General features: G+C 46.9%; 58 protein-coding genes (2 of these 58 cut by a window edge). 50 read left to right on the plus strand and 8 right to left on the minus strand.

Features of this window, described 5'->3' with window-relative positions; translation table 11 throughout:
* A protein-coding gene (cls, locus tag MST20_RS09200) for a cardiolipin synthase (RefSeq protein ID WP_243941702.1) crosses the window boundary here: on the minus strand, positions 1 to 132 show its 5' portion. It extends 1059 nt beyond the left edge of the window; only the first 132 of its 1191 coding nucleotides appear in the window; it begins with the start codon at positions 130 to 132; the stop codon falls past the left edge of the window.
* 149 nt (positions 133 to 281) lie between these two features.
* Between cls and MST20_RS09205 the strand changes: the two genes are divergently transcribed.
* The 7 genes from MST20_RS09205 (at position 282) to MST20_RS09235 (ending at position 9530) form a co-directional block, all read left to right on the plus strand.
* Positions 282 to 2396, plus strand: coding sequence for a (Fe-S)-binding protein (locus MST20_RS09205; protein ID WP_243941704.1), 2115 nt, complete (start codon positions 282 to 284; stop codon positions 2394 to 2396).
* Between the two features lie 96 nt (positions 2397 to 2492).
* Complete coding sequence (locus MST20_RS09210) at positions 2493 to 3671, plus strand: acetyl-CoA C-acetyltransferase (protein WP_243941706.1); 1179 nt, start codon at positions 2493 to 2495, stop codon at positions 3669 to 3671.
* A 15-nt stretch (positions 3672 to 3686) separates the two neighbouring features.
* Positions 3687 to 4550: a 3-hydroxybutyryl-CoA dehydrogenase gene (locus tag MST20_RS09215; RefSeq protein WP_243941708.1), complete on the plus strand. Its 864-nt coding sequence runs from the start codon at positions 3687 to 3689 to the stop codon at positions 4548 to 4550.
* A gap of 12 nt (positions 4551 to 4562) precedes the next feature.
* Complete coding sequence (locus MST20_RS09220) at positions 4563 to 5693, plus strand: acyl-CoA dehydrogenase family protein (RefSeq protein WP_243941710.1); 1131 nt, start codon at positions 4563 to 4565, stop codon at positions 5691 to 5693.
* Positions 5694 to 5705: 12 nt separating this feature from the next.
* Positions 5706 to 6845, plus strand: a complete 1140-nt coding sequence (locus tag MST20_RS09225) for an acyl-CoA dehydrogenase (protein WP_243941712.1) — start codon at positions 5706 to 5708, stop codon at positions 6843 to 6845.
* Between the two features lie 302 nt (positions 6846 to 7147).
* Positions 7148 to 7666 carry a DNA-directed RNA polymerase subunit delta gene (gene rpoE / locus MST20_RS09230; RefSeq protein WP_243941715.1) on the plus strand — a complete coding sequence of 173 codons (519 nt, stop codon included), beginning with the start codon at positions 7148 to 7150 and terminating at the stop codon, positions 7664 to 7666.
* 256 nt (positions 7667 to 7922) lie between these two features.
* The gene (locus tag MST20_RS09235; protein ID WP_243941717.1) at positions 7923 to 9530 is read left to right on the plus strand and encodes a CTP synthase; all 1608 of its coding nucleotides are present in this window, start codon (positions 7923 to 7925) and stop codon (positions 9528 to 9530) included.
* A gap of 138 nt (positions 9531 to 9668) precedes the next feature.
* Here the strand turns inward: MST20_RS09235 and MST20_RS09240 are convergent, their stop codons facing one another.
* A complete protein-coding gene (locus MST20_RS09240; RefSeq protein ID WP_243941719.1) occupies positions 9669 to 10199 on the minus strand; it encodes a DUF2529 domain-containing protein in 531 nt (176 codons plus the stop codon).
* A 173-nt stretch (positions 10200 to 10372) separates the two neighbouring features.
* Here MST20_RS09240 and MST20_RS09245 point away from each other — a divergent pair, with 173 nt between their 5' ends.
* The 10 genes from MST20_RS09245 (at position 10373) to MST20_RS09290 (ending at position 21151) form a co-directional block, all read left to right on the plus strand.
* Entirely contained in the window at positions 10373 to 10750 is a 378-nt protein-coding gene (locus MST20_RS09245) for a response regulator (protein WP_094777382.1), read from the plus strand.
* A gap of 202 nt (positions 10751 to 10952) precedes the next feature.
* Complete coding sequence (locus tag MST20_RS09250; protein ID WP_145646058.1) at positions 10953 to 11810, plus strand: class II fructose-bisphosphate aldolase; 858 nt, start codon at positions 10953 to 10955, stop codon at positions 11808 to 11810.
* A gap of 229 nt (positions 11811 to 12039) precedes the next feature.
* Positions 12040 to 12675 (plus strand): fructose-6-phosphate aldolase, encoded by a 636-nt coding sequence (fsa, locus tag MST20_RS09255; protein WP_020453287.1) that lies wholly within the window; start codon positions 12040 to 12042, stop codon positions 12673 to 12675.
* 248 nt (positions 12676 to 12923) lie between these two features.
* On the plus strand, positions 12924 to 14213 hold the full coding sequence (locus MST20_RS09260; RefSeq protein ID WP_023857064.1) for a UDP-N-acetylglucosamine 1-carboxyvinyltransferase: 1290 nt from the start codon (positions 12924 to 12926) through the stop codon (positions 14211 to 14213).
* Positions 14214 to 14279: 66 nt separating this feature from the next.
* On the plus strand, positions 14280 to 15245 hold the full coding sequence (gene glpX, locus MST20_RS09265) for a class II fructose-bisphosphatase (RefSeq protein ID WP_080131527.1): 966 nt from the start codon (positions 14280 to 14282) through the stop codon (positions 15243 to 15245).
* A 455-nt stretch (positions 15246 to 15700) separates the two neighbouring features.
* A complete protein-coding gene (gene rho, locus MST20_RS09270) occupies positions 15701 to 16984 on the plus strand; it encodes a transcription termination factor Rho (RefSeq protein ID WP_003186053.1) in 1284 nt (427 codons plus the stop codon).
* A gap of 127 nt (positions 16985 to 17111) precedes the next feature.
* On the plus strand, positions 17112 to 17312 hold the full coding sequence (rpmE, locus tag MST20_RS09275) for a 50S ribosomal protein L31 (protein WP_003186051.1): 201 nt from the start codon (positions 17112 to 17114) through the stop codon (positions 17310 to 17312).
* 78 nt (positions 17313 to 17390) lie between these two features.
* On the plus strand, positions 17391 to 17975 hold the full coding sequence (locus tag MST20_RS09280; protein WP_243941721.1) for a thymidine kinase: 585 nt from the start codon (positions 17391 to 17393) through the stop codon (positions 17973 to 17975).
* Positions 17976 to 18311: 336 nt separating this feature from the next.
* Complete coding sequence (gene malS / locus MST20_RS09285; RefSeq protein ID WP_243941723.1) at positions 18312 to 20015, plus strand: oxaloacetate-decarboxylating malate dehydrogenase; 1704 nt, start codon at positions 18312 to 18314, stop codon at positions 20013 to 20015.
* Between the two features lie 179 nt (positions 20016 to 20194).
* Complete coding sequence (locus tag MST20_RS09290; protein ID WP_243941725.1) at positions 20195 to 21151, plus strand: AEC family transporter; 957 nt, start codon at positions 20195 to 20197, stop codon at positions 21149 to 21151.
* A gap of 47 nt (positions 21152 to 21198) precedes the next feature.
* On the opposite strand, the gene racA is transcribed toward MST20_RS09290, so the two are convergent.
* Positions 21199 to 21759 carry a chromosome-anchoring protein RacA gene (gene racA, locus MST20_RS09295; protein WP_243941726.1) on the minus strand — a complete coding sequence of 187 codons (561 nt, stop codon included), beginning with the start codon at positions 21757 to 21759 and terminating at the stop codon, positions 21199 to 21201.
* A 135-nt stretch (positions 21760 to 21894) separates the two neighbouring features.
* Entirely contained in the window at positions 21895 to 22278 is a 384-nt protein-coding gene (gene gloA2, locus MST20_RS09300) for an SMU1112c/YaeR family gloxylase I-like metalloprotein (protein WP_165428314.1), read from the minus strand.
* A gap of 135 nt (positions 22279 to 22413) precedes the next feature.
* On the opposite strand from gloA2, the gene prfA reads away from it, so the two are divergent.
* On the plus strand, positions 22414 to 23484 hold the full coding sequence (gene prfA / locus MST20_RS09305) for a peptide chain release factor 1 (RefSeq protein ID WP_165428313.1): 1071 nt from the start codon (positions 22414 to 22416) through the stop codon (positions 23482 to 23484).
* A 2-nt stretch (positions 23485 to 23486) separates the two neighbouring features.
* Positions 23487 to 24353, plus strand: coding sequence for a peptide chain release factor N(5)-glutamine methyltransferase (prmC, locus tag MST20_RS09310; protein ID WP_165428312.1), 867 nt, complete (start codon positions 23487 to 23489; stop codon positions 24351 to 24353).
* A 376-nt stretch (positions 24354 to 24729) separates the two neighbouring features.
* Here the strand turns inward: prmC and MST20_RS09315 are convergent, their stop codons facing one another.
* Positions 24730 to 25719, minus strand: coding sequence for a LacI family DNA-binding transcriptional regulator (locus MST20_RS09315; protein ID WP_243941728.1), 990 nt, complete (start codon positions 25717 to 25719; stop codon positions 24730 to 24732).
* A 106-nt stretch (positions 25720 to 25825) separates the two neighbouring features.
* On the opposite strand from MST20_RS09315, the gene MST20_RS09320 reads away from it, so the two are divergent.
* The 28 genes from MST20_RS09320 (at position 25826) to MST20_RS09455 (ending at position 51153) form a co-directional block, all read left to right on the plus strand.
* Entirely contained in the window at positions 25826 to 27139 is a 1314-nt protein-coding gene (locus MST20_RS09320) for a DegT/DnrJ/EryC1/StrS family aminotransferase (RefSeq protein ID WP_243941730.1), read from the plus strand.
* A complete protein-coding gene (locus MST20_RS09325; RefSeq protein ID WP_243941732.1) occupies positions 27126 to 27974 on the plus strand; it encodes an HAD-IIB family hydrolase in 849 nt (282 codons plus the stop codon). The genes MST20_RS09320 and MST20_RS09325 overlap by 14 nt, the downstream gene beginning before the upstream one ends.
* Positions 27975 to 27987: 13 nt before the next feature.
* Positions 27988 to 29034 (plus strand): Gfo/Idh/MocA family protein, encoded by a 1047-nt coding sequence (locus tag MST20_RS09330; protein WP_243941733.1) that lies wholly within the window; start codon positions 27988 to 27990, stop codon positions 29032 to 29034.
* Positions 29035 to 29099: 65 nt separating this feature from the next.
* Entirely contained in the window at positions 29100 to 30293 is a 1194-nt protein-coding gene (locus tag MST20_RS09335) for an MFS transporter (protein WP_243942543.1), read from the plus strand.
* Between the two features lie 118 nt (positions 30294 to 30411).
* Positions 30412 to 31071: a stage II sporulation protein R gene (spoIIR, locus tag MST20_RS09340; RefSeq protein WP_165428306.1), complete on the plus strand. Its 660-nt coding sequence runs from the start codon at positions 30412 to 30414 to the stop codon at positions 31069 to 31071.
* Between the two features lie 342 nt (positions 31072 to 31413).
* A complete protein-coding gene (locus MST20_RS09345; protein WP_243941735.1) occupies positions 31414 to 31857 on the plus strand; it encodes a GNAT family N-acetyltransferase in 444 nt (147 codons plus the stop codon).
* Between the two features lie 157 nt (positions 31858 to 32014).
* Entirely contained in the window at positions 32015 to 33058 is a 1044-nt protein-coding gene (locus MST20_RS09350) for an L-threonylcarbamoyladenylate synthase (RefSeq protein WP_243941737.1), read from the plus strand.
* A gap of 74 nt (positions 33059 to 33132) precedes the next feature.
* Positions 33133 to 33693, plus strand: coding sequence for a manganese efflux pump MntP (locus MST20_RS09355; protein WP_023857078.1), 561 nt, complete (start codon positions 33133 to 33135; stop codon positions 33691 to 33693).
* 152 nt (positions 33694 to 33845) lie between these two features.
* Entirely contained in the window at positions 33846 to 34301 is a 456-nt protein-coding gene (locus MST20_RS09360) for a low molecular weight protein arginine phosphatase (protein ID WP_243941739.1), read from the plus strand.
* Between the two features lie 137 nt (positions 34302 to 34438).
* Entirely contained in the window at positions 34439 to 34888 is a 450-nt protein-coding gene (gene rpiB / locus MST20_RS09365) for a ribose 5-phosphate isomerase B (protein ID WP_020453266.1), read from the plus strand.
* A 15-nt stretch (positions 34889 to 34903) separates the two neighbouring features.
* Positions 34904 to 35446 (plus strand): TIGR01440 family protein, encoded by a 543-nt coding sequence (locus MST20_RS09370; RefSeq protein ID WP_243941741.1) that lies wholly within the window; start codon positions 34904 to 34906, stop codon positions 35444 to 35446.
* A gap of 226 nt (positions 35447 to 35672) precedes the next feature.
* Positions 35673 to 36920, plus strand: a complete 1248-nt coding sequence (gene glyA, locus MST20_RS09375; protein ID WP_025810647.1) for a serine hydroxymethyltransferase — start codon at positions 35673 to 35675, stop codon at positions 36918 to 36920.
* Positions 36921 to 37047: 127 nt separating this feature from the next.
* Entirely contained in the window at positions 37048 to 37677 is a 630-nt protein-coding gene (gene upp / locus MST20_RS09380; protein WP_003186017.1) for a uracil phosphoribosyltransferase, read from the plus strand.
* A gap of 400 nt (positions 37678 to 38077) precedes the next feature.
* The gene (locus tag MST20_RS09385) at positions 38078 to 38461 is read left to right on the plus strand and encodes an ATP synthase subunit I (RefSeq protein WP_243941743.1); all 384 of its coding nucleotides are present in this window, start codon (positions 38078 to 38080) and stop codon (positions 38459 to 38461) included.
* Positions 38462 to 38468: 7 nt separating this feature from the next.
* Entirely contained in the window at positions 38469 to 39200 is a 732-nt protein-coding gene (atpB, locus tag MST20_RS09390) for a F0F1 ATP synthase subunit A (RefSeq protein ID WP_065644471.1), read from the plus strand.
* Between the two features lie 49 nt (positions 39201 to 39249).
* Positions 39250 to 39462, plus strand: coding sequence for a F0F1 ATP synthase subunit C (gene atpE, locus MST20_RS09395; RefSeq protein WP_243941745.1), 213 nt, complete (start codon positions 39250 to 39252; stop codon positions 39460 to 39462).
* Positions 39463 to 39636: 174 nt separating this feature from the next.
* The gene (atpF, locus tag MST20_RS09400) at positions 39637 to 40155 is read left to right on the plus strand and encodes a F0F1 ATP synthase subunit B (protein WP_043925150.1); all 519 of its coding nucleotides are present in this window, start codon (positions 39637 to 39639) and stop codon (positions 40153 to 40155) included.
* Complete coding sequence (locus tag MST20_RS09405; protein WP_243941747.1) at positions 40152 to 40706, plus strand: F0F1 ATP synthase subunit delta; 555 nt, start codon at positions 40152 to 40154, stop codon at positions 40704 to 40706. Before atpF ends, MST20_RS09405 begins: the two co-directional genes overlap by 4 nt.
* Positions 40707 to 40713: 7 nt before the next feature.
* Positions 40714 to 42222, plus strand: coding sequence for a F0F1 ATP synthase subunit alpha (gene atpA, locus MST20_RS09410; RefSeq protein ID WP_020453257.1), 1509 nt, complete (start codon positions 40714 to 40716; stop codon positions 42220 to 42222).
* Positions 42223 to 42310: 88 nt separating this feature from the next.
* Positions 42311 to 43165, plus strand: coding sequence for an ATP synthase F1 subunit gamma (atpG, locus tag MST20_RS09415; protein WP_243941749.1), 855 nt, complete (start codon positions 42311 to 42313; stop codon positions 43163 to 43165).
* A gap of 25 nt (positions 43166 to 43190) precedes the next feature.
* On the plus strand, positions 43191 to 44612 hold the full coding sequence (gene atpD / locus MST20_RS09420; protein WP_145651668.1) for a F0F1 ATP synthase subunit beta: 1422 nt from the start codon (positions 43191 to 43193) through the stop codon (positions 44610 to 44612).
* A gap of 23 nt (positions 44613 to 44635) precedes the next feature.
* Complete coding sequence (locus MST20_RS09425; protein ID WP_020453254.1) at positions 44636 to 45031, plus strand: F0F1 ATP synthase subunit epsilon; 396 nt, start codon at positions 44636 to 44638, stop codon at positions 45029 to 45031.
* A gap of 384 nt (positions 45032 to 45415) precedes the next feature.
* Entirely contained in the window at positions 45416 to 45649 is a 234-nt protein-coding gene (locus tag MST20_RS09430; protein WP_003186001.1) for a DUF1146 family protein, read from the plus strand.
* 136 nt (positions 45650 to 45785) lie between these two features.
* The gene (locus MST20_RS09435; RefSeq protein ID WP_065644472.1) at positions 45786 to 46529 is read left to right on the plus strand and encodes a YwmB family TATA-box binding protein; all 744 of its coding nucleotides are present in this window, start codon (positions 45786 to 45788) and stop codon (positions 46527 to 46529) included.
* Positions 46530 to 46561: 32 nt separating this feature from the next.
* Entirely contained in the window at positions 46562 to 47872 is a 1311-nt protein-coding gene (gene murA / locus MST20_RS09440) for a UDP-N-acetylglucosamine 1-carboxyvinyltransferase (RefSeq protein WP_165428301.1), read from the plus strand.
* Between the two features lie 196 nt (positions 47873 to 48068).
* Positions 48069 to 49085, plus strand: coding sequence for a stage II sporulation protein D (gene spoIID, locus MST20_RS09445; RefSeq protein WP_243941751.1), 1017 nt, complete (start codon positions 48069 to 48071; stop codon positions 49083 to 49085).
* A gap of 316 nt (positions 49086 to 49401) precedes the next feature.
* Positions 49402 to 50088 carry a VWA domain-containing protein gene (locus tag MST20_RS09450; protein WP_043925142.1) on the plus strand — a complete coding sequence of 229 codons (687 nt, stop codon included), beginning with the start codon at positions 49402 to 49404 and terminating at the stop codon, positions 50086 to 50088.
* A 372-nt stretch (positions 50089 to 50460) separates the two neighbouring features.
* A complete protein-coding gene (locus MST20_RS09455; protein ID WP_165428300.1) occupies positions 50461 to 51153 on the plus strand; it encodes a VWA domain-containing protein in 693 nt (230 codons plus the stop codon).
* Positions 51154 to 51203: 50 nt separating this feature from the next.
* Here MST20_RS09455 and MST20_RS09460 read toward each other — a convergent pair whose 3' ends face one another.
* A complete protein-coding gene (locus MST20_RS09460; RefSeq protein WP_243941753.1) occupies positions 51204 to 53555 on the minus strand; it encodes an FdhF/YdeP family oxidoreductase in 2352 nt (783 codons plus the stop codon).
* A 33-nt stretch (positions 53556 to 53588) separates the two neighbouring features.
* Positions 53589 to 54851, minus strand: coding sequence for an L-lactate MFS transporter (locus MST20_RS09465; protein ID WP_243941755.1), 1263 nt, complete (start codon positions 54849 to 54851; stop codon positions 53589 to 53591).
* A gap of 266 nt (positions 54852 to 55117) precedes the next feature.
* Between MST20_RS09465 and fdhD the strand changes: the two genes are divergently transcribed.
* From fdhD to MST20_RS09480, 3 genes are all read left to right on the plus strand, one after another.
* The gene (gene fdhD, locus MST20_RS09470; protein WP_243941758.1) at positions 55118 to 55909 is read left to right on the plus strand and encodes a formate dehydrogenase accessory sulfurtransferase FdhD; all 792 of its coding nucleotides are present in this window, start codon (positions 55118 to 55120) and stop codon (positions 55907 to 55909) included.
* Positions 55910 to 55923: 14 nt separating this feature from the next.
* Positions 55924 to 56949 (plus strand): GTP 3',8-cyclase MoaA, encoded by a 1026-nt coding sequence (gene moaA / locus MST20_RS09475; protein ID WP_243941760.1) that lies wholly within the window; start codon positions 55924 to 55926, stop codon positions 56947 to 56949.
* Between the two features lie 151 nt (positions 56950 to 57100).
* Positions 57101 to 57580 carry a hypothetical protein gene (locus MST20_RS09480; protein ID WP_243941761.1) on the plus strand — a complete coding sequence of 160 codons (480 nt, stop codon included), beginning with the start codon at positions 57101 to 57103 and terminating at the stop codon, positions 57578 to 57580.
* Positions 57581 to 57618: 38 nt separating this feature from the next.
* On the opposite strand, the gene MST20_RS09485 is transcribed toward MST20_RS09480, so the two are convergent.
* Positions 57619 to 57671, minus strand: partial view of a GRAM domain-containing protein gene (locus tag MST20_RS09485; protein ID WP_243941763.1) — the final stretch only. The gene runs 331 nt beyond the window's last position; the window shows 53 of its 384 coding nt (coding positions 332–384); the start codon falls outside the window, past its right edge; it ends in the stop codon at positions 57619 to 57621.

Consider the following 57671-nt stretch of genomic DNA (forward strand, 5'->3'; position numbering starts at 1 on the left):
CAGTTCAATATCGCTTTTCTTCTCTGAAAAAACGGGTTCGTAGGCTTTCTTCTCAAAGGCTTTGCGGCCGAAACGGAAATCGAGCGCAAGAAGCAGGATGAGAAAACATACCATAATCATAAGCGGCACCAATGAAGACACTCCCTTTTTTCGTGTAAAGAATAGTGTCCCCCTAATTTCCTGCATTTATGAAAATATATTGACTGAACACTCATTCATTATTTAAGATAAAGGTAGTTCAAGGGGATTTAAGGTTGGGAAAATGAAAGGGGGAGCAGCTGATGAATGTCTTATTGTGGTTGAATTTCATTGCGTTTTTAGGTGTAACCGCTTACGCCGTTTATCTGTTTGTCTACTTGATCCGAACGAGAATCAGTTACATCAGGCTCGGACAAAAAGAGGATTTTGATAAGCGGATGAAGGAGCGCCTTCAAAAGATATGGGAGAACGTGTTCGGCCAAAAGAAACTGCTTAAAGATAAAAAAAGCGGCATTATCCACGTCATGTTTTTTTACGGCTTTATTCTCGTTCAGTTCGGAGCGATCGATTTTATTTTGAAAGGGCTCGTTCCCGATCAAGGACTTCCGCTTGGCGGCGTCTACCCGGCGTTTACGTTTTTTCAGGAAATCGTCACGCTGATGATTTTAATTGCGGTAGTCTGGGCCTTTCACAGGCGCTATATTGAAAAACTCGTCAGACTGAAGCGTAATTTTAAGTCGGGGATCGTACTCATGCTGATCGGCGGCTTGATGTTTACCGTTTTACTCGGAAACGGTATGAACATGATCTGGCATGAACATTCATTATCATGGCACGAACCGATGGCATCAGGCATCGCTTTTGTCCTCGGCTTCATGGGAGAAACCGCCTCAGCGGCAGTGTTCTATGCGGCATGGTGGGCGCATCTTCTCATCTTACTGACATTTTTAGTCTATGTGCCGCAGTCAAAGCACGCCCACTTAATTGCCGGACCGGCAAACGTATTTTTCAGCCGGCTGACAAACCCGGGAAAGCTTCAAAAAATCGATTTTGAAGATGAAACAAAAGAAACGTTCGGCGTCGGACGGATCGAGGAATTCAGGCAATCCCAGCTGATCGACCTTTACGCGTGCGTGGAATGCGGGCGCTGTACCAATATGTGCCCGGCTACCGGAACAGGCAAAATGCTTTCGCCGATGGATCTGATTTTGCGGCTCAGAGACCATTTGACAGAAAAGGGAGCAGCAGTAACATCGAAAACGCCTTGGGTTCCCGCGCCGCTCTTTCAGCATACGAAAGGCAACCAGCTGGCCATGGGGGCGGGGGGAGAAGGATCAAGAGAAGCGGCTGCTTCAGAGCTGTACAATCCGAGCTTAATCGGCGACATCATCACCGAAGAGGAAATTTGGGCATGCACAACGTGCCGGAATTGTGAAGATCAGTGCCCGGTCATGAATGAGCACGTCGACAAGATCATCGATCTCCGCCGCTATCTCGTGCTCACAGAAGGAAAAATGGATGCAGATGCCCAGCGCGCCATGACGAGCATTGAAAGACAGGGCAACCCTTGGGGATTAAACAGAAAAGAACGCGAAAACTGGCGTGACATGAGAGACGACGTTAAGGTGCCGACAGTGAAAGAAATGAAGAAAAAAGGCGAGTCCTTTGAATACCTGTTTTGGGTCGGGTCGATGGGATCGTATGACCGGAGAAGCCAGAAGATCGCCATGGCTTTCGCGCGTCTCCTCAATCAAGCCGGGGTCACGTTCGCGATTTTAGGCAATAAAGAAAAAAATTCAGGCGATACGCCGAGGCGGCTTGGCAACGAGTTTTTATTCCAGGAGCTTGCCGCAAAAAACATTGAGGAATTCGAAAAAAATGATGTTCGAAAAATTGTAACCATCGATCCGCATGCATACAATATTTTTAAAAATGAATATCCTGATTTTGGTCTGAAAGCGGAGGTGTATCATCATACAGAAATGCTCGCTGCTCTTATTGAAGAAGGAAGGCTGAAACCTGAGTTTCCGGTTCACGAAACCGTCACCTTTCATGATTCATGCTATTTGGGCCGCTACAATGAGGTTTACGATCCGCCGCGCGCTATTCTGCGCTCCATTCCGGGCATCCGTTTAGCAGAAATGGAACGCAGCCGTGAAAACGGAATGTGCTGCGGAGCGGGGGGCGGTCTCATGTGGATGGAGGAAGAGACGGGCACAAGGATCAACGTTGCCAGAACGGAGCAGGCGCTCAGCACATCACCTTCTGTCATCAGTTCGGGCTGTCCGTATTGTTTGACGATGCTCGGCGACGGAACAAAAGCCAAGGAAATGGAGGATCAGATCGGCACCTACGATGTGGCGGAACTGCTTGAACGCGCCGTATTCGGCTCAGAACAAAAAGAACATGCTTCATAGACGGATTTCATGTTTTGAATAAAGAAGGTGTGAGCCGGATCTCCGCCTTCTTTTATCATCGGTATCACAAATCATGATAAGGGGAGAGGATGTCAGGTGGCGAGATCGGTTATTGCAGGCGGCGCGCGCACACCTTTTGGAAAACTCGGGGGCGCGCTTCAGTCAAAGACGGCAGCGGAGCTCGGCGGAATCGCCGTAAAAGAAGCATTAAAACGTTCCGGTGTACATCCTGAGGATGTCGATGAAGTCATCATGGGTTCCGTTCTTCAAGGCGGACAGGGGCAGCTGCCGTCGAGGCAGGCCGCGCGTTTTGCGGGACTGCCATGGGACGTCAAAACGGAAACGATTAATAAAGTGTGCGCTTCAGGTTTAAGAAGCGTCACAATGGCGGATCAGATCATCCGGGCCGGTGATGCGGAGGTCATTGCCGCAGGAGGTATGGAATCGATGTCAAATGCCCCTTATTTGCTTCAAAAAGCGAGATGGGGGCTGAGAATGGGAGACGGAGCGGTTAAAGATTTGATGATCACAGACGGGCTGACATGCTCATTTACGGGCGTTCATATGGGCTCCTACGGAAATGCAGCTGCGAAAGAGTTGGAGATTGCCAGGGAAGAGCAGGATCGATGGGCGCTCAGGAGCCACATGCGGGCCGTACAGGCTGCGGCTTCAGGTGCGCTCGGAGAAGAGATCGTCCCGGTTCGTATACCGCAAAAGCGGGGCGGCGAATTAACGGTCGATCAAGATGAAGCTCCGCGGCGCGACACGTCATTGGAAAGGCTGTCACAGCTTGCTCCGGTTTTTGACCATGACGGGACAATTACTGCGGGAAACGCGCCGGGTGTAAATGACGGGGCATGTTCGCTTATCGTGATGAATGAAGACAGGGCAAAGGAACTCAATGTGAAGGCGTCCGCCGTCATTAAAGCGCACACATCCATTGCAGTCGAAGCCAAAGACTTCCCGAAAACCCCAGGGCTTGTCATCAGAGAACTGCTTAACAAAACCGGAGCTGAGCTTTCTGATATCAAACTGTTTGAAATCAATGAAGCTTTCGCCGCGGTAGCTTTGGCAAGCGGAAAGATCGCGGGCCTTGACATGGAGAAGGTCAATGTCAACGGCGGCGCCATTGCACTTGGCCATCCGATCGGCGCGAGCGGGGCAAGAATCATTTTGACGCTTATGTACGAATTAAAACGGCGCGGCGGCGGTACAGGTATTGCTGCCATTTGCAGCGGCGGCGGTCAGGGAGACGCCGTGATGATCGAGGTATAAAAAGGGGGATTTTAAATGAAAAAAGACACGATCATGGTCATCGGAGCCGGCCAGATGGGAGCCGGGATCGCCCAGGTCTCTGCCCAGGCCGGATACAATGTTTACATGCATGACGTATCACCTGACCAAATTGAAGAGGGAATGAAGCGCATTTCCGGCCAGCTAGTCAGACAGGCGGAAAAAGGCAAGCTTCCGCATGGTGACGTGCAGCAAATCTACCAGCGTCTTTCCCCTTCGGCTTCGCTCGACGAAGCGCGGGAAGCTTTTCTCATCATTGAAGCGGCTGTTGAGCAAATGGATGTAAAAAAAGAAATTTTCAAACGGCTTGATGAAGTGACCGAAGACTTAGCCATATTGGCATCAAATACATCGTCATTGTCGATTACGGAACTCGCTTCCGTCACGAAAAAACCTCAGAATGTCATCGGCATGCATTTTATGAACCCGGTTCCGGTCATGCAGCTTGTCGAGGTCATCAGGGGGCTTGAGACGAGCGGTGAAACATATGAAACTGTCGTGGCTGCGGCGGAGCGGATGAACAAGGTTCCGATCGAGGTGCGGGATTTTCCGGGATTTATCTCCAACCGCATTTTAATGCCGATGATTAATGAGGCAGTTTTTGCGCTTTATGAAGGCGTCGCCGAGAAAGAAAGCATAGACGGAATCATGAAGCTAGGCATGAACCATCCGATGGGCCCGCTGGCTCTCGCTGATCTGATCGGTCTGGATACGTGTCTGTATATTATGGAGACGCTGCATGAAGGCTTTGGCGATGATAAATACCGGCCATGTCCGCTCCTTAAACAATATGTCAGCGCAGGACGTCTCGGAAAGAAAACGGGCAGAGGGTTTTACACGTACGAAAAGCAGCCGACATAAGGAGGGGTGACCTTGAATTTTCAGTTTACAGAAGAGCAGACCCGCATGCAGAAGATTGTCAGGCAATTTGTTAAACAGGAGGTCGCTCCTTTTGTACCTGAAATGGAGAAAGGGCGTTTTCCAACCTCTCTTTTGAAGAAAATGGCGGAGCGCGGCTGGATGGGGATTCCGATACCGGCTAAGTACAGCGGAGCCGGTCATGACTTTATCACCTATATGATGACCATCCATGAGCTGTCAAAGAAAAGCGCCGTTCTTGGCGCGGTTCTATCTGTACACACGTCAATTGTCACCATTCCCATTCTTTTATACGGAAATGAGCGGCAAAAAGAGCACTATGTTAAAAAGCTGGCAGCAGGGCAGTACTTGGGAGCTTTTTGTTTAACCGAACCGAGTGCCGGTTCCGATGCGGGCAGTCTAAAAACCAGGGCCATAAAGCGCGGCGATACCTATGTGCTGAACGGAACGAAAGTTTTTATCACAAACGGCGGTGCCGCGGACATTTATCTTGTTTTTGCTTCAACCGATCCGAAAGAGGGAGCGGGAGGCATTTCGGCTTTTATTGTGGAGAAGGGCACGCCGGGCTTTTTTATCGGGAAAAATGAAGAGAAAATGGGGCTTCACGGTTCGCTGACGGTCACTTTAAGTTTTGATAACGCTGTCATTCCCGCCCGGCAGCTGCTGGGGAAGGAAGGAAAAGGATTCAAAATGGCCCTTTCCAATCTGGATACCGGGCGGATCGGAATTGCGGCGCAGGCTCTGGGTATCGCCGAAGGAGCGCTTTCTGAAGCCGTCCAATTTCTGGAAAAACGGTATCCGGACGGAGAGCTGTATAAGAACGGGCAAGGGCTTGCCTTTAAGCTGGCCGACATGGCGGCGAGGACAGAGGCGGCCAGGCTTCTCGTCTATCAGGCCGCTTCATTGAAACAGCAAGGCGTTCAGACGGGAAAGGCTGCTTCAATGGCCAAACTGTTCGCTTCGGAAACGGCGATGTATGTCGCCGGAGAGGCCGTGCAGCTGCTCGGAGACTTCGGATATACAAAGGATTTCAGCGCTGAACGATATTTCAGAGATGCGAAAGTGTGTGAAATTTATGAGGGCACGAGCGAGATCCAGCGGATCGTCATCGGTAAGCATTTATAAGGGGGGAAAAGAATGATCTTTAAGCTGAGTGAAGAGCACCAAATGATACAGAAGATGGTGCGCGACTTTGCCCGTCAAGAGGTGGAGCCGACTGCAAAGGAGCGGGATGAGGAAGAGCGGTTTGACATAGAACTATTTTCCAAAATGGCGGAATTGGGGCTGACGGGAATACCGTGGCCTGAAGAATACGGGGGGATCGGCAGCGACTATCTCGCCTATGTCATCGCGGTTGAAGAGCTTTCCAAAGTCTGCGCCTCAACGGGCGTCACCTTGTCAGCCCATACTTCGCTTGCGGGCTGGCCGATTTATGCATTCGGAACGGAAGAACAGAAGCAGGAATACTTAAAGCCGATGGCCCGCGGTGAAAAGATAGGCGCCTACGGATTGACGGAGCCCGGTTCAGGCTCTGATGCCGGCGGCATGAAAACGACCGCGGTCAGAAATGGTGATGAGTATATTTTAAACGGAACGAAGATCTTTATCACAAATGGCGGAATTGCAGACATCTACATCGTGTTTGCCAACCTTGCGCCGGAACAGAAGCACAAAGGCACAACCGCTTTTATCGTTGAAAAGGATTTTCCCGGTTTTTCTGTCGGGAAAAAAGAAAGGAAACTGGGCATCCGTTCATCGCCGACAACCGAAATTATCTTTCAGGACTGCCGCGTGCCTTTAAAAAACCGCCTTGGCGGGGAAGGTGAAGGCTTTAAAATCGCAATGCAGACGCTTGATGGAGGCAGAAACGGAATTGCCGCTCAAGCCGTCGGGATTGCCCAGGGTGCATTTGAGGCGGCGAAGGCGTATGCGAAAGAGCGGAAGCAATTCGGCAGGCCGATCGCCGAGCAGCAGGGCATCGCTTTTAAACTGGCTGATATGGCGACTGAGATTGAAGCTTCAAGGCTTTTAACCTACCAGGCGGCATGGCTTGAATCAGAGGGGCTGCCTTATGGAAAAGCTTCCGCCATGTCAAAGCTATACGCAGGGGATACGGCTATGAAAGTGACGACGGAGGCCGTGCAAATATTCGGCGGATACGGCTACACAAAGGATTATCCGGTCGAGCGCTTTATGCGCGATGCAAAAATCACACAAATCTATGAAGGAACGCAGGAAATTCAAAAGCTCGTCATTTCGAGAATGCTGATGAAATAAGGGTGGAAAACAGCCGTCTGGCACGGTTTGGGCTGCTGCCGGCGGACAGGCCGCCGACGCAGTTTTTTTCGTTTTCAAGGGGCCGGACGCTCCCGGCTGTTCTATGTTTCAATCCCGCTTGCCGCCGATTTCCAATGCAACAGGTAAAAATTATTGAATTAACGGGAATAAAGGTGGCATAAAGTGATTTCTTTTGTTTATAATGAGAGGTATGGTTTGTCGTAAAGACAGGGATTACATGCTTATTTTCTATGACAGAGATAGTAGATACATACATGAAGATAGAAAGGGAGTGTCTGGCGATGAGTTTGAAACAATACTCAGAGGAACAGCTAAAGGAAATGGCTTTAGTTGAAATCGCATACGAAATTTTCTCGGAACACAAAAAACCGATTACATTCCAGGAGCTAACAGATCAAGTGGCTTCCTTGCTTGGAATGGGGAAAGAAGAGCTGGAAGACCGCATCGCCCAGTTCTACACAGATTTAAATATCGACGGACGCTTTTTGGCGCTGTCAGACCAAACGTGGGGCCTGCGCAGCTGGTATCCGTATGATCAGCTTGATGAAGAAACACAGCCGACTGTAAAAGCGAAAAAGAAAAAAGCGAAAAAAGTGGTTGAAGAAGATCTTGATCTTGACGAATTCGAAGAAATCGATGAGGATGATATTCTTCTTGACGATGTCGAAGAAGATTTGGACATTGACGCCGATGAATTCGAAGAAATCGATGAAGCCGACGATGATGAGCTGGATGATCTTGAAGACGAGATCCTGGATGATGATGAGGAAGATTTTGAAGAAGAGGAAGACGAAGAGTAATTTTGCCGTCTGAACGGAATTCATGTTTAAATCGATCTTGACTTTCGCAGGCGAACTATGTAGTATGTATTTTGGGCTCTTCAAAACGAAGAGATTCGAGTGATACGGACTATCAGCTCCCTTTCAAGAAATTGAAAGGGAGCTTTCTTGTTTTTCCGCCTCCTTATCATTTAAATCATTTAGAAAAGATCTAAATGATTTTTCATAAAAAGAGCATTTTAAGGAATAAGCGTTAATCGAAGAGAGGGGTACAGAAATGACAAAATATATCTTTGTAACCGGAGGAGTTGTATCCTCGCTTGGAAAAGGAATTACGGCGTCTTCGCTCGGACGCCTGCTGAAGAACAGAGGTTTGAATGTCACCATTCAAAAATTTGACCCGTATATCAACGTAGACCCGGGGACGATGAGCCCGTATCAGCACGGTGAAGTGTTCGTAACCGACGACGGTGCGGAAACGGATCTTGACCTCGGCCACTATGAGCGCTTCATCGACATCAATTTAAATAAATACAGCAACGTGACAACAGGAAAAATCTATTCCACGGTACTGAAAAAAGAGCGCAGAGGCGATTATTTAGGCGGTACCGTACAGGTTATACCTCATATCACAAATGAAATTAAAGACCGCGTATTCCGCGCCGGAAAAGAAACGGGCGCTGATGTCGTGATCACCGAAATCGGCGGAACCGTCGGTGATATCGAATCGCTGCCGTTTCTTGAAGCGATCCGCCAGATCAAGAGCGATGTCGGCCGCGACAATGTGATGTACATTCACTGTACGCTCGTTCCATATCTTAAAGCGGCGGGAGAAATGAAAACAAAGCCGACTCAGCACAGCGTAAAAGAACTGCGCAGCCTCGGCATCCAGCCAAATGTCATCGTCGTGAGAACAGAAATGCCGATTTCTCAGGACATGAAAGATAAAATCGCGCTGTTCTGCGACATCGATCCTAAAGCCGTCATCGAGGCCGGCGATGCGGATACGCTCTACTCCATTCCTCTCGACCTGCAAAAACAAGGGCTGGACAGCCTGGTCTGCAGCCACTTGAAGCTGGATTGCAGAGAAGCCGATATGGAAGAATGGAAAGAACTTGTTAAAAAGGTGAAAAGTCTGTCCAAAACGGTGACCATCGCTTTGGTCGGTAAATACGTCGAGCTCCCTGATGCTTACATTTCAGTTGTGGAATCGCTTCGCCATGCAGGTTATGCGTTTGACGCAGACATTCAGGTTAAATGGATCAATGCGGAAGAAGTGACAGAAGAAAACGTTGCCGATCTTGTTCAGAATGCGGACGGTATTCTTGTGCCGGGCGGATTTGGAGACCGCGGTGTTGAAGGGAAAATCACGACAGTCAAATATGCCCGCGAACAAAAGATTCCGTTCTTCGGCATTTGCCTCGGAATGCAGGTGGCATCGATTGAATACGCGAGAAACGTGCTCGGTCTTGAAGGAGCGCATTCAGCCGAAATCGATCCTTCCACACCGTATCCGATTATCGACCTTCTCCCTGAACAAAAGGACATTGAAGACCTCGGCGGAACACTGCGCCTCGGACTTTATCCGTGCAAGCTTCAAGAAGGGTCGAAAGCGTATCAGGCGTATGAAAATGAAGTGGTCTATGAACGCCATCGCCACCGCTACGAATTCAACAATGAGTTCAGACAGCAGATGGAAGAATCTGGATTCGTATTTTCCGGGACAAGCCCTGACGGCCGCCTCGTGGAAATTATCGAGCTTAAAGACCATCCATGGTTTGTCGCGTCTCAGTTCCACCCTGAATTCACGTCAAGACCGACAAGACCTCAGGCTCTGTTCAGAGACTTCGTACATGCTTCGCTGAAGACTTCGGAAAAGCTGTAAAAAAGAAAAAGGCCTGCCGGCAAATCACGCCGGCAGGCCTTTTTTTGGGATTTTTCTGGTGATCATGGCGGCCTGAACTGGTACTATATTCATTAAGGCCGGCCTCACCGTCATTAATTTCCTTTAGGCAACCCTGTTTTATTGGTATTCCTGAAGAATTTCCTTTAATGTAAAGGATAGGGCATGATAAATGTAGAGGCTGACCATCAGGGACGGAAATCCGAACCTTGTTCCGTCTTCATCAGGAAGAAGCGGCATTTTCAGCTTTGAATCGATATGGACATCGGCGAATGATGCGATCGGGGCGCCGTCTTTTCCCGAAGGGGAGACGACAACAAGTCCGATTCCTTGTTCATACAGTTTTTCTGCCATTTTCAGCTCTTCGTCATCCGCTGAACCGGCGCAGAACATCAGCACTTTGTCCGTCATTTCAAAATCGGGCCAGTTTTCTTCGTCCTTCGGCAGCGCTTTGACTGAGGGGAACGGTTCAGAACTGTACATCGCTTCTTTCGAAATGCCTTCCAATTCATTTTTTCCGTATACATAAACCGAATGATCACTGATGACCGCCTGGGCCAACAAGCGGGCGCCGTCCTCTATCGATTGGGCCTCGCCCTCTTGAATCCGGTTGAAGATTCCCGTCAATTGAGTGGTGAAAATTTTAAGCAAGCTGACTCCTCCTTCTTTACTGACTATCATTATATAACAAAAGAGAATAATGGGAAAAATCCTCTAAATATGTCGCAAACTTAAATATTTTAATTAAAGGAAAAGAGAAAAACAAAACAGAATAGATAAACTACTGCTTAATTTTGGCGAAAATTATAAATATAGAGGTGTAAATCATGAATGAGAAGATTTTAATCGTAGACGACCAGTACGGGATTCGGGTTCTGCTGAATGAAGTTTTCAATAAAGAAGGATACAAAACCTTCCAGGCTGCGAACGGGATTCAAGCGCTTGACATTGTGAAAAACCAGCGCCCCGACCTCGTTTTGCTCGATATGAAAATCCCCGGCATGGACGGAATTGAAATTTTGAAAAGGATGAAGGTCATTGACGAGGGGATCCGCGTCATCATTATGACGGCCTACGGAGAGCTCGACATGATCCAGGAATCGAAAGAGCTTGGAGCCCTGACGCACTTTGCGAAGCCTTTTGACATCGACGAAATTCGCGATGCCGTTAAAACCTATCTGCCCATAAAATCCAACGGATAGCGGAAAAGTTTTTGATGTTGTCACAGTCACAATGTTGCCGATTTGTTGATTAATTGTTATTCTATATAAGTAGAGAAAAGCTATCTAACGTATTTAAAAAACCAAAACATTTTACATATGGCGGTTTTTTCTGGTCATGCTAGGTAGGTGTGGAGGCTTTTTTCGCAAAAGCAAATCAGGCTACATAAGGAGGACTTTCGACATGCCTTTAGTATCAATGACGGAAATGTTGAATAAAGCAAAAGAAAACGGATATGCTGTCGGACAATTTAACTTAAATAACCTTGAGTTCACTCAAGCGATTTTACAAGCCGCTGAAGAAGAGAAATCTCCTGTTATCCTCGGTGTATCAGAAGGTGCAGGACGCTATATGGGCGGATTTAAAACCGTTGTGGCAATGGTTAAAGCGCTGATGGAAGAATACAACGTAACAGTACCTGTTGCGATTCATTTAGACCACGGCTCAAGCTTTGAATCTTGTGCAAAAGCGATTCATGCGGGATTCACTTCCGTTATGATCGACGCTTCCCACCATCCTTTCGAGGAGAACGTTGCGACGACTTCAAAAGTTGTTGAGCTCGCTCATTTCCACGGCGTATCAGTTGAAGCTGAGCTTGGAACTGTAGGCGGACAGGAAGACGACGTCATTGCAGAAGGCGTCATCTACGCGGATCCTAAAGAGTGCCAAGAACTTGTTGAGCGCACAGGAATCGACTGCCTTGCACCTGCATTAGGTTCTGTTCACGGCCCTTACAAAGGCGAACCAAACCTTGGATTCGAAGAAATGGAAGAAATCGGAAACGCGACTGGTCTTCCGCTCGTACTTCATGGCGGTACAGGCATTCCGACTGCCGACATTAAGAAATCTATTTCTTTAGGTACGGCAAAAATCAACGTCAACACTGAAAATCAAATTGCTTCTGCGAAAGCTGTTCGCGAAACGCTTGCTGCGAAGCCTGAAGAGTATGATCCGCGCAAATACCTCGGACCTGCACGCGAAGCTATCAAAGAAACAGTGATCGGCAAAATGCGTGAATTTGGTTCTTCAAACAAAGCATAATGACGATTGGAAAAGCATCTGTTTTCCCGCAAAGCCGGGGAAACAGGATGTTTTTCTGATGTTTTAGGGAAGTGCTGTTAACACATGCCTTTGACGGCATGAGGCTCTTTTGCTTCCCGTTCAGTCAAAAAAGCCGCCTGATAGCGACAGGCGGTTTTATCCATATCATCCGGAAAGCGCAAACAAGTTCCACAGTTCAGACATTTTCATGACAGGAGGTTTTATCAATATGCTGTTTTTTATTGATACTGCAAATTTAGACGAAATTAAAGAGGCGCACGCTCTCGGCGTGCTTGCGGGAGTTACGACAAATCCTAGTTTAGTAGCAAAAGAAAACATTTCGTTTCATGACCGTCTGCGTGAAATTACCGAAGTGGTTTCTGGGTCAGTCAGCGCTGAGGTTATTTCTCTGAAGGCTGAAGAGATGATTGAAGAAGGAAAAGAGCTTGCGAAAATCGCGCCGAATATTACGGTGAAAATTCCGATGACGTCTGACGGCCTGAAAGCTGTTAAAGCATTAACCGATCTCGGGATTAAAACGAACGTCACGCTGATCTTCAGCGCAAACCAGGCGCTTCTTGCCGCAAGAGCAGGAGCTACGTATGTTTCCCCGTTCCTGGGACGCCTTGACGATATCGGCCACAACGGCCTCGATTTGATCAGTGAAATTAAACAAATTTTCGATGTGCACGGTTTGGACACGCAAATCATCGCCGCGTCCATCCGCCATGCGCAGCATGTGACTGAAGCCGCGCTAAGGGGAGCGCATATCGGCACGATGCCTCTCAAAGTCATTCATCAGCTTACAAAGCACCCGCTTACTGATAAAGGGATTGAACAGTTTTTAGCTGACTGGAATAAATAATTGCTTCATGTGGGTGGCAAGTGGAGGGGCTCCCTCCGTTTGTCACCATTTTGTCTTACAAAGAGAAATGAATGTTTTGCAGAAGAGAACCTTGCCGCAGTCTGCTTCGCTACTTTTCTTCCCGATAAATTTAAAATGTGTTGTATTCTTTCTCTTCTAATTGGATAGATTTTGAAATGAACCATTTATTTTGGAAATCTCATTATGAAGCGCTCCATTAGCTATCTTCTTTAAGGAAGGAGACGATCATGGAAAAGTTAAATATAGCCGGCGGCGATCCTCTCAATGGCACAGTACATATAAGCGGAGCGAAAAACAGCGCTGTCGCTCTCATACCCGCGACGATTTTGGCTGATTCGACGGTTACGCTTGAAGGCCTTCCCCATATTTCAGACATTTTGACGCTGCGCGATCTGCTGAGAGAGATCGGCGGAAACGTTCACTTTGAAAAGGGAGAAATGGTCGTTGATCCTGCGCCGATGATCAGCATGCCTTTGCCGAATGGAAAAGTGAAACAGCTTCGGGCTTCTTATTACTTAATGGGCGCGATGCTCGGACGCTTTAAGAAAGCGGTCATCGGCCTTCCAGGCGGCTGCCACCTCGGTCCGAGACCGATTGATCAGCATATCAAAGGTTTTGAGGCGCTCGGAGCCGAAGTGACGAACGAACAGGGTGCGATCTATCTGCGTGCAGAGGAATTAAAAGGCGCGCGCATTTATCTTGATGTCGTCAGTGTTGGAGCAACGATCAACATCATGCTTGCCGCCGTGCTTGCCAAAGGCAGAACCGTAATTGAAAACGCTGCGAAAGAACCTGAGATTATCGATGTTGCCACCCTTTTAACGAGCATGGGAGCAAAAATAAAAGGTGCCGGTACGGATGTCATCCGCATCGAAGGCGTTGAGTCGCTTCACGGGTGCAGACACTCGATTATTCCGGACCGGATCGAAGCCGGCACTTTCATGATCGCAGCCGCTTCCATGGGACAAGAAGTGCTGATTGATAATGTGATTCCGACGCATTTGGAATCGTTAATCGCCAAGCTCCGCGAAATGGGGGTTCGAATCGAAGAAAGCAGCGAGCAGATTTTAATGGTCGGCGGGCAGAAAGAGCTGAAACCGGTCGATTTGAAAACGCTCGTATACCCCGGTTTTCCGACCGATCTGCAGCAGCCGATGACATCGCTCTTAACGAAGGCAAACGGGACGAGCGTCGTCACTGACACCATTTATTCCGCCCGCTTCAAACATATTGACGAGCTGAGGCGCATGGGCGCGTCGATGAAGGTCGAAGGCAGATCGGCGATTATTACCGGTCCCGTTCCGCTGCAGGGCGCCAAGGTGAAAGCGAGCGATCTGCGGGCGGGAGCGTGTCTCGTTGTAGCGGGTCTAATGGCGGAAGGAGTCACTGAAATCACCGGTTTGGAGCACCTTGACAGAGGCTACAGCCAGCTTGAAGAAAAGCTGGCAAAGCTCGGGGCCACTGTCTGGCGCGAAAAATTGACAGACCAGGAAATTGAACAGCTGCAAAATTCCTGATGGACAAATGCTGTGATAGATCAAACATAAAACGATTTCATATGGGGGAGAGGAGATTAGATAGGGATGGAAAGAAGCTTATCGATGGAGCTGGTGCGTGTGACAGAAGCGGCTGCGCTTAAGTCAGCGCGCTGGATGGGTAGAGGTAAAAAGGACGAGGCCGACGACGCCGCGACAAGCGCCATGAGGGATGTGTTTGACACCATTCCTATGAAGGGAACGGTCGTAATCGGAGAAGGGGAAATGGACGAAGCGCCGATGCTTTATATTGGAGAAAAGCTCGGCAACGGCTACGGCCCTCGCGTAGACGTAGCAGTAGATCCTCTCGAAGGGACGAACATCGTCGCAAGCGGCGGATGGAACGCGCTCGCAGTCATTGCTGTGGCTGATCACGGAAACCTGCTGAATGCGCCTGACATGTATATGGATAAAATCGCTGTAGGTCCTGAAGCTGTCGGCTGCATCGATATTGAAGCGCCTGTGATTGATAACTTGAAAGCTGTGGCAAAAGCAAAAAATAAAGATGTAGAAGATGTCGTAGCCACGATTTTGAACCGTCCGCGGCACGAGAAAATCATCCATGAGCTTCGCGAAGCGGGCGCCCGAATCAAGCTGATCAATGACGGGGACGTGGCCGGTGCCATTAACACCGCTTTTGATCATACAGGCGTCGATATTTTATTCGGCTCAGGAGGCGCTCCGGAAGGCGTCCTGTCTGCTGTCGCACTCAAAGCTCTCGGAGGAGAAATTCACGGAAAGCTTCTTCCTCAAAACGAAGAAGAACTGAGACGCTGTGAAAAGATGGGGCTTGATACGGGCAAAGTGCTCCGCATGGAAGACCTCGTCAAAGGAGACGACGCGATTTTCGCCGCAACCGGTGTCACAGACGGAGAGCTTTTGAAAGGCGTGCAATTCAAAGGATCTGTTGGAACGACCCACAGTATAGTCATGAGAGCGAAATCCGGTACGGTGCGGTTTGTGGACGGAAGACACAGTCTCAAGAAAAAACCTAACCTGGTCATCCGGCCATAAGGAAGAGAAAAGCGGGGATATAGACGACCCGCTTTTCCCTTGTATTTCACTTCACGAATTGAATCAAGGTTCATACTCTGATACAATAGCTAACGGCTTTTCTTCTTCATGTCAAAGCATTTTCAAAACAGGGTCATCTCTATCAATTTCATGTCAAATCGTAAATGAAGTTGAATATGTACGACAAATGAGGTAAAACTAAAGAGTGCTGCGAAATTTTCTGCACATGTTGGTTCTTAGAGAGCCAAAATCCTGCCGCATCTATCAGATATGCGATTATCTTCTCTTGTTAAGTCCTCGCTTCTTTCTCGACTCATACTTATAATCCTTTTCAATACGTCGATATATATGGGTAGAAGCGTTGCCGGTAAACGAATCGGCAGTATAAATAAGCGTCTTACGTGAAATTGATGAAACAAAGTAAATTATTCGATTAGAAAAGAGTGGTGTTCTTAGTGAAAGATGTATCCATTTCATCTTTGGAAAATATGAAATTAAAAGAGCTGTATGAGCTTGCAAGGCATTATAAAGTCTCTTATTACAGCAAACTGACAAAAAAGGAACTGATTTTTGCCATTCTGAAAGCAAACGCCGAGCAGGAAGATCTGCTGTTCATGGAAGGCGTATTGGAAATCATCCAGTCCGAAGGGTTCGGCTTTCTCAGACCGATCAATTATTCCCCTAGTTCAGAGGATATCTATATTTCCGCTTCGCAAATCCGTCGTTTTGATTTGAGAAACGGTGACAAAGTGTCCGGAAAGGTCCGTCCTCCAAAAGAAAACGAACGGTATTACGGCCTTCTGCATGTTGAAGCGGTTAACGGAGACGATCCTGAATCGGCAAAAGAACGCGTCCACTTTCCAGCGTTAACGCCGCTTTATCCAGACCGCCAGATGGTGCTTGAAACGAAACCGAATCACCTGTCAACACGGATCATGGACATGATGGCGCCGGTCGGCTTCGGACAGCGCGGTCTGATCGTCGCTCCGCCTAAAGCAGGTAAAACAATGCTCTTGAAAGAGATCGCGAACAGCATCACAACCAATCATCCGGAAGCGGAGCTGATCGTGCTTCTTATCGATGAAAGACCTGAGGAAGTGACCGACATCGAACGTTCGGTTGCAGGAGATGTTGTCAGCTCAACGTTTGACGAAGTTCCTGAAAACCACATCAAGGTGGCCGAGCTTGTATTGGAACGTGCGATGAGGCTTGTTGAGCATAAAAAGGACGTTATCATTTTAATGGACAGCATTACAAGGCTTGCCCGCGCTTATAACCTAGTCATTCCGCCGAGCGGCCGAACGTTGTCAGGGGGAATCGATCCCGGCGCTTTCCACCGTCCAAAGCGTTTCTTTGGAGCGGCCCGCAACATCGAAGAGGGCGGCAGTTTAACGATCCTGGCGACCGCTCTTGTCGACACGGGCTCGCGGATGGATGACGTCATCTATGAAGAATTTAAAGGGACAGGGAACATGGAGCTTCATCTTGACCGTTCTCTTGCGGAAAGAAGAATCTTTCCTGCCATTGATATTCGCCGTTCGGGTACGCGTAAAGAAGAGCTTCTCGTTCCGAAAGAGCACCTTGACCGTCTGTGGTCCATCCGGAAAACGATGTCTGACACGCCTGATTTCGTCGAAAAATTCATGAGAAAAATGAAAAAGACGAAAACGAATCAGGAGTTTTTCGATATTCTGATCCAGGAATGGAAGCAAGCGAATATGTCAGCGGCAAGGCGCTGATTTAAAACTTTAGTTTGCAAAACGTCCGAATCGCTGTTATAATTCTATCATATGCGTTCCGGAGGTTTTGTCCCGGAATAATAACTCTGTTTCCGAATTGGATTCAGGGCGGAAGGAGATGACAGACATGAAAGCAGGAATTCATCCTGAGTTCAAAAAAGCAACAGTCAAATGCGCTTGTGGAAACGAATTTGAAACAGGTTCAGTAAAAGAAGAGGTACGCGTTGAGATTTGTTCTGAATGCCATCCGTTCTACACTGGCCGCCAAAAATTCGCTTCTGCTGATGGTCGTGTTGATCGCTTTAACAAAAAATACGGTCTTAAGTAATAATAGATATGATAAACAGGCAGGATTTTTCTTGCCTGTTTTTTTACTTGCAATTATTGCTGGAGAGGAGTTAGTCGGATGTACATCATGAAGCAAAGCGGATGGCTTGAGCTCATATGCGGAAGCATGTTTTCGGGCAAGTCAGAGGAGCTGATCCGCCGGATCAAAAGGGCAACGTTTGCGAGACAGGAAGTCAAAGTGTTTAAACCGGCCATTGATAATCGCTACAGCAGCGAATCGGTTGTTTCGCATAATGGGACATCCATTGTTTGCCATGCCATCGCATCTCCGGAAGACATTTTTCAATACATAAGCAAAGAAACGGATGTCATCGGCGTCGATGAAGTCCAGTTTTTTGACGAAACGATTGTCGGCACGTTAACTTCTCTGGCTGATCAGGGCTACCGTGTGATTGCAGCAGGTCTTGATTTGGACTTCCGGGGCGAGCCTTTCGGTGTCGTGCCTGATCTTATGGCTTTAGCGGAAACGGTGACGAAGCTGCAAGCGGTGTGCTCTGTCTGCGGATCTCCGGCCAGCCGTACGCAGAGGCTGATCAATGGAAAACCTGCTTCTTATGACGATCCGGTCATTTTGGTGGGGGCTTCCGAAGCATATGAAGCACGCTGCCGCCACCATCATGAAGTGCCTGGAAAGCCAAAATGAAATCGGAAAAACATATAGATTTTCACGCAAAAACACTTGGTAAAAACAAGTGTTTTTTTTATTGAATCCTTTTTATAGGAATTAATGTAATTAAAAAACTTAATTAAGAATACGAAAAAATTAACTAATTTTCATCGCTTGAATTTTGACAAAGTCAGGCATAAAATGACTTACTGTAGTCAGTAAAAAGTAAATAGGTTTTAGGAAATGTTCAGTTTTTTGTCAAAAACGCGCGTTACATATTTGACAATCTACATGTGTAAAAAGGCAAATGTTCTATATTGTTTACCGTATTTATTTCACTTCATTAACATTTTAAGAAAGAAGGTAATTAGTGTGAACAACATGAGAAGAACGAAGGAAGGATATTTGGAGACTTCTTTGCGGGGAAAAGACGTTCTTTCCATTCCGACGCTTAATAAAGGTGTTGCATTTTCGCTTGAAGAAAGAAAAAACCTTGGTCTTGAAGGGCTTCTGCCGCCGACTGTTCTCAGCCTTGATCAGCAGGCGGACCGGGCTTATGAACAATTTTCCCGTCAACCTGACAGACTTCGTCAAAATGTATATTTGAACGATCTGCAAAACAGAAACGAAGTGCTTTTCTATAAATTATTGCAAAACCATCTGCGTGAAATGCTTCCGGTTGTCTATACGCCAACTGTCGGGGAAGCGATTCAGGAATACAGCCACGAATACCGCAGACCGCACGGTGTTTACTTGTCAATCGATGATATAGACGGAATCGAGACGGCATTTAAAAACCTGCAGGCATCTGCTGATGACATCGATTTGATCGTTGCGACCGATTCCGAAAGCATCTTGGGTATCGGCGACTGGGGCGTCGGAGGCATCAACATTGCAATTGGTAAGCTTGCAGTATATACGGCGGCAGCGGGAATCGATCCGAGCCGCGTCATCCCGGTCGTACTGGATGTCGGAACGAATAACGAAAAACTGCTAAACGATCCGCTTTACATCGGAAACCGTCATCCGCGTGTAGAAGGCGAGCGTTACGAACAATTTATCGACGCTTATGTTGAAACAGCATTGAAGTTTTTCCCTGATGCACTTCTTCACTGGGAAGATTTCGGAAATAAAAACGCCCGCAACATTATGAGTAAATATAACCATAAAATTTCAACATTTAATGATGATATCCAAGGAACAGGGGCTATCACGCTGGCAGCCATTTTAGCAGCTGTCCAAAAGACTGGCACGTCTTTGAAAGACCACCGCGTCGTCATCTTCGGACCTGGTTCTGCGGGTATCGGAATTGCTGACCAAATTCGCGACACCATGGTGCTTGAAGGGCTTTCAGAAGAAGAAGCCAGCCGCGCATTCTGGACAGTCGACTACAGAGGATTATTAACGACAGGCATGGATCAAATTTTGGATTTCCAAGAACCGTATTTGCGTGATACGGAAGAAGTGAAAGAATGGAAACGCAATGAAAAGGGAGAGATTTCCTTTGAGGAAGTCATCCGTCAAGTGAAGCCTACCATTCTGATTGGTACATCAGGTGTCGCCGGTGCCTTCACTGAAGAAATTATCAAAGAGATGGCGGCTCATACTGAGCGTCCGGTGATTCTGCCGATGTCCAATCCGACACATCTGGCTGAAGCTGTTCCTGAAGACTTGTTCAAATGGACGGACGGAAAAGCGCTTGTGGCGACGGGAAGCCCGTTTGAAGCTGTTGAGTACAATGGCGTGAAACACGAAATCGGACAATCCAATAATGCTTTCGTCTTCCCTGGATTAGGCCTGGGAACAATCGTTTCGAAAGCGAAAGTCATCACAAACGGCATGTTTGCCGCATCTGCAAACGCGGTCGCGAACATGGTTGACCATGAAAAACCGGGTGCAGGCCTTCTGCCGAAAATTGACGACCTGCAAGACGTATCTGTTCAAGTGGCAATTGATGTTGTGAAAGCTGCCATTAAAGACGGCGTGGCCCAAGTTCAGCCTGAAGATGTCGAAAAGGCCGTTCGCGAAGCCATGTGGCGTCCGGAATACCAAACAATTGTTGCAAAGCGCGACTAATATTTATTACTGAGGAAACGATAAAAAGAAACGGCAGCCCGGGTCCGGATGTTTTGTCACCGGGCTGCACCAATCAAAGATGAAAAAACGGGATCGGCGGCTGGTAACAGGGCTTCCCGCATTTATCAGCCGCCGTTAATTCGTCCCCTGAAAGGGACAACATAGAGGAGGAAACAGTCTTGGACTTTTTAAATATTTTAATCCTCCTTGCGCCAATATTTTTTGTTATTGCGCTGGGATGGTTCGCGGGTCACTTTGGAAGCTATGATGCTAAATCTGCAAAAGGGGTAAGCACGCTCGTTACGAAATACGCGCTTCCGGCCCACTTTGTATCAAGCATTTTGTCAACGCCAAAAGATAAGTTTTACAGCCAGATTCCGCTGATGATTTCATTGGTTATCGGTATCGTTGGATTTTACGTTATTATTTTACTTCTTTTACGATTTTTGTTTAAATACGATTTAACAGATGCTTCAATGTTCTCATTAAACTCAGCTCAGCCGACATTTGCTTTTATGGGAATTCCGGTATTGGGCAGCCTGTTCGGTATGCAGGAAGTTGCGATTCCGATCGCGATTACGGGAATTGTCGTGAATGCGATGCTTGATCCTCTTGCGATCATCGTTGGAACTGTCGGCCGTTCTTCTAAAAAACAAACGGAAACGACAGAAAGCATTTGGAAGGTAACAGGAAAATCAATTTTACACGGTTTGTCTGAACCGCTCGCTTTTGCGCCGCTTGCAAGTATCATTCTTGTATTATTCGGTCTGCAAATTCCTGAATTGCCGCAGAAAATGCTTGATATGATCGGAAATACGACTTCAGGTATCGCCCTTTTCGCAGTCGGGGTGACTGTCGGAATCCGTAAAATCAAATTCAGCATGCCTGCTTTGAGCATCGCTTTATTAAAAGTCGCTGCTCAGCCTGCTTTAATGTTTTTGATCGCGATGGTCGTCGGCCTTTCTTCCGCTGACATGACAAAAGCGGTTCTGCTTGTGGCATTCCCTGGTTCTGCCGTGGCGGCTATGATTGCTACAAACTTTGAAAGCCAGGAAGCAGAAACGGCATCCGCGTTTGTGATCAGTGCGGTACTGTCAATTATTTCACTACCGATATTGATTGCCATTACAGCATAAGGAAAAAGCTTGCAAGAAGCCGTTGGCCTTGCAAGCTTTTTTGCGCTTTAAAAAGAGAAGATCGATTTCAATTTGCTTTTCGGTTTTTTTTCTTCTCTTCTGCCGGCTGTATCTTTTTCCTGGCGGTTCATGTTTTCCAATTCGCTGATTTTCTGTTCGAGATGTTTGATCTGCTGCCGTTCTTCTTCCAGTTCGCGCCTTTGCTGCAGAAGCTGATAGGAGACGACATCGTCCGCTTTTTGTTCAAGCTTTCTTTCCAGCTCAGCGATTTTCTTTTGGAGCAGCTCGCGTTCAAGCTGTTCATGTTCTAAAAAACGCTGCAGCCTTTCTTCGAGCCGCTCATTCAGTTGCGGTGCAGGCTCTTCCGTTTGAATCATTTCGTTTTTCTTGATGAAGAAGGTTTTTTTCGGGCGTTTGATCGTGACATCCTGCATAGGCGTACCGTTTTTTAACTGCTCTTTTACTTCTTTTAAGATGGCGATATCGTCTTTCGTGAAAAAGTAGTGGCCAAGCTCATTTCGGGAAGCGGGCAGTTGCAGCTGCTTGACCCAGCGCTGCACCGTTTTGGTTGAAACCCCGAGTTCATTTGCCGCATCAGCAGTATTCATATGATACCTCCTTTTAACCTGTAACTGTTCATTAAAAAGGGTATTCGACCTGAATGAAAAGCTTCCTTCCTGTTAGACAAAAGAAGAAGGGATTCGGCAAAGAAAGCGTTTTTTCCACAGATGGCGAAGGCGTCGCTATGCCTCGTAAAGCTCTAAAGGCAGGCCGTCCGGGTCGGAGAAGAACGTATAGCGCTTGCCTGTTCCGGGATCGGTGCGGATCGGTTCAGCAGTGATGCCTTTTTGCTTGAGCTCCTTGACGGTCTGATCTAGATCGGCCACTGTGAAAGCCAAATGGCGGAGTCCGGCAGCTTCCGGTCTGGTAAGGCGCTCGGGCGGATCTGGAAAAGAAAACAGCTCGATGACATAGCGGCCGTTTAATGAAAGATCCAGTTTATATGAATCCCGGTCCTTTCTGTACGTTTCGCTCAGAATCTCAAGTCCGAGCTTGTCGACATAGAATGTTTTGGATGCTTCATAATCCGAGCATATGATGGCGATGTGATGAATCGATTCCAGCATTGAGTTAAGCTCCTTTTTTCTTAAAAGTATAGCAAAAAGACGCGGCAGCTGCCGATAACGGCGAAGTTGTTTTGACGGGGAGGAGTCCCTGTACTATAATTAGAATGTTACGCACAGCAAACAGAGGTGAATAGCGTGTTAGACCGTTTAAAATCGATAGAGGACAGGTACGAAAAATTAAATGAATTATTAAGCGATCCGGAAGTTGTCAACGATCCGAAGAAGCTTAGAGAATATTCGAAAGAACAATCTGATTTACAGGAAACAGTTGAAGTATACAGACGTTATCGGAGCGCGTCGGAACAGCTGAGCGATGCCAAAGCTATGCTTGAAGAAAAGCTGGACTCCGACATGCGTGAGATGGTTAAAGAGGAAATTTCCGAACTGCAGGAAGAAATCGAGTCGCTCACAGACCAGCTGAAGGTACTGCTGATCCCGAAAGATCCGAACGATGACAAAAACGTTATCATCGAAATCCGCGGCGCAGCGGGCGGTGAAGAGGCTGCTTTATTTGCCGGCAACCTTTACCGCATGTACAGCCGCTACGCAGAGCTCCAAGGCTGGAAAACAGAAGTGATGGAAGCGAATACGACAGGTACAGGCGGATATAAAGAAATCATTTTTATGATCAATGGGAACGGCGCATACTCAAGGCTGAAGTATGAGAACGGCGCACACCGTGTACAGCGCGTTCCGGAGACCGAATCCGGCGGGCGCATCCATACATCCACGGCAACGGTAGCCTGCCTGCCTGAGGCTGAAGAGGTAGAAGTCGATATTCATGAAAAAGACATTCGCGTCGACACCTTCGCGTCGAGCGGTCCGGGAGGGCAAAGCGTCAATACGACGATGTCAGCCGTCCGTCTGACCCACCTTCCGACAGGTGTTGTCGTGTCTTGCCAGGATGAGAAATCTCAGATCAAAAACAAAGAAAAAGCGATGAAAGTTCTGCGCGCGCGAATTTACGATAAATTTCAGCAGGAAGCTCAGGCTGAATATGATCAAAACCGGAAATCCGCCGTCGGAACAGGGGACCGTTCTGAGCGCATCCGCACGTATAACTTTCCGCAAAACCGCGTCACCGATCACCGGATCGGCTTGACGATTCAAAAGCTCGACCAGATCCTTGAAGGCAAGCTTGACGAAGTCATCGACGCGCTGATCGTCGAAGACCAGGCAAGCAAGCTTCAGCAGGCGGAGAGCTAAACATGAAAACAATTTTCGAAGCCCTCAGGTGGGCTTCTTCTTATTTGACGGAAGCGGGAAGAGACCGGAATGCCGCGGAAATTTTGCTGACAGATCAGCTGAACATCGACCGAAGCAAACTGTTGGCAAGCTTCCATGATGTCATATCAGAGTCTGATTTTTCGAGGTTTAAAAAATCTGTCGAGCTTCATCATCAAGGAGTGCCTGTTCAATATATCACCGGAAAAGAGTCCTTTTACGGACGGGAATTTTCCGTAAATGAACACGTTCTGATTCCGCGTCCTGAAACAGAGGAAGTCGTAGAAGCTGTTCTTTCCGAAGCGGAAAGAGTTTTTCCAGGAACAGATCGTCTTAAAGCCGTCGATATCGGTACAGGAAGCGGGGCGATTGCGGTGACTCTTGCGCTTGAGAGCCCGCGTTTCTCCGTCACGGCGACGGATATTTCGGAACAAGCTTTAAGTACGGCAAGACACAACGCTGACCGGCTTGGGGCGAAAGTGGATTTCATCGGCGGCGATTTGCTTGAACCGCTTATCACGCGAGAGAAGAAAGCTGATGTCATCGTTTCGAATCCACCTTATATATCTGAGGAAGACATGAAGATGCTGTCAGATGTCGTCCGTCTTCATGAACCCGCCGGGGCTTTGACGGACGGTGCTGACGGATTGCAGTTTTATAAGCGTTTCATGAAGGAAATTCCATTTGTCATCGCAGATCAGGCATTGGTGGTGTTTGAAATCGGCTGGACTCAGGGGGATGCCGTCAAAGACATGTTTCACCGGTTCTTTCCTGATGCTGACGTACGGGTGAAAAAGGATCTTAATGGAAAAGACCGCATCGTCTGCGCGGTCATTGAGCAACATCGTTAAAAAAACCGCCGGAAATGAAGCCATCCTAAAAAGTTAGACAAATAAAATCTCATGAAGCAGTTTGACTGGCATGATTCCGGTATTGTACCGGGTCATGCCTTTTCATTTGATCTTGATCCGTTTATGTCCCTTATTCCCCGCAAAACACCTTTTAACCGCGTGTATTTTTTCCTCAGCTGTCAATTTAGCCATACAAAAACTGCACCTCCAATTGTTAATTGTGTCTAACAAAAAGGGTGCAGTTCAAATTCCCGGCGGTCTTTTTCGTTAAAAAACAGGAACCGCAGCTATGACCGTTCAGACAACCTGCTTTACTATTTTTTAACAAAATCTTTATCTGAATAAAATAAAAAATAGTTCAAGATTAATATATAGCCTAAACAGATTGTCTTATTTTTAATGTAGGGGACAGTGTCACGACATCCCGCTGTAAGCCGCTTTCCCCATTCAGAAGGTTTATCATTGCACATACGGCTTTTTGAGCCAGCTCTTCAACAGGAATATCGATTGTCGTGATTTCCGGATCGGTCACCTCACAGATCGATTGATTGTCATATCCAAGCACTGCAAGCTGCTTTGGCACTTCATATTGATAATAGCGGGCCCTTTTAATCAATCCTGCGGCCACTTGGTCATTTCCCGTAAAAATGGCGGTCGGCTTTTCGGACATGTTGTGGATCTGGTCCATAATGCGGAAGCCGTCATGAATGGTAAATGCGTGGCTGAACATCCACTTCTCCTGGAAACGTAAACCCGCATCAGACAATGCTTTCATAAACCCTTCTTTTCTCATAATCTGGGCCTTGCTGTGTATCGTGTCACAGCAAAAGGCCATTAAATGATGCCCTTTTTGAATAAAAAGCTCCGTTCCTTTATATCCGGCTTCGAATTCGTCATAGCAGATCACCGGCACGTCCGCTTCGGCGTGGAATTCATTTGCCAAGACCACGGGACCGTATTTGACGTATTTTTTGATGTCTTCCCACTCATTTTCAAGGCTGCATAACATAAGCCCGTCAACTTCTTTCCTCTTGAGCAGCTCCAGTACTTTCAGTTCATTCTGCTTTTGATAAAACGTCTGAAACACAATGACTTTGTATTGGTGTTTCAGTGCTTCAGCGGACATATGCTTCATGAGCTGCGCGAAGAATGGGTGGTCCGCGTGAGGGACAGACACTGCGAGAAACATCGTTTTGTTGGATCTGAGCTTTCGTGCAGACGTGTTCGGGATGTAATCCAATTTTTCGATGACTTCCAAAACCCGCTTCCTTTTTTCTTCAGATACATAGGGATGGTCGTTCAGTACTCTTGAAACAGTTGTTTTTGACACATTACTTAATTTTGCAATTTCGTCAATCGTAGGCATAAAGTCACTTCCTGAAAAAAAGAGTTGTTATGGTATCGATTCCATCATTTAAGATATGTCATGAAATATGACAATTTCCCAAAATAATAAAAATGGGGTGAAATTGATGAAAACCGCAAGCGAAAACATGACTTGCACAAGCAAACAGCTATTTGTTCTTCTGAATGATTTGAAGGAAGGGAAGCTCGCTGGTGAATGCCGTATAGACGACACACTGGCCAATCAAAAATTAAAAGAGACATTGCAACAGGACCAATTCGACTTGACCGCCAATTTGCTGAACAGAATGGATTCTCCGCCCTCCAGAGTTGATTTTATGCCGCTTCATCGACTGATCACAGAAGAAGAAGTAGATGACGTGATTCATGCGGTGAAAGGCGTGTTGCCGACCGGGCAATTTACAAGCGGTTCTTATGTCGGTGTATTTGAAGCTGAAATAGCCGCTCTTTTGAGAAAAAAGCATGTCATGGCTTCCTCCAGCGGAACCGATGCCATGATTGTCGCACTGAAAGCTGCGGGTGTTGGACAAGGTGATGAAGTCATTATGCCTGCAAACAGCTTTGCTGCAACGGAAAACGCCGTGCTTGCAGCTGGAGGCACTCCGGTTTTCTGCGATATTGACCCTGTTACATTTTGCATGGATCCTTCTGAAATTGAAGCATGCGTCACTTTGAAAACAAAATGCATTTTGCCTGTACATCTTTATGGAAAGCTGCCTGACATGGAAGCCATTGCAAAAATCGCTGATAAATACGGCATCCCGATTATTGAAGACGCCTGCCAGTCGATCGGCGTTTCCGATCTGGGAAAAAACAGCCTTTGCTCCATATTAAGCTTCAATCCGTATAAAAATCTCGGCACTTGCGGAAAAGCCGGCGCAATTGTGACGGATGATCCATCATTTGCATCCGCATGCATGGAATATATGTATCACGGCTTTGAACTGAACCAAAAAAATAAAAAGGCGGCTGATTACGGCTTTAACGCCAAGATTGATAATCTGCAAGCCGCTATTGGACTGGCAAGGATGAAACATCTTTCATTAAATAATCTGAAGCGTTTATATTTAGCTGATCGTTATATTGCGCATTTGCAACAGTATGAAGACAGAGGTCTGATCCAATTGCCTCAAATGACCGATGATCACGTGTGGCATTTGTTTACAATTAAAATAATAAGCGGAAATCGAGATCAAGTCAAAGATATGATGCTTAAATTTCATAATGTCCAAACAGATATATACTACCCGATTTTATCCCATCATCAAAACACACCACTTGTAAAAGCCGATTATCAGCACACATCGCTGCCGGTCACTGAATCAGTGCATAAACAAATGCTTCAGCTCCCTCTCTATCCGGGACTCACCGTAGAAGAACAAGACAAAGTAATGGAGGCTTTAATTGATGTCGTATCATGAAACACTTTCTTTTCACACCTTGCAGCAAGTAAACAAGCCAAAGTACGCCGTATTTTGTGATTTTGATGAGACATATTTCGCCCACAGCATCACCGATGAATCGAGGAAAGCGCTCATGGACCTTGAAACATTTATTCATTCGCACCATCTTGATCACAAGATTTTGCTCGGCTGGGTGACCGGGAGCGGCCTGTCATCCGTTCTTGCAAAAATGAAGCGGGGAGGCTTTCGATATCTTCCGCATTTTGTCGCCAGTGATCTTGGCACTGAGATCACTTATTTCTCTGAAGAAGGCCAAGTCTCTGATAAAGATTGGGAAGCCCGCTTGCAAGAATCAAATTTCTCCCATGATCTGGTCGAAGAAATCAAGCAGACTCTCTCTGAAAAATATGAGATTGCGCTTGTGCCTCAGACTCAGCATGGTTTTTCCCGTTATAAAATCAACTATTACTATAGATCTTCGGATGAGAGCACAGATAAGAGGGCGCTTGAAGCCATCAGGCGGCTTGCAAGAGAGCATGAAATAGGAGTAAATATCAATCGCTGCAATCCTTTGGCAGGCGATCCGGAAAACAGCTATGATGTGGACTTTATCCCCTTGCGGACAGGCAAACCGTACATTGTGGATTTTATATTGGATAAATTCGCGATAGAGAGGGAGAATTCATTTGCTTTCGGCGACAGCGGAAACGATGTGGATATGCTTAAAAAAACCGGACATGGTTATCTGGTGGGGAATGCGACAGCAGAAGCCAAGTCGCTCCATTCCCGTATGACAGAAGGAAGCTATACGGCTGGAATTTTAGAAGTGCTAAAAGCCCATATCAAACGATAAGGAGTGTCCTTAGATGAAAATCGGAATTATTGGAGCCGGAGGAATTGCAAAAGCTCATGCGAAAGCTCTTTCAACAGTCAAAGGTGCCGAGCTTTCAGGGTTTTTTGATGTCAATTCGCTTGCCTCGCGTAAATGTGCGTTTGAATACGGGGGAACTGTATTTAACAGTATGCAGGAGCTGCTGAATCAGTCGACGGCAGTCATCGTTTCATCGCCGAACTTTTGCCATAAAGAACATGTACTTGAAGCGATGGCCGCAGGTAAGTATGTATTGTGTGAAAAACCGATGGCTGTCTCAATGGAAGAAGCGGAGGAGATGAAAAACAGGGCGTCTCAATCTGCTTATATTCCGATCATGGGCTTCAATTACCGCCATCTCACATTTGTTCAGCGCCTAAAAGATATGATATCCGGCAATGAACTTGGAGATATTTTGTCCATCAATGTCCATTTTAAGAAAAACAGCGCCTTGAGAAGAAAAAAATATACTTGGCGCGATCATTCGAAAAGCAACAAAACGAGCGGTGCATTAGGAGATTTGGGTGTGCATTTAATCGATCTCATTCTCTATTTGTTCGACAGTCCGTTTAAACTGGACAGTTTAAAAGTCAAAATGATGACGGTCGTCAAAGAAAAAGAACAAAAACAGGTATATGTTGATGATCATTCTGAAGTATACGGCCAGCTTGAAAATCATGTGTTTGTCAATATGATTACGTCAAAATGCACAAAAGCGGATGAGTGCGGCTTTAGCATTGAGGTCAATGGCCAAAACGGCGTATTTTACTATCATTCACAGCAGAAAAATCAGTTTTTGCTGAGGACCGGATTGACGGAGCAGATGATAACAATGCCGGACACGTGGCTGACAGACCCTGAAAATGAATTTTACGGATGGGCCGATTCCTTCAGAGTTCAGCTGATTCAATGGATGAACGGAATTCGGGATCGCAATTTCGCATCGCTTGCCGCTTTTGAAGATGGATACAAGACACAATTCTACTTAAATGAATTTTTCAATAAAGGTCAGCAGCTGTCCCTTTCAAAACAAGCAAACTAGCATTGCGAAAAACCCTTGCCGGCCGTGCCAATAGCCGCAAGGGTTTTATGGTCTGCAACGAAGGAGTGAGTCTATTGAAAAAAATATTTCTATTCGGTTGTTCGTTTTATTTTCTTGTAGGGGTTATCCATATTCTGCTGGGGAGCCTGTCACCGTATATCATTCAAGAATATCACCGGGATGTTCACGATCTATCCTTCCTGATCTTTTTCCAATTCACCGGTTTTCTAATCGGCGTCCTGCTTGCGCCGATATTTGTCAGACGCACCTCTCATACGGCTGTATTGACGTTTGGCCTTCTACTTATTCTCGTAACGCTTTTAGGCGCTTTCCTTTTTGATATGTTCATCTTTTTTGTCATCATGGGGTTTTTGCTCGGCTTTGGCGCCGGTACTTTAGAAACGACGATGGGAGCGTATGTGATTGCACAAGATAAAAATGCGAAGGGGATGAATATTTTAGAGGTTTTTTTCGGATTAGGCGCTTTGCTGTTTCCTTTTCTTATTTATATCCTTACGGAACGATATGCCTGGCATTTCCCCTTGTATGCTTTATTTATCTTCGTTTTTGTGCTTGCGTGTATGTGGGTGGTTTATTTGTGCAGAAAAACCCCTGACACTGCTTCCGGTCAAATGGCTTATCAGGAAAAACCGACTGTGTCAGCCATATTTGAAACCGGAAAGAAAGAAAAAAGCATTTTCCTCTTTCTCATATTCGCTTTTGTATATGCGGGTATCGAGACCAATTTCGCAAACTTTTTGCCGGCGCTGATGCTGGAAAAAGGAGCAGGAGAAATCAGCGTGATCAGCGTTTCGTTTTTTTGGACGGGAATGGTGTGCGGGCGTTTATTGACAAGTATTTTTGGCGGACGCTTAACTTCCGTTGCCTTTCTGATCTTCAGTGCCGGAGCCTTGACTGTTTTGCTTTTGATTCTGGCGTGGTTTCCGGTTCATCAAACACAGCTGCTCCTCGTATTTTTCATCGGGCTGTCGGCAGCCGGCATTTTTCCGTGCGCCGTCACTCTGGCCTCGTTGGCTGGAAAGCCTTTTACAGAGGAAATCACCAGTCTCTTCATTTCATCCGCAAGTCTGGGAGGAGCGCTTCTTTCATTCTTGATCGGCTGGGCGATTGATGCAAGCGCAGCGGCTGTCTTCCCGTTTCTGTTGTTCGGCGGATTGGGGGGCTTGCTGCTCGTCATCAGCGCGGTGATTTTTTTATCCGGCCTGCAAAAAAACAAGCAGAGCCATTTGGATATGTAGATTTTAGAAAGAGATTACAAGCTTAGTAGGATTTTTTTCTGCATCCGTTTAAACCGTTCCATCTTTGACCATAATATTGCTAGAAAAGGTTGAAGAACGGAGAGGAACGGTGGGGAAAATGAAGAAATCAAACATTGCCTGTATGTATATTTTTCTTTTATTAATAGGAGCGCTTGCAAATCTCACGACGGAAGAGACGGCCCAATCATCGGGCGGGAAGCCTGCCGTGATTCCAGATGAAGCGATTCGGCTGCGAATTTTGGCAAACAGCGACAGCGGGAGCGACCAAAGCGTCAAACGTAAAATCAGGGATGAGGTCAATAAACAAATTACGAATTGGGTGGAAAACCTGACCTCGGTTGAGGAAGCGAGACAAGTCATCAGGTCGAAGCTGCCTGAAATCAAAGAGGTTGCCAAGGATGTCATGAAGCGCGAAAATGTCCGGCAATCCGTGTCTGTCCGTTTTGATCGAGTTTCATTTCCGACAAAACTATACGGCAATATGGTGTATCCAGCCGGAGAATATGAGGCTGTTTTAATTACATTAGGCAAGGGAGAGGGAGCCAACTGGTGGTGCGTCCTGTTTCCGCCGCTTTGCTTTCTTGATTTTTCCAATGGGGAAGCCGTAAAGTCGCCTGAAGACGAACAAACCGCTGCCGGGGAAAACCGTCGGGAAGAAAAAACAGTCGCGGCGGATGAAGCGGTATCTGGCGAAGATAAAGAAGACAAAGAAGTGAAATTTTTTCTTGTCGAATGGATTACCGGGCTTTTTTCTTAAAGAGACCGCCTTGCTTTCGTGCAGGGCGGTTTTTTACTGTTTGTTTTTTCATGATGGTTATTCACGCTTTTGAATATGATATAATTTTCCAAAACGGTTCGGGGAAAATACTGCTTTTCGGATATACACCTTCTGCCCCTTCCTGATGTGCCAATTACATTGCCCAGCAGAAGAGAAACTGTCTTATCACCAGTACAGAGTTCATTTGCATACTCATTCAAAGCATGAGTTCCTGCTAATCAAAATTGAAAAATGAATAGCCGGCATTCTTTCAAATCAAAAGGTATATTTTACTGTCGCCCTCATAGATTGGATAGAGAAGTTAAAAAACGGGGTGAAAAGATGTTCTACCAATTGAGGTTAGCGGAAATGAAAGACATGAATGCGATTGAAGCGTTTTTAAAAAAGGCGGGGACAAGCCATAAAGGCCTTGAGGAAGCGAAGAGCCAGTTTATCATGATGGAAGACCCTCCCGATGAAATCGTCGCCTGCCTCGGAATGGAGGAATTTGAAAACAAAAAAGGGCTGCTGCGCTCGCTTGTCGTGTCTGACAAGCTCAGCCAGGGCCACATCGTTTCCCTGTTTCAAAGCATGCAGGTATTGTGTGAAAAGCGGGGAATCCAAACCCTGTATTTAGTTGCCAATAAACGAACATCGATGGATTTCCTTGAAGTGCTCGGTTTTAAACAAGCTGCGGCAATTCCGGTAGAGCTTGATGGATCAGAGCATGTTTCAGACTCACTGAGCGTAAACGGAGCCGTTTTGATGGAGAAAACGACTCATTAGCCGTTAACTTATACACAGAGATATCCACGGATTCAAAAGCGTTATCCACAAAATGTGGACAACGCTTGTTTTCTTTTTCTTCATCTTTTATACTTTCAACAGGATTTACATGAATGATTAACGTTTTTAGTGTTTTGTTAAGGGAGTTTTGATGGTGATGAAAACAAAAGTATGGACTGTGGATGTAAAACGTGATTTGTCCACAAACTGTCCACAAATTGCACAAGCGGCAAGACTGCTCAAGCAAAATGAAACGGTTGCTTTTCCGACAGAGACGGTTTACGGTCTTGGCGCAAACGCCAAACACAGTGAAGCCGTAGCTAAAATATACGAAGCGAAAGGGCGTCCGAGCGACAATCCGCTCATTGTCCACATCGCTGAAATTGAACAACTCGGAGAATTTGCAGAGATTGATTCGCCTCAGGCCGAAATGCTGATGAAGCGTTTTTGGCCCGGACCGCTGACCCTTGTGCTGCCGTGCAGGCCCGGGGTGTTGTCCACAAAGGTGACGGCGGGGCTCGACACGGTCGCGGTCAGAATGCCTGATCATCCTGTTGCCCTTGAGCTGATTAGACAGGCCGGCGTTCCGGTAGCCGCCCCGAGCGCCAATCTGTCCGGAAAACCGAGTCCGACGAAAGCCGAGCATGTCGTCCACGATTTAAACGGACGGATTGCAGGTGTCGTTGACGGCGGTCCTACAGGAGTAGGGGTTGAATCAACAGTTGTTTCATGCACCGGTGAAATTCCGGTCATTTTGAGGCCGGGCGGCGTCACAAAAGAGCAGCTCGAAGAAGCGGCCGGCTCTGTCTTGATTGACCAGGGCCTCACCGACGAAAAAAAGGCGCCGATGTCTCCAGGGATGAAATATACGCATTATGCACCGGAAGCCCCGCTTGCCATTGTGAACGGAGGCGTTGAAGATATTCAACGGCTGATCGGTCAATATCAGAAAGACGGCATGAAAGTCGGCGTCCTTACGACAGAGGAACGGGCCGGTGCCTATCAGGCGGATGCCGTCCGCATCTGCGGCAGAAGAGACCGTCTTGAAACGGTTGCCGCCGGTTTGTATGACGTTCTCCGCAGCTTTGACGAAGAACAGCTCGATTTTATTTTTGCGGAGTCTTTCCCTGAGGAAGGGGTGGGCCGGGCGATTATGAACCGGCTCTTGAAAGCGGCAGGCCACCGCGTAATCGAAGCATAGCCTAAGCAGGGTTGTTCTATCCGCCTTTGGACGTGCATAAGCTAGAAAAGCTGGCGTGTCCAAGGGGGAATTGCATGAATGTTGATGTGTTGATAGGCGAAATCCTGACGCTCTCGATCATGGCTTTTGCACTCGGCATGGATGCCTTTTCAGTCGGTCTTGGAATGGGAATGGCCAAGCTGAAAAGGAACCAAATCTTTCAAATCGGCGTCATTATTGGATTGTTCCATGTCATCATGCCGCTGGGCGGAATGATTGCAGGACAGTTTCTTTCGGGCGCGCTTGGTGCGCTTGCAGGGTATCTTGGAGGAGCGCTTTTATTGGTGCTGGGCATTCAGATGATTGCCGCATCTTTTAATAAAAGCGGAGAGCAGATCATCTCTCCGCACGGCTTCGGCTTATTCATTTTTGCCGTCGGCGTCAGCCTCGACAGCTTTTCAGTCGGTCTCAGTCTCGGTCTCTACGGGACGAAACCGTTATTAACGATCTTTTTGTTCGGTTTGTTCAGCATGGTGTTAACCTGGGCGGGTCTGCTGCTTGGAAAAAAGGTTCAAACGTGGCTTGGCGCTTACAGCGAAGCGCTCGGAGGAGCCATCCTGCTGAGCTTCGGTCTGAAGCTTTTGCTGCCCATTTAATTGAAAGAGGAGAAAATCTTCTTCCCGCTTTGCATAACATAATAAAACATAGAAAAAGAGGGGGCGATAACCCCCTCTTTTTTGATTTCTGGAGCGGATTTTATTATTTTCCGGCTGAATCCTTTATAATATGAACAAAGGAGTGAACAAGATTGAACATATTATTTGTCTGTACTGGAAATACGTGCCGCAGCCCGATGGCCGAAGCGCTTTTTAAATCTGCGGCCGCCGAAAAAAAACTGAATGTCTCCGTCAAATCTGCCGGGTTGTTTGCTCCTGAAAACGGAAAAGCTTCTTTATATGCAGTCGAAGCGCTTTTTGAAAAAAACATCGCTCTGAATCATACATCTTCACAACTTTCCGGGAAGAAGGTTGAATGGGCGGATCTCGTGTTGACGATGACGGAGCAGCACAAGCAGGTGGCAGTACATGAATTTCCAAAGAGCCGAGATAAAATCTATACGCTGAAAGAGTATGTCAAAGGAGAAAGCGGGGACATTATTGACCCGTTCGGCGGATCTCTCAGCGACTATCAAAAAACGAGAGATGAGCTGGAGCAGCTGCTGAAAAAATTGGCAGAAATGCTGGCGGGGAAATCTCGGGAATAGAAGCTAAGGAGCGTTTGCAAATCGAGCGGCAGCGGGTACAATAGACATGATCAATCAGAAATATATACCGGCTGTATACTGCTTAACGGTCTCCGCGAGACTTTTGGCGGCACATCAAACGAGGAGGAGTCATTCCAATGAAAGTAATCATTGCTTCAGATCACGGCGGAATCAATATCAGAAAAGAAATTATGGCATTGATGGATGAATTGAACATCGAATACGAAGATTACGGCTGCGAATGCGGTTCAGGATCTGTGGACTACCCGGATTATGCGTTTCCGGTAGCGCAAAAAGTGGCGGACGGGGAAGCCGACAGAGGCATTTTAATATGCGGAACAGGAATCGGCATGAGCATTTCCGCCAATAAAGTAAAAGGCATCCGCTGCGCCCTTGTCCACGACGTTTTCAGCGCGAAAATGACAAGAGAGCACAATGACACGAATGTTCTTGCGATGGGTGAACGGGTGATCGGCCCCGGTTTAGCGAGAGAGATTGCAAAGGTTTGGCTTACGACTGAGTTTTCAGCCGGGCGGCACGCCGTCCGTATCGGAAAAATCGCCGATTATGAAGACAAGCATGAATAAAGGGTGTCGTCAATCATGAAGAATCTCGAACAGACATGGTGTTCTATATTAGATGAATTTCATCAGCAGGCAAATTTGCGCGACGGCCAGATCGTCGTCATCGGCTGCAGCACAAGCGAGGTGGCCGGAAGGCGAATCGGCACTTCGGGAAGCGGACAAATCGCTGAAGCGGTCTACAAAGGCTTAGAAGAGCTCAGGGATCAGACAGGAGTCGCCCTTGCTTTTCAATGCTGCGAGCATTTAAACAGGGCGTTGGTCGTCGAGGAAGAAACGGCGAACACATACCGTCTTCCCGTTGTTTTCGCCGTTCCTGTTCCGAAAGCGGGGGGTTCCATGGCTTCATATGCCTATAAACATATGAAGGCTCCTGTCCTTGTTGAACAAATAGAGGCCGATGCGGGGATCGACATCGGCGACACGTTTATAGGGATGCATTTAAAGCCTGTGGCCGTTCCTGTCCGCGTCTCTGAAAAACAGCTGGGCGAAGCGCATGTGACGCTTGCGCGGACAAGGCCGAAGCTGATTGGAGGCGTCCGCACCGTCTATGAAGCGGAGTAGCGGAAGAAGCGGGGGGAAGAGCCGGACAGGCTTTTTTTCTTTATTAAAATAATTTTTTGAACAAATGATATGTCGAACTATATGATTTGTCTATTCGTTTAATATTCGGTTTTTCCAATAATAAAAAACGATTTTTAAAAATAATCTCTTACATTTGCATGAAAAACCGTGTACAATGAGATGGTATAATTAACGAAATGGAAACAGATAGGAGAGGATCTCGCTGATGAAACATTTACCTGCGCAAGATGAACAAGTTTTTAGCGCCATTCAAGATGAGCGGAAACGTCAACAGTCGAAGATTGAGCTGATCGCTTCTGAAAACTTTGTAAGCGAAGCGGTTATGGAAGCTCAAGGCTCGGTTTTAACAAATAAATATGCGGAAGGATATCCTGGTAAACGCTACTACGGCGGATGTGAGCATGTAGATGTCGCAGAGGATATCGCGCGCGACCGCGCCAAGCAGATTTTCGGCGCCGAGCACGTCAACGTTCAGCCGCATTCCGGCGCACAAGCGAACATGGCGGTATACTTCACGATTTTGGAGCACGGTGACACCGTATTGGGAATGAACCTTGCTCACGGCGGACATTTAACGCACGGCAGCCCTGTCAACTTCAGCGGTGTTCAGTACAATTTCGTTGAATACGGCGTTGATAAAGAGACGCAGTATATTGACTACGAAGATGTACGTGAAAAAGCGCTCAAACATAAGCCTAAGCTGATCGTAGCCGGGGCAAGCGCGTATCCGCGCACCATCGATTTTAAAAAGTTCCGCGAAATCGCTGATGAAGTCGGAGCCTATGTGATGGTAGACATGGCGCATATCGCCGGACTTGTAGCAGCAGGTCTTCACCCGAATCCTGTTCCTTACTCTGACTTTGTGACGACGACAACTCATAAAACGCTTCGCGGACCGCGCGGCGGCATGATTCTTTGCCGTGAAGAGTTTGCAAAGCAAATCGACAAGTCGATCTTCCCTGGAATTCAAGGCGGACCGTTAATGCACGTGATCGCTGCAAAGGCTGTTTCCTTTGGCGAAGCTTTAAAAGACGAATTCAAAACATACGCCCAAAATGTCATCAACAATGCGAAGCACTTGGCTGAAACGTTGAAAAAAGAGGGTATCGAGCTCGTATCAGGCGGAACGGATAACCATCTTGTGCTGGTCGACCTGCGCTCTCTCGGCATGACCGGAAAAGTGGCTGAAAATGTGCTTGATGAAGTCGGCATCACCGTTAACAAAAACGCGATTCCTTATGATCCTGAAAAACCTTTCGTAACGAGCGGAATCCGCGTCGGTACAGCAGCCGTGACAAGCCGCGGCTTTGATCTGGAAGCGATCGAAGAAGTGGGAGCGATCATCGCGCTTGCCCTTAAAAACCATGAAGACGAAGCGAAGCTGGAAGAAGCAAAACAACGCGTAGAAGCGCTGACAAGCAAATACCCGTTGTATACCGGGCTTGATTACTAAGATATTTGTGCCGCTCCCAAAAGGGGCGGCTTTTTTCATAAAATTGTCTCCTGATTTTTGTTGAAACAAGCTGTTTTTTTATGTAGAATCAATAGAAGTGTGTGAAAAAAAGGAGCTGAAAACGGATATGGGAAAGGTATATGTGTTTGACCACCCTCTTATACAGCATAAGCTTACATACATCCGGGATGTAAAGACCGGAACGAAAGAATTCAGAGAGCTTGTTGATGAGGTTGCAACGCTGATGGCATTTGAGATTACGCGGGACCTGCCGCTGGAGGAAGTGAATGTAGAAACTCCTGTGCAAATGGCAAAGTCAAACGTCATCGCCGGAAAAAAACTCGGGGTTGTTCCGATTTTAAGAGCGGGACTGGGAATGGTAGACGGAATTTTGAAGCTGATCCCCGCTGCAAAAGTCGGACATGTCGGGCTTTACCGTGATCCTGAAACATTGAAGCCTGTTGAATATTATGTCAAGCTTCCATCCGATGTTGAAGAACGCGAATTCATCGTCGTCGATCCGATGCTTGCTACCGGAGGTTCGGCGGTAGAGGCGCTGAACAGCTTGAAGAAACGCGGTGCAAAAAATATCCGTTTTATGTGTCTGATCGCTGCTCCGGAAGGTGTAGACGAAGTTCAGAAGCATCATCCTGATGTTGACATTTACATTGCCGCTTTGGATGAAAAACTAAATGAAAAAGGATATATCGTTCCCGGATTGGGCGACGCCGGAGACCGCATGTTCGGAACGAAATAATGTAAGAAAATCCTGAAAAAGGGTTTTCTTTTTTTGTGTTTTATACCATAATTAAACATGTGTGCGTCTGAAATGGGGCGAATTTGTGAACATTTTGTGAGAGGCGCTGTGATTATGAATAGTTTTTTAACTTTAAACAGATTGACACCTCAGGGGGGCTATTGTATGCTAAAATAGGCTATTATGATAAGGTTTTCATAGCGGTTATCATAATGACCAGTCCTCTGTTAAAATCCTTTGAAAACCCCATATTTGCAGGCGACAGACAGATCACCGGCCCGAGAATTTTCGGAGTGTGTGAAGTCTTGAGCAGAACACTACGTTCTGTAAAATGGTCAGACTGCCTAGTTTACCGTAATCGTAAGATAGATTTAAAATTTTCACATCAGGAGCGTATTTGATGACCGATGCGAGTCTTTCATTCCGTAGGCAACAAAAATATGTCCTATATATTTTAGCAGTCTGCGTGTTAGGCTATGGATTTCTGCCATTTCAGGCGATTTTTTTAGGCCTGATTACCGGCACTGTTTTCAGCTATTTCAATCTCTGGCTGCTGACCAAAAGGATGCAGGCCTTCGATAAAGCAGTGGCAAAAGGCAAAACGATCCGTTCTCTCGGGACTGCTTCCAGATTGTGCAACGCCATTATCGCGGCGGCCATTGCTTATAAATACCCTGAATATATTCATTTGGCAGGCGTCATTGTGGGGTTGATGACAATTTATCCTGTCATTATGATAGATTCCTTTATCCAGCTAAAACGTTCATCAATGGAAGAGAGGTGAAGACCCTTTGCACGAATCAAGAGTTGTTAACTTTTTAGGCCTTAACTTTGATGTATCAAGTATTTTAATGATTACTGTGACAAGCATCATCGTCTTTCTGATAGCGGTGCTGACCACAAGAACACTCGCGATCCGGCCGACGAAAGCCCAGAACTTTATGGAGTGGATTGTCGACTTTGTTCGCAATATTATCGGCAGCACAATGGATCTTAAAGTCGGCAGAGACTTTCTCGCCCTTGGCATAACCCTGCTGATGTACATATTTGTTGCCAACATGCTCGGCCTTCCGTTTTCCATTACAGTAGGCCATGAATTATGGTGGAAATCCCCGACAGCCGATCCGGCGGTTACTTTAACCCTCGCCGTCATGGTAGTAGGCCTCACTCATTACTACGGAGTGAAAAGAAAAGGGTTGGGGGAGTATACCAAAGATTTTTTCAGACCAATTCCGTATTTAGTGCCGCTCAAAATCATTGAAGAATTTGCGAATACATTAACATTGGGATTGCGTCTTTACGGTAATATTTTCGCCGGCGAAATTCTGCTCGGCCTTCTTGCCGGACTGGCAACCAACTTCTATTCTCAAAGCATTTTCATGGGGCTGGTTGGAACCATTGGAGCGGTTGTGCCGATGATCTTATGGCAGGCGTTCAGCTTGTTTGTAGGTACAATCCAGGCATTCATCTTCACGATGTTAACAATGGTTTACATGTCTCACAAAGTAAGTCATGAACACTAAAAATAAGACATATCCGATAAGGATAACAATTTAAAGGAGGAACTTTTTCATGAATTTAATAGCAGCTGCAATCGCAATTGGATTAGGTGCACTTGGTGCAGGTATTGGTAACGGACTTATCGTATCACGTACAGTAGAAGGAATCGCACGTCAGCCTGAGGCTGGTAAAGAATTAAGAACGCTTATGTTCATCGGGGTAGCATTGGTTGAGGCCCTTCCGATTATCGCTGTTGTTATCGCGTTCTTAGCATTCTTCCGCTAAAAACTTATATAACTAGTAAAATGGCGAAGATCACTGCAAGAGGCCTTCGCCATTGCTTTATGGTTGCTTGAACTGTCATAACGGCCGGAAGAAACACCCTCCTGAAAAAAGAGGGAGAACATTTTTTCGATGGCCTCGGAGAGATAATCTGCAAGAAGGGAGTTGCCGTATTCGATGTCTTTTTTACCACAGGTTATGGGTGCAGGAGTAGGGTTTAACGCCGGAACGATGCTGTTCCAGCTTGTTGCCATGCTGATTTTGTTAGCGCTCTTGAAGAAATACGCTTTAGGGCCGCTATTAAATATAATGAAAGAGCGTGAAGACTACATTACCGGAGAGATTTCCTCTGCCGAGAAAAAGAATGAAGAAGCGAAGAAGCTCATTGAAGAGCAGCAGGCGCTTTTGAAAGAAGCGCGCGAAGAATCCCAGTCTCTGATTGAAAACGCGAAAAAACTGGGAGAACAGCAAAAGGATGAAATCATCAAGGCTGCGCGCCAGGAAGCGGAACGCATGAAAGAATCAGCCAGAAGCGAAATCGTCAAAGAAAGAGACCAGGCTGTCAGCGCGCTGCGCGAGCAGGTTGCATCACTGTCTGTAATGATCGCTTCGAAAGTGATCGAAAAAGAGCTTGACGAACAAGCCCAGGAAAAACTGATCCAAGACTATCTTAAAGAAGTAGGAGAAAGCCGATGAGCCAATCAGCTGTCTCCAAACGCTACGCAGCCGCTTTATTTGACATTGCCCTTGAATCCAAGAAGGTCAATGAAATAGAAGAAGAGCTGACCGTCGTTAAGAAGATATTTATTGATCATAAAGACCTCAATGCCGTTCTGAGTCATCCTAAAGTGCCCGCTGAAAAGAAAAAGCAGATTTTAAAAGACTCGTTCGGATCTGTTTCGACTGCAGTCTTACATACGCTTTATCTTCTCGTTGACCGCAGCCGCACGTCAATCGTCCCGGATCTCGCGGACGAATATGTCAAAATGGCGAACCGGTACCGCGGGACGGAAGATGCGATCGTATACTCTGTAAAACCGCTCAGCGAAGAGGAAATTTCCTCTTTTTCTCAAGTGTTTGCGAAAGAAGCAGGCGCCGCTTCACTGCGCGTCAGGAACGAAGTGAATCCGGATCTGATCGGCGGTGTGAAAATCCGCATCGGAAACCGTATTTATGACGGCAGTGTAAGAGGAAAGCTTGACCGGATAGAACGTCAATTAGCAGGCGAAAATCGAAAGAAGGGGTGAAACCTAAGTGAGCATCAAAGCTGAAGAAATTAGCACTCTTATTAAACAGCAAATTGAAAATTATCAGTCTGAAATAGAAGTTCACGACGTAGGTACGGTAATTCAGGTCGGTGACGGTATCGCACGCGTGCACGGCCTTGATAACTGTATGGCAGGTGAGCTTGTCGAATTTTCAAACGGTGTGCTGGGCTTAGCTCAGAACCTTGAAGAATCAAACGTAGGTATTGTTATTTTGGGACCTTACAAAGACATCCGTGAAGGTGACGAAGTCAAAAGAACCGGCCGGATCATGGAAGTTCCCGTCGGTGAAGAGCTGCTCGGCCGCGTTGTCAATCCGCTCGGTCAGCCTGTAGACGGAATGGGCCCGGTTCTCACAAGCAAAACCCGTCCAATCGAAAGCCCGGCACCTGGTGTTATGGATCGTAAATCCGTACATGAACCGCTTCAAACGGGAATTAAGCCGATCGATGCGCTGATTCCTATCGGCCGCGGCCAGCGTGAGCTGATCATCGGTGACCGTCAGACGGGTAAAACATCGATTGCGATTGACACGATCTTGAACCAAAGAGATCAGGACATGATTTGTATCTATGTTGCGATCGGTCAGAAAGAATCGACTGTTCGCGGTGTCGTTGAAACGCTGCGCAAAAAAGGCGCGCTTGACTATACCATCGTTGTCACAGCTTCCGCTTCACAGCCTGCACCGCTCTTGTATCTTGCGCCGTATGCGGGTGTTACGATGGGTGAAGAATTCATGTACAACGGAAAACACGTGCTGGTTGTGTATGACGACCTTTCAAAACAGGCGACGGCTTATCGTGAACTTTCCTTGCTTCTGCGCCGTCCTCCAGGCCGTGAAGCATTCCCTGGGGATGTATTCTACCTGCACTCCCGCTTGCTTGAGCGCGCTGCAAAACTGAGCGACGCTAAAGGCGGAGGATCTTTAACAGCATTGCCGTTTGTTGAAACGCAGGCTGGCGACATTTCAGCCTATATTCCGACAAACGTCATCTCAATCACAGACGGACAGATCTTCCTGCAGTCTGATTTGTTCTTCTCAGGCGTGCGCCCTGCCGTCAACCCTGGATTATCGGTATCCCGTGTCGGCGGATCTGCGCAAATCAAAGCGATGAAGAAAGTAGCCGGTACGCTTCGTCTTGACTTGGCATCTTACCGCGAGCTTGAGTCATTCGCACAGTTCGGATCTGACCTTGATAAAGCGACGCAGGCCAAGCTGAACCGCGGAGCCCGTACAGTAGAAGTTCTGAAGCAGGACCTGAACCAGCCGCTCCGCGTCGAAAAGCAGGTTGCCATTCTTTATGCCCTGACCCGCGGATTCCTCGATGATGTGCCTGTAGAGGACATCAGACGCTTTGAAGAAGAGTTCTTTATGTACCTTGATCAAAACCATAAAGATCTCCTTGATTCAATTGCTCAGACAGGAAACCTTCCGGCCGACGAGGACATGAAGGCTGCGATCGAAGGCTTTAAACGTACGTTTGCACCTAGCAACTAAACATTTGAAGTGAGAAAAAGATTTTCTTTTTCTCTCTTTTTCACGTAAATTCGAAGTGAATTTGAAAACAAAAAGGTGGTGAAACCTTTTGGCCTCATTACGGGATATTAAATCCAGAATTACTTCAAATAAAAAAACGAGTCAAATCACCAAAGCTCAGCAAATGGTTTCTGCCTCAAAGCTGAACCGCGCTGAGAGTAAAGCGAAGTCGTTCGTTCCATACATGGAGAAAATGCAGGAAGTCGTTGCTGATATTGCGCTTGGATACACCGGAACGCATCCGATGATGTCGAGCCGTCCCGTGAAGCGGACCGGCTATCTGGTCATCACATCTGACCGCGGACTTGCCGGCGCTTTTAACGCAAACGTTCTCCGCAAAGCGTACCAGAAAATCCAGGAGCGCCATCAGTCAAAAGACGAATATGCGGTCATCGCGATCGGAAAAATGGGACGCGAGTTTTTCAAAAAACGCGGCATCCCGGTCATTTCCGAAATGACCGGAATCAGGGACGAAGTGTCCTTTCCTGAAATCAAGGATTTGGCGAACAGTACGGTACAAATGTTTATCGATGAGACCTTTGATGAACTTTACTTGTTCTACAACCACTTTGTCAGCGCGATTTCTCAAGAGGTGACGGAGAAAAAGCTGCTGCCATTATCAGATATCGCGCCAAACAAAAAAAGAACTTCCTATGAATTTGAACCGGACGAAGAAGAAATTTTGGAAGTGCTTCTGCCTCAGTACGCTGAGAGCTTGATTTTCGGTGCGATTCTGGACAGTAAAGCGAGTGAACACGCTGCGCGGATGACAGCGATGAAAAACGCAACGGATAATGCGAAAGAGCTTATCGCTGACCTCGAGCTGTCTTACAACCGTGCCCGTCAGGCGGCGATTACGCAGGAGATTACGGAAATTGTCGGCGGTGCAGCTGCCTTAGAATAGAAAAAGCTTGTCAGGAGGGATAGAGATGAAAAAAGGACGCGTTAGCCAGGTATTGGGACCGGTCGTAGACGTTCGTTTTGAAGACGGTCACTTGCCTGAAATATATAATGCGATTAAAGTTACACATAAAGCGCAGAACGAGAATGAAGTGGATATCGATCTTACCCTTGAAGTAGCGCTTCACTTGGGTGATGATTCAGTTCGGACGATTGCAATGGCTTCAACTGACGGTGTTACACGCGGAATGGAAGCCATCGACCTGGGAGAGCCGATCTCCGTTCCGGTCGGAAACGTGACACTCGGCCGCGTATTTAATGTACTCGGGGAAAACATCGATTTGGATGAGCCGCTTCCGGCTGATGCTGCCAAAGATCCGATTCACAGAGAAGCTCCAACATTTGATCAGCTATCAACAGAGGTTGAAATTTTAGAGACGGGTATTAAAGTCGTCGATTTGCTCGCTCCATATATCAAAGGCGGAAAGATCGGTCTTTTCGGAGGAGCGGGAGTTGGAAAAACCGTATTGATCCAGGAGCTGATCAACAACATCGCTCAAGAGCACGGCGGTATCTCTGTATTCGCAGGTGTCGGCGAGCGTACGCGTGAAGGAAACGACCTGTACTATGAAATGAAAGATTCCGGCGTTATCGGCAAAACGGCAATGGTCTTCGGTCAGATGAACGAGCCGCCTGGTGCGCGGATGCGCGTTGCCTTGACAGGACTTACGATGGCCGAGCATTTCCGTGATAAAGAAGGCCAGGACGTATTGTTCTTTATCGATAACATCTTCCGCTTCACTCAAGCCGGATCTGAAGTATCTGCGCTTCTTGGACGCATGCCGTCAGCGGTTGGTTATCAGCCGACGCTTGCAACTGAAATGGGTCAGCTTCAGGAACGGATCACTTCTACAAATGTCGGTTCCGTTACATCGATTCAGGCGATCTACGTTCCTGCCGATGACTACACTGACCCGGCACCGGCAACAACGTTCGCTCACTTGGATGCGACAACAAACCTTGAACGTAAGCTGTCTGAAATGGGTATTTACCCTGCGGTTGATCCTCTGGCTTCAACTTCTCGTGCACTTGCGCCAGAAATCGTCGGGGAAGAGCATTATCAAGTGGCCCGCCAAGTACAGCAAATCCTGCAGCGCTATAAAGAGCTTCAGGACATCATTGCGATTCTCGGTATGGATGAGCTTTCTGACGATGATAAGCTTGTCGTCAGCCGTGCGCGCCGCGTACAGTTCTTCCTTTCACAAAACTTCCACGTAGCTGAACAGTTTACGGGACAGAAAGGTTCTTATGTTCCTGTTAAAGAAACGGTAAAAGGCTTTAAAGAAATCCTTGAAGGTAAGTATGATCACCTTCCAGAGGACGCTTTCCGTCTTGTCGGCCGAATCGAAGAAGTTGTCGAAAAAGCGAAAGAAATGGGTGTAGAAGTATAATCTGGTCCTAGGAGGGTAAAAGCATGAAGACCTTAAAAGTCAATATCGTTACTCCCGACGGCCCAGTATACGATGCGGATATAGAAATGGTAAGCGTTCGAGCAGAGAGCGGTGAGCTTGGTATTTTACCCGGCCATATTCCGACGGTTGCTCCGCTAAAAATTGCTGCAGTCCGTCTGAAAAAAGACGGTCAAACTGAGCTGGTTGCCGTCAGCGGGGGCATAGTGGAAGTCCGCCCTGACCATGTCACCATTCTGGCCCAGACGGCGGAAACATCTGAACAAATTGACAAAGAACGCGCCTTGGCCGCAAAACGGCGTGCCGAGGAACGTTTGCAAAAGCATACGCCAGATGTTGACATTATTCGGGCAGAGCTTGCTTTAAAACGTGCGATTAACCGGTTGGATGTTGCGAGATAAAGATGAGGATCCTTCCCATATTTAAGGATGGGAAGGGTTCTTTTATATTCATGATCAAACAGAACCTGAAAATGTTGAAAAAAGTTCACAAATTGTTCGCCTTTTTAGTTTGAATCTATCTATAATACAAAATAGTAAGCTATGTTCTCTTCCACCAGAAAGAGGACGTAAGACATTCAAGCAAGCTCCTCAACTTACGCCTCAGGCAACAGAGGATCACTCCATCTATGGGAAAAAGTTCTATCCATGAACGTCTTAACATGAAACATCAAAACTGTTAAAATGACTTGAAATGACCGGCATCATTCCTTTATCCCACAGCAGAAGAGACTAGGCAGGCCGGAACCACCAGACCGGCTGGAACGTAAGGAGGCGTCATCAATAATGGAAGAGATCGGACAACAGGCTGCTGTCAGTATCATCGTTCATCTTTTTTTTATTGCATTGACTTGGTGGGCTCTTCTGGCGGTCAATATTGATCCGCTCATCAGGAAAGGGAAAGTCATTCAGGCGAGGGTGTTAATGATCATCATTACAATCGCCGTCGGCTCCACCGTCAGCAATTTTTTCCTGGACTATCTTTATTATTCCAGACAGCTTCAAAATTTATTTTCATGATTGAGTAAAAGAATTTTTGGGAATGGACAAATGTGGGTAACGCCGCGTTCCGCAAAATCACCGGGGGACCTTGTTTTTCCACGTATGCTTTTCCTGCGATCCGTCAACAATGGAGAGTAGGAGAGGATGATGCGGAATGAAGACAAAACAAACGGTTAATGCCCTCATTTTTATTGTGATTTTATTTTTAATTGTTCATGTCTTTCAATCGCTTGAAGCAGCGGGCAATACGCCGCTGGAACAGCTGGCGGAAGGTTTGAGCCGCCATGATGTCGAGCTTGAAGAATGGACCCTGCATACAAAAAAACAGCTTACCCTAAGTGAAAAAGATTTTTTTGCAAAACTGAAACATTTCAAGAAACAGCATCGACAATATCAATGGACTTTAACGCGGGAAGACGATGATACAGTTAAAGCGACAGGTGTTTTTCAGGACAAAAAAAATCACATTAATTCCAAAATACATTTGGTATCCACCCACAAAAACCAGAGACTTGTTTCGTATTTATTGTATGAGCAAAAAGGCGCGGGACCACGGGAAAACTGGAATGCTACATATAAGCAGTTTGAACGGGATGCATTCGACATAATGCGAGAAAAGACCGCAATTTTTACTTGTCTAAAGGGCCATTTAAATGGTATGATGAATGTTGTTTTGCAAAAAAAAGCAAATGAACTAGTACATGAATTTGATGCAAAGTCAGTTGAAGATTTAATCGAACCAAATTTCGTTTCTATTTCTGCTTACACTAACGAGTGGAAAGAATCCATCAAGACAGAAAAACACCGTATGAATCTGCAAGTCTCGCTTAGAAATGCGGGAATGGGCGAAAAACTTACCGTCACGGTTGGCACACCAATCGTCACGACTGAATATTAATATAGAGAAATTGGGACGCGGAGGGGAATACCTTGGAAAAAATCATCGTCCGCGGCGGTCGAAAGTTAAACGGCACAGTCAAAGTTGAAGGAGCAAAAAATGCCGTTTTACCAGTTATCGCTGCATCTTTATTAGCCAGTGAAGAAAAAAGCGTAATATGTGATGTGCCTACGCTCTCCGATGTATATACGATTAACGAAGTGTTACGTCATTTAGGCGCAAGTGTACATTTTGAAAATCATACAGTAACGGTTGATGCATCTCGCACTTTGTCTACGGAAGCTCCGTTTGAATATGTTCGTAAAATGCGCGCATCTGTATTGGTGATGGGTCCGCTTCTTGCTCGCACAGGTCACTCGAGAGTGGCTTTGCCTGGAGGATGTGCAATCGGTTCAAGACCGATCGATCAGCATCTGAAAGGCTTTGAAGCAATGGGCGCAAAAATTAAAGTCGGAAACGGCTTTATTGAAGCGACTGTAGAAGGCCGCCTTCAAGGAGCAAAAATTTATCTTGATTTCCCTAGTGTCGGAGCAACTGAAAACCTGATTATGGCTGCAGCTTTAGCTGAGGGCACGACAACGCTCGAAAACGCTGCTAAAGAGCCTGAAATCGTTGATCTGGCTAATTATATCAATGCAATGGGCGGTAAAATTCGGGGTGCCGGTACAGGCACCATTAAAATTGAAGGCGTTAAGGCGCTTCATGGTGCAAAACATACCATTATTCCTGACCGGATTGAGGCGGGAACGTTCATGGTTGCCGCGGCGATTACCGAAGGGAACGTACTGGTAAAGGGAGCGGTTCCTGAGCACTTGACATCTTTAATTGCGAAAATGGAAGAGATGGGCGTTCAAATCCAGGAAGAAGGAGACGGTCTTCGGATCATCGGTCCTTCTGAATTGAAGCCTATAGATTTAAAAACTATGCCACATCCAGGTTTCCCGACTGATATGCAGTCACAGATGATGGCTCTTTTGATGCGCGCAAATGGAACCAGCATGATCACAGAAACCGTCTTTGAGAACCGCTTCATGCATGCGGAAGAATTTCGCCGTATGAACGGAGATATTAAAATCGAAGGCCGTTCTGTCATCATTAATGGTCCCGTGCAGCTTCAAGGTGCTGAGGTGGCCGCGACGGACCTTCGCGCCGGCGCAGCTCTTATCCTTGCTGGCCTTGTCGCTGACGGTCATACACGCGTAACCGAATTAAAACATTTAGACCGGGGATATGTCAACTTCCACCAAAAACTTGCCGGTCTCGGCGCTGATATTGAGCGCGTTAACGATGAAGAAGCGGTTCATATTGAAAATAAAGAAGTTGTATCCGATTTAAACGCATAAATCAACGTGAAATCAGTATGTCACACGGCATACTGATTTTTACGTTTCAAGTATTCTATATCAGTATGCCTCCCATATCTATCATTATGCACAAGAATGGCTTTTAAAATACGCAGCAGCAGTTGAAAAGTACAGTCATATTAGCTTGTCCCCGCCCATAAAATGAAAGAGACAAAACAGAAATGGGGGCACTGATTTGAAACAGCTATTTATTGTACTAGCAGGAATCTGCATGCTGATTTTACTCATACCAACACTGCTTGTCCTCCCTTTTCACGGGGGGCCGGGGGCAATCAAAACAGAAAAACACGCTCAGCAACACGAGGAAAAAAAGAAAGTCACCTTAAAAGAGTCTCCCGTTTCAATTCCGGTCTACAGAACGGCTGACCGGAAAGTTGAAGACATTCCGCTTGAAGAGTATGTCATCGGTGTCGTTGCTTCGGAAATGCCGGCTGATTTCGATATCGAAGCTTTAAAAGCACAAGCGCTCGCGGCCCGCACATATATTGTGAGGCAAATGGTATCAGAGCAGGCTGTCCAATCACCGAAGGGCTCGCTCGTCGATGACACGCAGATGTTCCAGGTGTATAAAAACAAAGAGGAACTCCGCAGACTGTGGAAGAAAGATTACGATTGGAAAATCAAAAAAGTGACCGAAGCTGTAGCCAGTACGCAAGGCAAAATTTTAACCTATGATCATAAGCCGATTGACGCTTCGTTTTTCTCGACGAGCAACGGGTATACGGAGAATGCCGGGGCCTATTGGACAAGTGATATTCCGTATCTGCAAAGCGTGAAAAGCTCCTGGGATACAAAGTCGCCGAAATTCCTGAACCACAAAACGTTTACTGTCGCTGAATTTGAACAAAAGCTCGGCGTGAAGCTGCCCAGCTCAAACAGCATTGGGAAGATCACTGAAAGAACGCCGGGAAAACGCGTAGCGACTGCTGTCATCAATGGGAAGAAGCTTGAGGGAAGAGATATTCGGGAAAAGCTCGGCCTCAAATCGGCAGACTTTGATTGGAAACGCGACGGCAATCAGATTACCGTCACGACAAGGGGTTTTGGACATGGAGTAGGTATGAGCCAATACGGCGCGCATTATATGGCGAAAGACGGCAAGAAAGCTGAAGCCATCGTCAAGTATTATTACAAAGGAACAGCTGTAGCCAATGCTGATGAATTTTTAAATAAATACATGGCGAAAAAATAAAAAAGAGACGTCTGCCTTATTGGCGGCGTCTTTTTAAATGTCATCAAAATTTGGCATTCTCATGAAGTTGATGCACGCCAAAATACTATACAAATATTTCAAAATTCTGTGCCGGAGGGCTTGCTGAACAGCGTCAAAAGGCCGTGAATGTGTTGATAATATAAGGGTTCACAGGATATAAAGTCTATTTTAACCGCTTGTTGTATGCTGAAATAAATAACGAGGAAAAGGAGACATGCCCTATTTATTTCTCCCTGGTGTTCTTCTACGATATTAATGTGTTAACGACTTTATTTAAGAAAGGGGAAAGGGAGAAATGAAGAAGAAGCTGACATTGGGTATTTTAACCGCTATGGTTCTTAGCCTTGGTTCGCCTGCTTTCGCAGCTGAGAAAAAACAGGAGGTAACAGTTGCCGAAGATTCGCCTAACGTTGCGATTATGCTTGATGCAAGCGGCAGCATGGCTAAGAAGATCGGCGGTGTCTCAAAATACGAGCTTGCCAAAAATGAGGCGTTCAGCTTTGGTTCTAAGCTTGAAAATGCAAACGTGCTCATGAGAGTTTTCGGTTCAGAGGGAAACAATAAAAATTCCGGAAAGGTACAATCCTGCAATGCAATCAGAGGAGTGTACGGGTTCCAAACGTATGACGAGCAAAGCTTCCGCAACTCATTAAACGGCATCGGACCGACTGGATGGACACCGATCGCCAACGCGCTGCAAGATGCCAAAAACGCGCTTGATCAGCTGAACAACAACGGGAAAAACGTCGTTTACCTGCTGACAGACGGTGAGGAAACATGCGGAGGCAATCCGGTAAAAGTTGCAACAGAACTGCGCAAAGCTAATGCGGTTGTCAATGTGATCGGCTTTGATTATGAAGGAGATTTTCACGGACAATTGACAAGCATCGCAGCAGCCGGCGGCGGTGAATATTTCCAAGCAAAAACCAAAAATGACATCAAAAGAATTTTCACTCAGGAAGCCATTGAGCTTTCTAAATAAACTGGAAAAAAGCTGTGGACATGTTTCCGCAGCTTTCCTTTTGTGATGAAAAGATTGTCAAAAAGTCAAGCGAAACACTTTACAAATATTAAGTTATTGTTTCAGAACGTTGAACCCTGCTGAATCCTTTGGAGGGGTAATTTGTCGTAACTGTGGTGTTATTGGGACGAAAACAGTCTTTTAGCGGACTTTTTTGATAGGACTTAAGTGAAAGTGTCGATCGATTATCGTAAGGATTATGAAGAATTTGTGAATTTGAAAAGGAGATCCGGCCTATTTATTTCTATCAAGCCTTCTTTTACGATGTTGGTGGACTAGATCTCATGCGGAAGATCGGTCCGAAAAACAAATGCGGAAAGGAAAGTGAGAAAGGTGAAAAAAAGGTTTACTCTGTTAACAACGTTCACCATGCTTTTGTCATTGGCTCCGGCTGCTGCTTTCGCGGCTGAAAACGGAAATGCGGACAACAGCAAAAAAGATGTCAATGTTGCAGTTGTGCTTGATGCAAGCGGCAGCATGGCACAAAAGGTTGAAGGAGAAAGAAAATTTGATATTGCCAAAGAATCCGTAACCGACTTTGCTGACCTGCTTTCAAGCGATGCGAATGTCATGCTGAATGTGTTCGGACATAAAGGCAACAATAAAAACTCCGGAAAAGAACTATCTTGCGGTACGACGGAAACCGTCTATGATCTGCAGCCGTTTTCTTCCAACTCGTTCGAAAACGCTTTAAGCGGAATCAAGCCTACAGGCTGGTCTCCAATTGCAAAATCTCTTTATGATGTAAAAGAAGATCTTGCCGATAAAGATGGTAAGAACTATGTTTACATCGTGACAGACGGTGAAGAAACATGCGGAGGAGACCCTGTTCAGGCAGCGAAAGATCTGCGCAAATCCAACATTAAAACGATCGTCAACATCGTTGGGCTTGACGTGAAAACGGTGAAAGAAAAAGCAAAGCTTAAAAAAGTAGCTGCTGCTGGCGGCGGAAAATTGATTGAAGCCGACTCAGCTTCTGATTTTAAAAAGGTATGGAAAGAAGAAGGCGTAAAACTGTCTCAGTAACTCCATACGAGAGCGGGACGGCAGCAGTGCCGTCCCGACCTTCTGTTAAGCTAATCTGTCGACATTTCGAGTTCTTCGATTCGTTTTTCTGCATAGCGCGGATCTTTTCTTGAATGGAAAATCTCCGCTTTTTCAATCATGACCGCCGTGTTGTATTCCGGAATACGGGCGTGGTTTTCGTATACGCCTTTAGGGATCAGGACATTTCCTTCCGGCCAGTAGACAGCCGTGTTTCCGCGTTGTACGCCGGCATATTTTGCCCGGCCTTGGAAAGTTCCGTAGCGGTTGAATAGAACGATCGCTTCTCCGTCTTGAATATAAAGGTCCTCGGCATCTTTTGGATGGATCATGACATCCCGGCGATCTGCCGCGTTGAAAGGATCTTTTTCACTATAAATCATCGAATTGAACTGTTTTCCCCGCCTTGTCGTCACGAGAAAGCGTCCTTCAGTTTGTCTGTTTTCAGGAAGATCGACGGGGATCAGGTTACCCCTGCTGTCTGCCGTCGGACAAATTCCGCCTTCACAAAGCCAGGCGCCGCCCCATTGAAAGACATCTCCGCGTTTTTTCAAATGCTGAATTCCTTCATAATTCCGGTTGGCAGCAGCAATTTCTTCACGGATTTCCGCAGCGCTGTCAAAATGGATCAGTTCTTTGTCTTCGGGCCGAACCCGTTTGGCAAGATCCAAATAAATTTCCCATTCAGAACGGGCTTCTCCGATGCGCGGTCCTTTAATTTCGGGGCTGAAATAGACCATCCGTTCCGTACTGGTTGAGGTTCCTCCGCCAGGCTGTTCATACCTTGTCATCGCGGGAAGAATGATAACTTCCTCTTTGGCATCGACAAGGGTAGAAGTATTGAAGATGATGTCCTGATGGACTCTCACCTCTACTTCCTGTAACGCTTTTTTGATAAAATCGGGGTTCGGCATCGTCTCCAAAAAGTTGCCTCCGCTTGTATAAAACACTTTTACTTTTCTTTCGCTTTTGCTCGGCAGGAGCATGTTTTCGATCGTCTGGCCGATCGTATCGCCTTGCCAAGTCGGTATACGGAAGCCCCAAACCTTCTCGATCCGTGCTGCATTTTCTTCGTCAAAATCACCGCCTGGAAGGACGAAAGGATCGGCACCCATTTCTCCAGAACCCTGCACACCGCTGTGTCCTCTGATCGGCATGACGCCGCAATGCTTTCTGCCGATGAATCCTTGTAACAGGGCGAGATTTGCCACCTGTGAAATGTTGTCGGTCGCAAAACGGTGCTGTGTGAGTCCCATGCTCCAAATGAAAACGCCGGTTTTCGCCCGGGCCAGCAAGACGGCGAATTCTTTCATTCGATCTTTCGATATGCCGGATGACTCTTCAAGCGTCTTCCAATTTTGTTTTTCGATATGCTGTTTAAGCTCAGTGAACCCGTTTGTGTGTGCTTCGATAAAGGCGCGGTCAATGCTTGAACCGGGGGCCTCCCGTTCCATTTCAAACCAGTGCTTCATTACCCCGTTCATAAAGGCAATGTCGCCGCCGATATTGACTTGGTATACGTCATCAGTGATTTTGGTGCCGAAAAGGGCGCTCTCAGCTATCGATGGAATCCAGTATTTCTCCATCGAAGGTTCCAGGTAGGGGTTGATCATAATGATTTTTGTTCCCGCTTTTTTGGCGGCATACATGTATTTTGTTGACACCGGCTGGTTGTTGGCGGCGACAGATCCCCAGAAGACGAGGACATCCGTCCCGATCCAGTCTCGGTAGCTGCAGCTTGAGGCACCGATGCCAAGGGACCTTTTTAAAGCCGTTTTGCTTGGCGAGTGGCAGATCCGCGAGGCGTTGTCAATGTTGTTTGTGCCGATAAACCGAGCCGCTTTTGCGGCCGTATAGTACACCTCATTCGTAATCCCCCTGGCCGTTAAATAAAAGGCGAGCTGTCGTTTATCAATCGATTTGATTTTGTCCGCGATTCGGCTGAGCGCTTCATCCCAAGAAATTCTCGAGAACGACCGTTCTCCTTTTTTTCTCGACAGCGGATAAGGGATGCGTCCGAGCTTTCTCAGTTCGGTGCTGTCCAGCTTTCTCAGCTGTTCGATGTCGGCGGACAGCCATTTGTCCTCGATCGCAGGCATCGTATTTAAGCGGAGGACGTTCAGCCGCGTCGTGCAGAGATGAGGCCCTGTGAGCGTCTGATCGCGGAGTCCGGACACACCGAGCGCACAGCCGTCGCACACGCCTTGCGTCAAAATTCTGTAGGCATACGAAAGGTTGTCTTTATTGTCCCACGCTGTTTTCATCGTATCTCTGATATGCTTTGGCTTTACCTTTCCGAGTCCCATCGGCGCCCAAGACGCCCACAGTTTTGGCGCGGGCTTTTTATTCAGCTTCATCGGACCTTGATGCTTTGTTTTTCCCATTCCATTCTCTCCTTTCCAGCGGATACTGCAGGATCATCCTTTTACCGAGTTTGAGACATGAACCGCCGCTTTTTTCCGCATCTGTTTAATGTCGGTTCTAATGAAGATCGAAATGAACAGGCCGATGCCGAACAGTGCTGCAAAAACCGTCAGGCTCTGGCTGTAGCTTCCTGTTGCATCACGCACCCAAGAAGAGAACATCGGGCCCGCAAGTCCTGCCGCCGCCCATGCCGTTAAAATGTAACCGTGGATTGCACCGAGCTGCTTTGTTCCGAACAAATCCCCGATATAAGCCGGAATTGCGGCAAATCCTCCTCCATAGCACGTATAGATCAATGCCATTAAAACAGAGAAGACGGCCTTGTCGGAAATAAACGGCAAAAGCGGAAAGGCGATCAGCTGTACAGCGAAAAAGACGGTATACGTATTCGGCCGGCCGATGTAATCAGATGCAGAGGCCCAGCCGATCCGCCCTAAACCGTTAAATGCGCCCAAAACGCCGACGAGAGCGGCAGCAGCGGCGGCGGACATGCCCGTACTTTCCTGCGCCAGCGGTGAAGCGATGGATATGATGGCGATTCCGCACGTAACATTAATAAAAAGCATCAGCCATAAATAATAAAAGCGTTTCGTTTTAATGGCTTCATTTGCCGTCAGCTGGGAAATATCGGCGCTTTGCGCCTTTCCGTTTTTTGCGGTTGAAAATCCTTCAGGCTTCCAGCCGTCTTCCGGCGGAGCGAGGTAAAGCGAAGACAGCATCATCACAAGAAAGTAGCAGATGCCGAGAATAAAAAAGGTATTGGCTATACCGACCGCTGAGATCAGCTTCTGCATGATCGGGCTGCTGATCAAGGCCGCAAATCCGAATCCCATAATGGCAAGCCCTGTAGCCAAGCCGCGGCGGTCAGGAAACCATTTAACAAGCGAAGATACGGGCGTAATATAGCCGACGCCGAGTCCGATTCCTCCGAAGACGCCGTAAAACAAATAAAGCAGGGGAAGGGAGCCGATCTGAACGGCGAAGCCGGAAAACGTCACGCCAGCTCCGAAGAAAAGAGCGGCGAGCATGCCTGCTTTTTTGGGTCCGTGCTTTTCGACGAAGTGTCCCAAAAATGCGGCTGAAAGACCGAGAAATAAAATAGCGATGCTGAACGTCAGGCTGATCTGGCTGAGGCTCCAGCCGAAGGTTTCAGCGAGCGGGTTTGTAAAGACGCTCCATGCGTATACAGACCCGATAGACAAATGAATGCCTACAGCACATAAAGCAATGAGCCACCTGTTTTTCACTTTTTTCATGCGAGAACCTCCTGTGGAAATGAAAGGCTTGTCATAAAGACAGAAGGCTGCCGGGGAGCGATTGTTTGAAAGCGGTTTCCGGGGTTGCTGCGAAGAAAGGCAGTCTGTTTGAAAAGTGTATATTTTTTGAACTTTTAAAAAATAATATCATGTTTTCAAGCTATCAACAAGATGAAGCTTCCAAATTTGACCTGACGGTTGTGAAACGGCATGATAGACGAGTATAGTAATAGATATGATAAGAAACAAAGGGGCGGGGTTTATTCATGGGGAAAAACATCACAACAAGCCGAAACATTTTCCGTTATGATAATGGAGAGATGACAGAGCAAGAAGATCAGATGGCAACGGAATTCCCCCTGACTGTCATGGTGAACGGTGAGGAATTTGTCACGCTTGTTTGTTCGCCGGACAGCCTGGAAGAACTGGTGATCGGATTTCTCGCATCTGAAGGTGTGATCCGATTTAAAAATGAGATTAAAAGGTTTACAATAGATGAAAGTCTCGGATTCGCATATGTCGACCTTGTCAGCTCCAAAAAGCTGGTGCTGAAGGATTACACGAAGCGGGTGATCGGGTCCTGCTGCGGAAAAGGGCGGCATTTTTATTTCCAGCAGGACGTCAAAACTGCAAAAACGGCGATTGACGGCGTGACCATTACGCCTGAGAACTGTTTGGCGCTGATGCGGGACATGCAGAAAAGCAGCAAGCTTTTTCGCCATACGGGGGGCGTTCATAATGCCGCTTTGTGCAGCACTGACAAGCTGATTGCAGTCAGATCTGATATCGGAAGACATAATGCGCTTGATAAATTGTACGGATATTGTCTGCTTCACCAGGTTCCTGTGCGCGACAAGCTGATCGTGTTCAGCGGCAGAATTTCTTCGGAAGTGCTGCTCAAAGCCGCAAAAATCGGGGTTTCCGCGGTCATTTCCAAGTCGGCGCCGACCGAGCTGGCCATTCAAATGGCGGAGGAGCTGAATATCATGACGATTGGTTTTGCGAGAAACCGGTCATTCAATGTATATACGCATCACGAGCGAATTCAGTTAACATAAAGGAGGCAACAGGCGTGAACACCAACAGTGAACAAGTTTTGGATCAGAAAAGCCGGCCGCTTCGGGATTTAAGAATTTCTGTCACCGATCGCTGCAACTTAAGATGTACGTATTGCATGCCTGCCGAAATCTTTGGACAGGATTATCCGTTTTTGCCAAAAGGCGAACTGTTGTCCTTTGAAGAGCTTGAACGATTGGCCAAGCTGTTTGTTCATCAGTTCGGGGTGGAAAAAATCCGCCTCACCGGCGGCGAGCCGCTGATGAGAAAAGATATGCCGGAATTAGTCGGGAAGCTTGCGGGGATCAAAGGGATTCGCGATATTGCGATGACGACGAACGGCGTTCTGCTGCCGGTTTACGCTGACAAGCTGAAAAAAGCGGGGCTGAAACGGGTCACGGTCAGCCTGGATTCCCTGGATGACGAGCGTTTCAAAGCGATCAACGGCAGAGGCGTCTCCGTCAGCAAGGTGCTGGCCGGAATTGAAGCGGCGAAAGAGGCCGGACTCGGCGTCAAGATCAACATGGTCGTCCAAAAAGGAGTCAATGAAAAGGATATTTTGCCGATGGCCCGCTATTTTAAAGAAAAAGGCCATATTTTGCGGTTTATTGAGTTTATGGATGTCGGGAACACAAATGAATGGAACCGTCAGTCAGTGGTTACAAAAGCGGATATCATCCGGATCATCAATGAAGACATGCCGGTTGAACCGATCGACCCGAACTACAAAGGAGAAGTCGCCAAACGGTACGGATATTTGGACGGTTCAGGAGAAATCGGTTTTATCTCTTCTGTATCCGATGCTTTTTGCAGCACGTGCAACAGAGCAAGACTATCGGCGAAAGGCGAGCTTTTCACATGTCTTTTCGCATCGAGCGGGTTTGATTTAAGAACCCTGATCAGAAGCGGGCAGACCGATCAGGAGCTGGCAACGGCGATCGGCACCGTCTGGCGGAATCGCGATGACCAGTATTCGCTCGACCGCGCTCTTGCAAAAGCGGCTCCGCGGAAAAAGGTTGAAATGTCCTATATAGGAGGATAATTGACTGATTTGGAGAAAGCCGTCCATTGAAAAGATGGGCGGTTTTTTTATGCATTCGGAGACCGGCTTGACTTGCATATTGACAGGTTTGATACGGGGGAAAAGCGGAAATTTTTTAAAAAACATGGGCTGAAACAGAAAGGATGATTGAATGTTCGGAATGCAGGATATTGTCAAATTTTTCTGGTCGTTCTTGATCGTTTTTCCCGCCGTGTCGGTGCTTCATGTCTTGGGCCACAGCGTCATGGCGGTGTTGTTCGGCGGAAAATCTTCGCTTGAAATCGGGATGGGCAAAAAATTGCTGAAAATCGGCCCCGTGCAAATCAGAAGTGTTTACTTTATGGATTCCTTCTGCAAATACGGGGATCTGAAATACGATAACCGTTTTACGAATGCGATGATTTATGCCGGCGGATCGCTGTTTAACTTAGCGTCTATTTTTATTGTCAATCTGCTGATTATCAAAGACATCATACCCGAAAATATTTTTTTCTACCAGTTTGTTTATTTTTCAACCTATTATGTATGTTTTGCTTTGATTCCCGTGAGATATTCCGAAAATCATCTTTCTGATGGAATGGCAATTTATAAAGTGCTGAGATATGGGGAGAAGTACGAGATTAATAATTGAGTATGCCGGCTGCGGGCACATCCCGGAGCCGGCGTTTTTCAGACATGCATGATGTCTTCAGGCAGTTTCCTTAGCTTTCGAACGGATTCGA

Source organism: Bacillus sp. B19-2 (assembly GCF_022832475.1).
GTDB lineage: Bacteria > Bacillota > Bacilli > Bacillales > Bacillaceae > Bacillus > Bacillus paralicheniformis.

Excerpts from the sequence above, each read along its gene's own strand:
- MST20_RS09350 (WP_243941737.1), top strand. The coding sequence starts at position 32,015 with ATGAAAACAAAAGTATGGACTGTGGATGTAAAACGTGATTTGTCCACA.
- upp (WP_003186017.1), top strand. The coding sequence starts at position 37,048 with ATGGGAAAGGTATATGTGTTTGACCACCCTCTTATACAGCATAAGCTT.
- atpD (WP_145651668.1), top strand. The coding sequence starts at position 43,191 with ATGAAAAAAGGACGCGTTAGCCAGGTATTGGGACCGGTCGTAGACGTT.
- MST20_RS09235 (WP_243941717.1), top strand. The coding sequence starts at position 7,923 with ATGACAAAATATATCTTTGTAACCGGAGGAGTTGTATCCTCGCTTGGA.
- racA (WP_243941726.1), bottom strand. The coding sequence starts at position 21,759 with ATGAATACTGCTGATGCGGCAAATGAACTCGGGGTTTCAACCAAAACG.
- MST20_RS09435 (WP_065644472.1), top strand. The coding sequence starts at position 45,786 with ATGAAGACAAAACAAACGGTTAATGCCCTCATTTTTATTGTGATTTTA.
- MST20_RS09355 (WP_023857078.1), top strand. The coding sequence starts at position 33,133 with ATGAATGTTGATGTGTTGATAGGCGAAATCCTGACGCTCTCGATCATG.
- MST20_RS09280 (WP_243941721.1), top strand. The coding sequence starts at position 17,391 with ATGTACATCATGAAGCAAAGCGGATGGCTTGAGCTCATATGCGGAAGC.
- MST20_RS09215 (WP_243941708.1), top strand. The coding sequence starts at position 3,687 with ATGAAAAAAGACACGATCATGGTCATCGGAGCCGGCCAGATGGGAGCC.
- MST20_RS09225 (WP_243941712.1), top strand. The coding sequence starts at position 5,706 with ATGATCTTTAAGCTGAGTGAAGAGCACCAAATGATACAGAAGATGGTG.
- MST20_RS09370 (WP_243941741.1), top strand. The coding sequence starts at position 34,904 with ATGAAGAATCTCGAACAGACATGGTGTTCTATATTAGATGAATTTCAT.
- rpoE (WP_243941715.1), top strand. The coding sequence starts at position 7,148 with ATGAGTTTGAAACAATACTCAGAGGAACAGCTAAAGGAAATGGCTTTA.
- MST20_RS09205 (WP_243941704.1), top strand. The coding sequence starts at position 282 with ATGAATGTCTTATTGTGGTTGAATTTCATTGCGTTTTTAGGTGTAACC.
- glyA (WP_025810647.1), top strand. The coding sequence starts at position 35,673 with ATGAAACATTTACCTGCGCAAGATGAACAAGTTTTTAGCGCCATTCAA.
- MST20_RS09325 (WP_243941732.1), top strand. The coding sequence starts at position 27,126 with ATGTCGTATCATGAAACACTTTCTTTTCACACCTTGCAGCAAGTAAAC.
- MST20_RS09385 (WP_243941743.1), top strand. The coding sequence starts at position 38,078 with ATGACCGATGCGAGTCTTTCATTCCGTAGGCAACAAAAATATGTCCTA.
- MST20_RS09465 (WP_243941755.1), bottom strand. The coding sequence starts at position 54,851 with ATGAAAAAAGTGAAAAACAGGTGGCTCATTGCTTTATGTGCTGTAGGC.
- MST20_RS09460 (WP_243941753.1), bottom strand. The coding sequence starts at position 53,555 with ATGGGAAAAACAAAGCATCAAGGTCCGATGAAGCTGAATAAAAAGCCC.
- MST20_RS09320 (WP_243941730.1), top strand. The coding sequence starts at position 25,826 with ATGAAAACCGCAAGCGAAAACATGACTTGCACAAGCAAACAGCTATTT.
- prmC (WP_165428312.1), top strand. The coding sequence starts at position 23,487 with ATGAAAACAATTTTCGAAGCCCTCAGGTGGGCTTCTTCTTATTTGACG.
- spoIIR (WP_165428306.1), top strand. The coding sequence starts at position 30,412 with ATGAAGAAATCAAACATTGCCTGTATGTATATTTTTCTTTTATTAATA.
- gloA2 (WP_165428314.1), bottom strand. The coding sequence starts at position 22,278 with ATGCTGGAATCGATTCATCACATCGCCATCATATGCTCGGATTATGAA.
- rpmE (WP_003186051.1), top strand. The coding sequence starts at position 17,112 with ATGAAAGCAGGAATTCATCCTGAGTTCAAAAAAGCAACAGTCAAATGC.
- MST20_RS09345 (WP_243941735.1), top strand. The coding sequence starts at position 31,414 with ATGTTCTACCAATTGAGGTTAGCGGAAATGAAAGACATGAATGCGATT.
- MST20_RS09480 (WP_243941761.1), top strand. The coding sequence starts at position 57,101 with ATGTTCGGAATGCAGGATATTGTCAAATTTTTCTGGTCGTTCTTGATC.
- glpX (WP_080131527.1), top strand. The coding sequence starts at position 14,280 with ATGGAAAGAAGCTTATCGATGGAGCTGGTGCGTGTGACAGAAGCGGCT.
- MST20_RS09315 (WP_243941728.1), bottom strand. The coding sequence starts at position 25,719 with ATGCCTACGATTGACGAAATTGCAAAATTAAGTAATGTGTCAAAAACA.
- atpE (WP_243941745.1), top strand. The coding sequence starts at position 39,250 with ATGAATTTAATAGCAGCTGCAATCGCAATTGGATTAGGTGCACTTGGT.
- atpF (WP_043925150.1), top strand. The coding sequence starts at position 39,637 with ATGTCTTTTTTACCACAGGTTATGGGTGCAGGAGTAGGGTTTAACGCC.
- rpiB (WP_020453266.1), top strand. The coding sequence starts at position 34,439 with ATGAAAGTAATCATTGCTTCAGATCACGGCGGAATCAATATCAGAAAA.
- MST20_RS09425 (WP_020453254.1), top strand. The coding sequence starts at position 44,636 with ATGAAGACCTTAAAAGTCAATATCGTTACTCCCGACGGCCCAGTATAC.
- MST20_RS09260 (WP_023857064.1), top strand. The coding sequence starts at position 12,924 with ATGGAAAAGTTAAATATAGCCGGCGGCGATCCTCTCAATGGCACAGTA.
- MST20_RS09450 (WP_043925142.1), top strand. The coding sequence starts at position 49,402 with ATGAAGAAGAAGCTGACATTGGGTATTTTAACCGCTATGGTTCTTAGC.
- MST20_RS09330 (WP_243941733.1), top strand. The coding sequence starts at position 27,988 with ATGAAAATCGGAATTATTGGAGCCGGAGGAATTGCAAAAGCTCATGCG.
- MST20_RS09405 (WP_243941747.1), top strand. The coding sequence starts at position 40,152 with ATGAGCCAATCAGCTGTCTCCAAACGCTACGCAGCCGCTTTATTTGAC.
- fdhD (WP_243941758.1), top strand. The coding sequence starts at position 55,118 with ATGGGGAAAAACATCACAACAAGCCGAAACATTTTCCGTTATGATAAT.
- MST20_RS09250 (WP_145646058.1), top strand. The coding sequence starts at position 10,953 with ATGCCTTTAGTATCAATGACGGAAATGTTGAATAAAGCAAAAGAAAAC.
- fsa (WP_020453287.1), top strand. The coding sequence starts at position 12,040 with ATGCTGTTTTTTATTGATACTGCAAATTTAGACGAAATTAAAGAGGCG.
- MST20_RS09430 (WP_003186001.1), top strand. The coding sequence starts at position 45,416 with ATGGAAGAGATCGGACAACAGGCTGCTGTCAGTATCATCGTTCATCTT.